Origin of the sequence: Mycobacterium sp. AMU20-3851, assembly GCF_043974665.1 — a bacterium.
Taxonomy (GTDB): domain Bacteria; phylum Actinomycetota; class Actinomycetes; order Mycobacteriales; family Mycobacteriaceae; genus Mycobacterium.
In genome coordinates this window covers 4,838,221-4,895,891 of sequence record NZ_CP146371.1, presented here as the reverse complement: position 1 = coordinate 4,895,891, position 57,671 = coordinate 4,838,221, and the positions used below count along the sequence as shown (strand labels likewise).

Genomic DNA, 57,671 nt, shown 5'->3' with positions numbered 1-57,671 from the left:
AACTCCAGAATGGTGGAGCGGGGCTTGTCGTTCGCACGGCCGAGCCACCACAGCTTGTTCTGGATGAGATTGTCGGGGAAGCCCGGGTCCGAGGCCGCCGCCTGTACCGCGGCGGCACTGGGCAGGCCGACGGGTGCGCACGAGGTCGTGGCCGTCGGCTCACACTGGGCCGATCCGATCTGGGAGCCAAGGGAGCTGATGGAGGGGGCTTCGGTGTCGGCGTTGGCCACCGACGTCGGCAGGAAGGTTGCTGCAGCGGCCATGGCGCCGGTGGCCAGGCCGACGTTGATTCTCCGAGCGACGGCGGACATCTGTCTCCCTCAATTGCCGAAATGTGGGGAAAGCATCACAGACTCCTGCGCGCCTGTCAACACATCTGTGCAGTTCAGGCGGTAGTTCTGGGCGCGCTGGCCGGCGCGCGGAGCGTTTGGCGGCTACGCCGATTTTTCCTTCCGCAAGGGCATCGTCTTCGCTGGAAATCGCCGACCGGTGCGTGAATGCGGCGTCCGCAGGTTGTTCGCTGGCCGCCCTCGCGTCGTCGGCCTGAAGTGCGCCATCCTTTGCTGTATTTACGTATGTGCCTATTAATGCAGGTACTGGGGCTACTCGGATGGGCGCAGGGCTCCGCTCGAATCACCGCGACGCTGGCGGCAATCGTCCACGTGGGCGATGGTGCGGGCCGCACCGGCGCCAGTTATTGACGTTGCTGTCAACGTGCGCCACCACTGCACCCATCTGCAGACAACGACGTAGCGCGAAACCGAAATGGCCCACTGGCGAAAAGCGTTGGCGCCACTCAGTGCAGCACCACGGTGGCCGCCAATGCCAGGTGATCAGACCCGGCGACGGACACCGTGCGCACCGACGTCGCCGTCGCATCCCGGGTCAGGATGTGGTCGACGGCCAGGAACGGTGGGAGCGGAGTATGGCACGGATAGGTCATGGTCAGCCCGGCGTTGGCCTGCGCCGCGCCGTCGCGGTACCCGTCGTGCAGCAGCTGCCGGAATTCGCGGACGTCGGGAGTGGCATTGAGGTCACTGCCCACGATCACCGGCCCGGTGGCCGCGACGGTGCGCAGCGCGCGTCCCAACCGGCGGATGTCCTCGCGCCACGACGTGAAAGCCGAACGCGGTGGCGGCATATGAGTGGACACCACAGTCACCTCGGCCTCGGGTGTCCGTACCCGTGCATGGATGAAGCCCCGGCTGAAACTCTCATCGCTGCCGGAGTCGATGATCGGGAACCGGCTCCACAGCCCCACGCCGGCGGCGTTGTCGCGCGGCCGCAAAAGCGAGAACGGGAAATCCTCTGCCAGCAAGGGGGATAGCGCCGCCGACAGCTCGTCGGTCAGCTCCTGCACGGCCACTATGTCGGCACTCTCGAGCGCCATCGTGGCCACCGCGGCGGGCTGGGCCCTACCGAGATATAGATTTGCCGTCACGAACCGCACGGTGGCCCCGGGCTCGGCTTGGCGGCCACCGATGTACCAGGGCAGGTGCGCAGCCACCGCCGTGACCGTCAGTGCCACCGCTGCCGCGGCCGGCACCCAGTGCCTGGACAGCGCGAACACCAACGCCGCCACCGGAGCTGCCGGCATCAGATACGGAGACAGTGCCGCGGTGGCCACCACCCAGCGATTGACCGCCGCCAACTGGCGCGCCGTCAACGCGCCCGCGGAGAGAAACGACAGCAGCCACCCCGCCACGAGCATCAGCGGACAACCCGGCAAAGGGTAAAGCCGCTGTCGTGCAACAGAAGAACTACTGCTTGATGTAGGTGACCAGGCTGACGTCGAGTGCCTCGTCGAGGTAGTAGTACTGGCACCCGGTCAGGTACCGCATGTAGTCGTTGTAGTGCTGCTCGCCGGCGGCGGCGATCGCCTGCTCTTTGTTGTGCTCCAGGCGTGCGGCCCAGATGCCGAGGGTCTTGATGTAGTGGTTACGCAGCGACAGCGGTTCAGGGACGGTGAAGCCGGCCTTGACGCCGTGATCCACCAACATCTGCGTGCTCGGGATGCGCCCGCCGGGGAAGATCACCTCGCCCATGAACTTCGCGAACCGGGCCAGTTCGAACGTCAGCTTCTTACCGCGCGCCCGCAGATCGTCGGGGTGATACCCGCAGCTGCTCTGGATGGTCATCCGGCCGTCCGCGGGCAGGATGTCGTAGCTGTTCTTGAAGAAGTCATCGAAGCGCTCGAACCCGAAGTGCTCGATGGCCTCGATGGAGACGATGCGGTCGACGGGGGAGTGGAACTGCTCCCAACCCTCCAGTCGGACGTCGAACGTGCGGTCACTGTCGACCCCGCTGAGCAGTTGATCGCAGTACGCCTTCTGGTTCTTACTGAGCGTGAGCCCGATGACGTTGACGTCATACTTTTCCCGTGCCCGCTGCAGCGTCAGACCCCAGCCGCAGCCGACCTCGAGTAGCGTCATCCCGGGCTTGAGGTCGAGTGCATCCAGGTGCTGGTCGACGTTGGCGATCTGAGCCTCCGACAACGTGACGCTGGGGCCGGTGAAGTAGGCGCAGCTGTATTTGCGGGTCGGATCCTGGAAGACGCCGAAGAAGTCGTCGGACAGGTCGTAGTGTGCCTGGATCTCTTCGAAATGCGGTCGCATCTCCGCAGTGCCGGTTGAGTTGTCAGACATGAAAGTGCTTGCCCTCTCGATCGTGCACTGCGGTGTCCACCATGTTTCTGGCGTCCACTTGACGCGGAACCCTACCCGCAGTAATGCCATTCCTACGGGATGCCCGCAGCGTGTCATCTATCCGGCGTGGGCCGTGTCTAGACCCGGCGCGGAGCGTTTCTTTTAGTTGTCGAACTACTTCGTCATCGTGAACTGGTTGACGTCGATATAGCCCACTCGGAAACCATTCGCGCACCCAGTCAGATAGCGCATGTAGCGCTCGTAGACCTCTTCTGACTGGACGGCGATGGCCTCGTCTCTATGAGACTCTAGCGCCTCGGCCCAGTGGTCCAGAGTACGTGCGTAGTGGAACCGCAGCGACTGGCGCCGCGTGATGGTGAAGCCGGCGGGGGTGGCGTGCTCCTCCACTTTCTCGATCGAGGGCAGCCGGCCGCCCGGGAAGATCTCGGTCAGGATGAACTTGACGAATCTGGCAACTTCGAACGTCAGCGGAATACCCTCGTCGATCAGCTGCTGAAACGTCTTGCCGCAAATTGTGTGTAGCAGCATGACGCCGTCATCCGGTAAGACGCTGTGCGCCATGGCGAAGAATGCGTCATAACGTTCGAAGCCGAAGTGTTCGAAGGCGCCGATCGACACAATCCGGTCGACGGGCTCGTCGAACTCCTCCCAACCCTTGAGCAGGATGCGTTTCTGGCGCGGGCTGTCCGAGCGGGCGAACTCGCCCTCCACGTATGCCTTCTGATTCTCGCTCAACGTCAGCCCGATGACGTTGACGTCGTAGAGTTGCACTGCGCGCATCATCGTCGCGCCCCAGCCGCACCCGATGTCGAGCAGCGTCATACCCGGTTGCAGGCCCAGCTTGCCCAGCGACAGGTCGATCTTGGCCAGTTGGGCCTGCTCCAGCGTCATGTCATCGCGCTCGAAGTAGGCACAGCTGTAGGTCCGGGTCGGATCCAGGAACAGTGCGAAGAACTCGTCGGACAGGTCGTAGTGCGCCTGTACGTCCTCGAAATGCGGTGTCAGCTTGGTTTTGCGGTCGGTCATTCGCGCCCCCACGGCGACCTTGATTCACATCCCGATCCACGCTGATCGGGCTTGCGCGGGATGCTACGCCTACTGCGCGGCCTACGCGGAGAAGTTGGACTTCAGTTCGCCGACGATGTCGTCCCACAACGCTTCAGGCAGTTCGTGGCCCATCCCGTCGAACAGCACCAGCCTTGCTCCGGGAATGGCCCGCGCAATCGCGCGGCCCCCGGACGGACGCATCAGCTTGTCCGCCTTGCCGTGGATGACCACCGTCGGGGCGGTGGTCGCCCGGTTGTAGGGGCGCAGGCTGCCGCTGCCCAGGATGGCGGCGAAGTGCCGGCCGACCCCGGCCGGGTAGTAGGACCGCTCGTAGCTTTCCAGCGCGTCGGCGCGCACTTTGTCCTCGGACGCCGGGTACCCGGGGCTGCCGATGATCCGGGAGACCCGGATGCTGTTGGCGATGATGGCGTCCGGGGTGGTGTCAGTGGGCTTCTGCAACAGCGCGAGCAACTGCCGGGGGCCGGGCGGCGGCAGCAGGGCCCGATTGTTGGAGGAGAAGATCACCCCCAGCGAGCGGGTCCGCGCGGCGTGCCGGGCCGCGAACACCTGGGCGATCATCCCGCCCATCGAACCGCCGACGATGTGTGTGCGGTCCAGCCCGAGATGGTCGAGCAGGGCGGCCGCATCATCGGCCATGTCCTCCAGGGTGTAGGCCGCGGGACTCTTGACGCCGATGAGCGAGCGCGCCATCCGGGGTGCCAGCGCGGCCCCGCTGTGTGCGCCGGGCAGTTTCGACGACAGCCCCACGTCGCGGTTGTCGAACCGGATGACGCGCAGCCCCTGGTCGACCAGCTTCTCGCAGAACCCCTTGCGCCACAGCAGGAGTTGGGCGCCGAGACCCATGATCAGCAGGACCGGCGGGTCACCCTCGTTGCCGAAATCCTCGTACACGATGTCCAGGTTCCCGGACTTCGCGACGCCGGTACGCACCTTCATTCGGTCGGTGCCGATTCGTCGCCGGACTTGTGGTCCCGGCTGACCTCGACCATGAAGTTGGCGAAGTAGCCGGTCAGTTGCGGATCGCTCATCATCTGCCAGCGCGGCGCCAGTAGCTTCATGTAGCGCTCGACGTAAAGGAACTGCTTGCCGATGAGCACCAGCTCGCGGGGCAGCTTCACGTCGTAGGCGTCGGCCAGCGCCGAAAGTTGCTTTCCGATCTCGGCGTAACTCATGTCGCCGAGGGCGGACATGGTCAGCGGGGTGGCGAAGCGCTCCAGGTCCTTGGCGGCCTGCGCTGCGGGTTTGACGGTGCCGACCGCGCCCATCATGACGACGATCTTGCCTGCGGCCGCGTGATCCTTCTTGACCAGCAGCGCGTACACCAGTTCGCGCAGCAGCCACCGGGTGCGCGGATCGATACGGCCCATGATGCCGAAGTCGAAGAACACGATCTTGCCGTCGTCGTCGACGTAGAGGTTGCCGGCGTGCAGGTCACCGTGGAACAGGCCGTGCCGCAACCCGCCTTCGAACACGCTGAACAGCAAGGCCTTCACCAGGTTCTCGCCGTCGAAGCCCTTCTTGCGGATGGTGGCGACATCGTCGATCCGGGTGCCCTGGATACGTTCCATGGTGAGCACCCGCTCACTGGTCAGGTCCCAATAGACCTGCGGCACACGGATGTTGGCGCCGAGCGGAGAGGCGTGCATATGCGCGACCCAGCCATCCATCGACTGCGCTTCGAGCCGGAAGTCCAGTTCCTCGGCGAGATTGTCGGCGAAGTCGGCGACCACATCCTGCGCGGAGAGGCGTTGTCCCAGTTTGGCGAACTCGACGAGCCGGGCACCGCGCTTGAGGATCTGCAGATCCGCGGCGACGCGCCGGCGGATGCCGGGCCGCTGGATCTTGACCACCACTTCCTCGCCGGAATGCAGTGTCGCGTAGTGCACCTGCGCGATGGAGGCCGACGCGAACGGCTTGTCGTCGAAGGACTTGAACAGTTTCTCCGGCCTGGCGCCGAGCTCTTCGACGAACAGCTTGTGCACCTCGGCCTTGTCTGCCGGCGGTACCCGGTCCAGCAGGCTGCGGAACTCCCGACTCAGCGGCTCGCCGAATGCGCCCGGGCTGGACGCGATGATCTGCCCGAACTTGACGTAGGTGGGGCCCAGGTCGGCGAAGGTCTTGGGGACCTGTCTGGCAATCTTCTGCTGCAGCGAACCCTTGCCCATGATGTTGCCGACTACGCGGGCTCCGGTGCGGGTGATCTGCCACCCGGTGGCACCGATGCGGGCCGCCTCGACCGGCAACGGCACCCGGTCCAGCCTGGCAGGCTCGCGGTGCTTGGTTTTCGGCGTGGAACTCATCTGTGCAGTGTCTCAAAGGCCGAGGTGCGGCCAAAAACAAGTGTGCGCTGCGTCACACTCATGCGAAGCTGTGTTCGACCTGGGAGCGGCTCAGTTCCGGGTCGCTACCCAGCACATATGTCGGCTCGGTGTGGTCGCAGGTGGTGCCGTTGGCCACCCGGGCCTGGGCTTGGCGGAACTCCGTCGTGGTGCCCGCCGCGGTGTGCAGACCGTTGATGATCGACCACACCATGGCACGCCGGGCCGCCCGCTCGATGGGGTTGGGGTCGGTGTGCCCGATCAGCTGCTTCGCCCACTTGGGCATGGTGTCGCGGATGGCCCAGTCCACCGCGCTCTGCGGCATCGGCAGATTCGACCCGGTGGCCATGGCCGCCCCGTGGGTCAGCGCCAGGCGCGGCAGGTAGGAGCGCAGGCAGTCCAGCGTCTCGGCCTTGGTGGTGGGCAGATCGGTCCCGCCGAGCGCGTGCCCGACCCGCACGAATTCGCCGTAATAGCGGTCCAGTTTCTTCCCGCGCAACGGGTTGGGGTGATAGATCTCGTGTGCGGTGGCCAGTCCCCACACCACGGTGGCGTAGTTCCAGCGCAGCCAATCCGGGTCGTCGGCGTCGTACACCGCGCCGTCGGGGCGGGTGCCTTTGATCGTGTGGTGCATGGAGCGGACCGTGCGCGACACCCGCTCGGCGGTCTCGGTGTTGCCGTAGGCGGTGCCGATGAAGAAGGCGATGGAATGCCCGAGTCGCACGGCGGCGCCCTTCGGGTCGATGACCGGCTCGGCGGTACCGGTCTTCGGGTCGCGCTTGACCAGCCGGGAGTGGTGCATGCCCATCCAGTAGATGGACGGGTCGAGGCGCTCGATGTAGGCGGCACACTGCAGGCCGAAGATCAGCGCCTCGGTATGCGAGTGCACGTGCCAGACCGCACTGCCGGGCCCGAACCAGCCCGGGTCGCCCTCTGGGCCGGCGAACTCCATGCCTTTGAAGTAATGCCGGCGCACGTCCTTGTCGAACTTGCGCTGCAGCATCTGCTCGAGCACCTGGTGCGGCATGTCCACGCCGGAACCCCTCAATCTGGTTTTCGTCCTTCTGGTCACGTCTGTAGCCAGAATACATTTTGGGTACGACCGTGACCAGTTCTATCCTGGGCGGATGTCGAGTCCGACCCGGTGGGCGGGTGTGCCCCTCGACGACCGGCGCGCCGAACGCCGCGGGTTACTCGTCGACGCTGCCTTCGCGTTGTTCGGCGACGGCGGTGAATCCGCGTTGACCGTGCGGTCGGTGTGCCGGGAATGCGGGATGAACACCCGCTATTTCTACGAAAGCTTCACCAACACAGGCGAACTGCTCGGTGCGGTGTTCGACAAGGTGGCCGGCGAACTCGGCTCCTCGGTGGATGCGGCGATGACCACCGCGGGGGATTCGCCGACCGCGCGGACCCGCGCCGGCATCGCCGCGGTGCTCGGCTTCAGTTCCGCGGACCCGCGCCGCGGCCGGGTGCTGTTCACCGACGCCCGCACCAACCCGGTGCTCACCGCGCGTCGCGCCGCCCTGCAGGACGCGCTGCTGGCCGCCGTGCTGGAGGAGGGCTCGCGGCTGCATCCGGGCTCGGACCCGGTGACCAGCCGTGTCGGCGCTGCGATGTTCACCGGGGCGATGGCCGAGCTGGCTCAGCAGTGGCTCTCCGGTGCGCTGGGGGATGACCTGGACGCCGTCGTCAGCGATGCGCTGCGCTTCTTCCGCTGAGCCTGCCCCGAGTCACCCCCGGGCTTTTTCTGGGGTCTCCCTTTCCGAAAGGTCATTCGCCGAGCGGCGCGAAATGACTGTGTCTGTGAATCGCGGACGCGGTCCGCTGGCTTCGGGGATACCGCGCTACGCACCCTAGGTCGACATCGATCGCAGGGTCGCCAGTTTCCGTCCCCGGTCGATCCCGGCGACCCTCAGGTCGAACTCGGCTCGAGTTCGACCTGAGGGCTGTGCAGCCGGACCATTTGCGAGAATCAACAGCCCTCACGTCGATCTCGCCCTAGCACTGTCAGGGCGACCCCCGCCGAGGTAGCTCAGCGCATGATCGCCGTATCGGGAGACACCGGCGCCGCGCTAAGCCACCGGCTGCTTGCCCCACGGGGTCAGCCACGGCGTCGGCTCCCAGTCCTCCAGGCCGGCCAGTAATTCATAGAGCGTGGCGCCGTCGATGCTCTCCCGGACGATGTCGCCCTGTCCGGCGTGGCGCGCGAGCTCCTCGATCATGTGGAAGATCACCCAGCGCACCGACCACGCCGCGATGTCCTTCGGGAACCACGGCACTCCGGGCGGAACCGGCACTGCCGCACCGAGATCCGCGGTTCCGATCAGCCGGATCGTCTCCGCGTTCTGCTCGTCGAAGGCCGCCAGGATGCCGGCCAGCGTCTCGTCCTCGCGCATCACGAACTCGTCGCCGTAATCGGCGGCCTGGTCCTCCATCGGGCGCTTGTCGCTCTCGGTGAGCTCCGGGGCCGCGGCCACCCTTTCCATCCAGCCACGCTGGCAGTTCGTGACGTGCTTGATCAGCCCTCCGATGGACAGTGTGCTCACCGAGGGGGCGGAGCGTGCCTGTTCGTCGGTGAGGCCGAACGCGATCGCGTGGAAGGCGTACTGCTGGGCGGCGATGTATTCCTTGAGTCCGGCGCGCTCGTCGGCGATCGGCGGGGGCATGGCGGGCATGTCAGTTCTCCTTCATGTGGGTGTACAGGTCTCGCAACAAACAGATTTCGGCACCGTGGTGGATGACCTCCCGGTTGATGTGCAGCACCAGTGCGAACATCGGATAGTCGGCATAGGGCCCTTCGGCCGGCCCGCAGGGGCGGGCCAGGTCGTCATCTGACAGGCCCCGCACCCCGGTCGTCCAGCGTTCGTACTCGATGTCGAGCTGGCGCAGCGCGGTCGCGGCGTCGGTGGCGTACGGCCAACTCTGGTAGTCCGCGGCCGGTCCGCCGAAATGCGAATGGCTGCGCATCGCCAGAACACCGATGATCACGTGCGCCAACCGCCAGGCGATGGTGGTGAACGGCGCCGGCTCCGGCGGCGGATACTCGAAGTCCACGCCACCGTCGGGGTGCACGGTCCAGCACTCGTCGACCGGCTGCCAGAAGTATTCGTCGTCGGTGAGGCCCTCGAGCCGCGGTCGCAGCTGGTGTTCCCAGTGGAAACTCAGCTGGTCGGCGAGCAGTTCGCTGTTCATGACACCAAGCCTGACAGCCATATAGGACAGATTTGGTCCTATGAGTGCGGCAGGATGTGGATATGAGTACGGCAAGGGTGTTGCAGCTGCTCGGCCTGCTGCAGTCGCGCCGGGTCTGGACCTCCGAGGAACTGGCCGACCGCCTCGAGGTCACCACCCGCAGCGTGCGCCGCGACGTGGACCGGCTGCGCGAACTGGGCTATCCGGTGCTGGCCAGCAAGGGGCACGGCGGCGGCTACCAACTCGGCGCCGGCGCCGCGCTGCCCCCGCTGCTGCTGGACCCCGACGAAGCGGTGGCCATGGCCGTCTGCCTGCGGCTGGCCGCCGGCGGCAGCGTCGCCGGGGTGGGGGAATCCGCGCTCCGCGCGCTGTCCAAACTCGACCAGGTGATGCCGGCGCGGCTGCGCTCCCAGGTCGCCGCCGTCCACGACAGCACGGTCATGCTGGCCCCGACCAGCCGCGACGTACCCGTCGACCCCGAGGTCCTGATGGCGCTGGCGCGGGCCTGCCGCGACCGCGAGCACGTCAACGCCCGGTACACCGACATCCGTGGCAACCGGACCGACCGGCGGTTGGAGCCCTACCAACTGGTGACCACCGGGCGACGCTGGTACCTGCTGGCCTTCGACCGCGACAAGCAGGATTGGCGCAGCCTGCGCCTGGACCGGATGGCCGACGTCCACGCGCTGGGTAGCACCTTCGTCCCGCGACCGGCACCCGACGCCGCCCAGTACGTGCAGCGGGCCATCTCCAGCTCGCCGTACCGGTATGTGGCCCGGGTGCGCTATCGGGCACCCCACGATGTTGTGGCGCAGACCTTCTCGGCGGCATCGGTGCAGATCGAACCGGACGGCCCCGACGCCTGCATCATGACCACCGGCGCCGACGACCCCGACAAGATGGCGCTGTACCTGGCCATGCCGGGCTGTGAATTCGAGGTGCTCGAACCACCCGAGGTCGCCGACGCGGTGCGCACCGCCGCCGAACGGCTCCGCAGGGCGGGGGCCCGAACGTAGGGTTCGGGGATGCGTGTCACCGCTGTGGAGTCGACGGACCTGTTCGTCGGGCCTCCGGACGCACCGGCGCAGCTGGTCCGCATCACCTACACCGGCTGCACCGCGCCGACCCCGGTCCGGGTCACCGGCACCGGTCTGCTGGGCGAAGCGGTCGCACAACCGGACGCCGACACCGTCGAGGTGCCGATGCAGGTCAGCGACCCGCAACCCGGCCGGCAGCGCGCGGCCGCGATCGGGGATACGGCCTTCACCTTCGTCGACGCTGAGCCCGGCTGGACCATGTTCATGATCAGCCACTTCCACTACGACCCGGTCTGGTGGAACACCCAGGCCGCCTACACCAGCCTCTGGACCGAGGAGCCGCAGGGCGCGTGCCGGCAGACCAACGGCTTCGATCTGGTCACCGCGCACCTGGAGATGGCGCGCCGCGACCCCGACTACAAGTTCGTGCTGGCCGAGGTGGACTACCTCAAGCCGTTCTGGGACACCCACCCCGAGGAACGTGCCGACCTGCGCCGACTGATCGCCGAGGGCCGCATCGAGATCATGGGCGGCACCTACAACGAGCCCAACACCAACCTGACCAGTCCGGAGACCGCGATCCGGAACTTCGTGGCCGGCATCGGTTTTCAGCGCGATGTGCTGGGGGGCGACCCGGCCACCGCCTGGCAGCTCGACGTGTTCGGGCACGACCCGCAGTTCCCCGGGATGGCCGCCGACGCGGGACTGACCTCCAGTTCCTGGGCCCGCGGCCCGCACCACCAGTGGGGACCGATGGCGGGCGGCGGTGATCCCGAACGCATGCAGTTCGCCAGCGAATTCGAGTGGACCGCACCGTCCGGGCGCGGGTTGCTCACCCACTACATGCCCGCGCACTACGCCGGCGGCTGGTGGATGGACGCCGCGGCGTCGCTGGCCGCAGCCGAAGCCGAGACCCACAAGCTGTTCACCGATCTGAAGAAGGTGGCGCTGACCCGCAACGTGCTGCTACCGGTCGGCACCGACTACACGCCACCGAACAAGTGGGTCACCGAGATTCACCGCGACTGGAACGCCCGCTACACCTGGCCGCGGTTCATCTGCGCGCTGCCCCGGGAGTTCTTCGCGGCCGTGCGCGCCGAATGCGCGGACCGCGCCATCCGGCCGTCGGCGCAGACCCGGGACATGAACCCGATCTATACCGGCAAGGACGTCTCCTACATCGACACCAAGCAGGCCAACCGGGCGGCCGAGAACGCGGTGTTGGAGGCCGAGCGGTTCGCGGTGTTCGCCGGCGTGCTGGGCGGGGCCACCTACCCGCAGGCCGCGCTGGCCAAGGCCTGGGTGCAACTGGCCTACGGCGCACACCACGACGCGATCACCGGATCGGAGTCCGACCAGGTGTATCTCGATCTGCTCACCGGCTGGCGCGACGCCTGGGAGATCGGCCACGGTGCCCGCGACAACGCGCTGCGGCTGTTGTCCGGAGCCGTCGAGGCGCCAGTCGTGGTGTGGAACCCGTTGGCCCACAGCCGTACCGACATCGTCACCGCACACACCGACGAACCCTTCAGCGGTGCGGTGTGCGATATGTCCGGCCGGGCGCTGCCCACCCTGGTCGACGGCCACACCGTCACCTGGCGGGTCGACGGCATCGGGTCACTCGGCTGGCAGGGCTACCAGTGGGACGCCGACGCCGAGGGCTCGCGCTGGCGGGAGATCGACGGGACCACCATCACCAATCGGACCCACACCCTGACGGTCGACCCGGCCCGCGGCGGGGGCGTGGGCTCACTGATCGTCGACGGCCGCGAACTCATCGCGGCCGGGACGGTCGGCAATGAACTGGTTGTCTACGACGAGTACCCGGCGCACCCGCAGGCCGGCGAGGGGCCCTGGCACCTGCTGCCCAAAGGGCCGCTGACCCGCTCCGCGGAGTTCTCCGCCACGGCGCAGGGGTGGCAATGTGAACTGGGGCAGCGGCTGGTGGTCACCGGGCAGATCCCCGGCGTGCTGCGTTATACCCAGACCCTGACCCTGTGGGACGGCGTCGACCGCGTCGAATGCCGCACCGTGATAGACGAATTCACCGGGGCGGACAAACTGCTGCGGGTGCGCTGGCCGTGCCCGGTGCCCGGTGCCATGCCGGTCAGCGAGGTCGGCGACGCGGTGATCGGCCGGGGCTTCGGGCTGTTGCATGCGGGCGCGACCGCGGTGGACGCCGCACAGCACCCGTGGACCCTGGACAACCCCGCCTACGGCTGGTTCGGACTGTCCTCCACGCTGCGGGTGCGTATCGGAGCCGGGACGCGCGCGATCTCGGTCGCCGAGGTGGTCACCCCCGGGGCAGGGTTCGACGAACGCGCGCTGATGGTGGCGTTGGTGCGCGCCGGGGTCACCGCCACAGCCAGCACCGCCGAGCGGCCCCGTTACGGCGACCTCGCGGTGGACTCCAACCTGCCCGACGCCCGCATCGCCATCGGCCACCCGGACGAGAATGCCTTCACCGCAGCGGTATTGGCGACCTCACCGGAGCACCGCGCGGAGTTGGACCGCCAGATCGGTGCCACCGGGGCGGCCCGGGTCTGGGTGCCGGCCGCGGCGCCGCTGGCCGTCGAATGGGTGCCCGGCGCGGACCTCAAAGGGGTCCGGGCGTTGCCGGTGCTCGTCGTCGTCGGCGGTGTCGACGCGCTGGTCGACGACATCGCCGACGCCGAGATCACGGTCGGACAGGACGCGCCGGCCGGGCTGGAACCCTTCGAGCCGGCGACGGTGGCGGTCTTCAACCGCGGGGTACCCGGTTTCGCGGTCGAATCCGACGGGACCCTGCACATCTCGCTGATGCGGTCGTGCACCGGGTGGCCGTCGGGCACCTGGATCGACCCGCCGCGACGCACCGCGCCCGACGGTTCGGGCTTCGGGCTGCAGCATTGGACGCACACCTTCGACTACGCGGTCATCGCCGGCGAGGGGGACTGGCGCGACTGTGACGTCCCGCATCGCAGTGCGGCGTTCTCACACCCCCTGCTGGCGGTACCGAACCGGCGCGCCGGCACCGACGGCCTGCCCGCGCACGGTGCCCTGCTCGACGTCGACTCCGACGGCGGCAGCGTGGCGCTCGCCGCGCTCAAGGCCGCGGGAAATCCGCTGGCGGCGGGCAGCGTGCGCGGGGTCGACCCGGCCACGGTCGCCCTGCGCATCGTCGAAACACACGGCCGGGACACTCAATTCGTGATCCGATCCGGGCTGAGCGCCGTGGCGCCGCCGATGCCCGCGGACCTACTGGAACACCGCCTCGACCAGGGCGCCGCGTTCACCCTGCACGGCCATCAGATCGCCACCCTGCTGACGCACCTGGACGCGGTCAAGATCCTCAACGCCGACAACGAAGCGCTGGGCCCGGAAGCGGAGGCTGCGCAGCCGTTGTACGCCCGGTACTGGCTGCACAACCGCGGCCCCGCTCCGCTGGGCGGTTTGCCGGCGGTGGCCCATCTGCATCCGTATCGACTCCGTGTCGATCCCGGTGCGCCGGTTCGGCTTCGGCTCACCGTCGCCAGCGACTGCACCGACGCCGCCGTACACGGCCGGGTCCGGATGATCTGCCCACCCGGCTGGACTGTGGACACTGATGAACTGCCGTTCGTGCTGCCACCCGGGGACTACCTGGACACCGAGGTGAGCGTCACGATGCCGGACGCGTTGCCGCCCGGGCTGTATCCGATCCGCGTCGAACTCGTTCTCAACGGCCGCGGCGCACTCCCGACCTCGTGGCGCCAGGTCGTCGAGGACGTCTGCATCGTGCAGGTCGGCGACACCGCGGGTGAGGTGCTGAGCCTGATCGCCGAGCCGAGTCCGGTCCAGGTCCGGGCCGGTGAGACCGCGCGGTTCGGCGTGACCGTCGGCACCGACGCCCGCGCCGACCTGGCCGTCGAAGCCCACCTGATCAGCCCGTGGGGAACCTGGGAATGGTTGGGTCCGAACGCGATCGGCGCCGACCTGCCGGCGAGCGGCAGCGTGCGCATCGAGTTCGAGGCCGCGCCGCCGCCGTGGCTGCCGCCGGGCCAGTGGTGGGCGCTGATCCGGGTGGCCTGCGCTGGCCGGCTGGTGTACTCGCCCGCGGTGCCGGTGGTGGTGAAGTGACCGCGGCGCTGGTCGGCGGACAGGTCGTGACCGTCGCCGAGATCGACGAACGGGAAAAGGCCCTGCGGGCAAGCAATATGGCGTCGGCGCTGCCACGGCCGGACAGCAGCGAGGGGCGGCAGCTGCGGCGCTGGCTGACCCAATTGGTGACGGCCGAGCGGGTGGTGGCCGCCGAACCCGATGCCGGGGCGGGGCCGCCCTTGGCGGAGGTGCTGCCGGACATGGCCGCGCGGCTGGAGATCGGCAGCATCGCCGCGGCGGTCCTGGCCACCCCGGCCGGCCGGGCGGTGTTCGGCCGCGTCACCGCCGAGGTGGACGTCACCGACCTGGAAATTGTCGGCTACCACCGGCGCAACCCGGGACGGTTCGCCGCGCGGCGCACCGCGGTGCTCGACTTCGCCGAAGCGCGGCCACTGATCGCCGAGCACCTGCGCGCGGCTGCCCGGCGCCGGGCCTTCCGGCTGTGGCTGGATGCGCGGTGCGCCGAACTGGTGCAGCTGGCCCCGGGTTATGAGCACCCCGGCGACCCCCGTCAGCCCGACAACACGCACAGGCACTGATGACCGCTACGTTGGCCCTCGACATCGGCGGCACCAAGATCGCCGCTGCCGTCGTCGACGATGACGGCACCCTGGTGCACCGCTTCCAGCAGCCGACCCCGCAGCAATCGGGGGAGGCGGCCTGGCAGGTGACCGCCGAACTCATCGGCCGGGCGCTGGCCGCCGCCCCGGTGGGCGCGGTCGGGATCGCCTCGGCCGGGCCGGTGCAGCTGGACAGCGGCACCATCAGCCCGGTCAATATCGCTGTCTGGCAGAACTTTCCGATTGTGGACCGGGTGGCCGAGCTGACCGGGCTGCCGGTGCGTCTGGGTGGGGACGGGGTGTGCATGGCAGTCGGGGAGCACCGCCACGGCGCGGGGCGGGGCGCGCAGTTCCTGCTCGGCATGGTGGTCTCCACCGGCATCGGCGGGGGATTGGTGCTCGACGGCGCCCCCTATGACGGACGCACCGGCAACGCCGGCCACGTCGGGCACATGGTCGCCGACCCCACGGGTGAACTCTGCGTCTGCGGCAGCACGGGCTGCGTGGAGACGATCGCCTCCGGCCCGCGGATGACCCGGTGGGCGCAACAACAGGGCTGGGTCGGGGCGGACGCCAAGGAGTTGGCGGCCGCGGCGGCGGCCGGCGACGAGATCGCGCTCGCGGCGTTTCGGCGGGGGACGATGGCGCTGGCCGCGGTGATCGCGTCGACCGCGGCGGTATGCGACCTGGACCTGGTGGTGATCGGCGGCGGGGTGGCCAAAGCGGGGGAGGTGCTGTTCGCCCCGCTGCGGGAGGCGCTGGTCCGCTACGCCGGGCTGAGCTTCATCCGCGGCCTGCGGATCGTCCCGGCCGAACTGGGCGGGGACGCGGGGTTGGTCGGCGCCGCGGCGCTGGCCCGGTCCTGACGGGCACGGCGGGCTTGGCGCGTCCCTCCCGGGGAAGCGCCCCGGCTTTGGTTTGTCGAACGTGAATACTCTGCGGCCTGCGCGCGGTTTTCCCGCAGACGTTTCACATTCGCGAGCACCACGGGTGCGGGCGATGAGCACGGATTTGGGCAGCGCGGCCGCGGCACGCTATCCTTGCCGGGTTCCACCGAAGACCGTCGGTCACCGAGCAATCGGTTGAAGGTCCGGAGATCATCCGGGCGGCCCACGCAGGAGGACGAGGTAGAAGCATTCTTGCGCGCCCCGACCTGTCTGCGTCGGGGCGTTCGTCTTTTCCCGGCCCTTCTCTCGAGGCCCTCCGCCCGATGGTCCAAACCATTACGAGGAGGCAAGCATGGCCAAGGCTGACAAGGCCACCGCGGTCGCCGACATCGCCGAGAAGTTCAAGGAGGCGACGGCCACCGTCGTCACCGAGTACCGCGGCCTGACGGTGACCAATCTTGCCGAGCTGCGCAGGTCCCTGGGTGCGGGCACGACGTACACCGTCGCCAAGAACACCCTGGTGAAGCGTGCCGCGACCGAGGCCGGCATCGAGGGTCTGGACGACCTCTTCACCGGCCCGACCGCCATCGCGTTCATCAACGGCGAGCCCGTCGATGCCGCCAAGGCGATCAAGAAGTTCGCCAAGGACAACAAGGCCCTGATCGTCAAGGGCGGCTACATGGACGGAAAGGCACTTTCCGTCGACGAGGTCAACCGCATTGCGGACCTCGAGTCGCGCGAGGTCCTGCTGTCCAAGCTGGCCGGCGCACTGAAGGCGAAGCAGTCCCAGGCCGCAGCGCTGTTCGTGGCGCCCGCGTCCCAGGTCGCCCGCCTGGCCGCAGCTCTGCAAGACAAGAAGGCCGCCGAAGACTCGGCTGCCTGAGATACCACCCCACCAAGTCACAGATAAGGAATCACCATGGCAAAGCTGTCCACCGAAGAATTGCTCGACGCGTTCAAGGAAATGACCCTGCTGGAGCTCTCTGAGTTCGTGAAGCAGTTCGAGGAGACCTTCGACGTCACCGCCGCCGCTCCCGTCGCCGTGGCCGCTGCCGGCCCCGCCGCCGGTGGTGCCGCTGAGGCCGCCGAAGAGCAGAGCGAATTCGACGTCATCCTCGAGGGTGCCGGCGACAAGAAGATCGGCGTCATCAAGGTCGTCCGCGAGATCGTCTCCGGCCTGGGCCTGAAGGAAGCCAAGGACCTCGTCGACAGCGCCCCCAAGCCGCTGCTGGAGAAGGTCAACAAGGAAGCCGCCGAGGACGCCAAGGCCAAGCTCGAGGCTGCCGGCGCTTCGGTCACCGTCAAGTAATTTGCTCCACGCACAGTGGGCCGGGTCGAAATTCGACCCGGCCCACTGTCGTTTGCCGAGACTTCGGTGTTGCTGAAAACGGGCGTGCGCTACAGTGACTCAAGCCACAGGCAGGGCAAGCACGTGGCGTGGTGGGGCCGTTAGCCGGAAGGAATTTGTATGGGCGTCCAAATCGACGTGTCCAATCTGAGTAAATCGTTCGGATCGTCGAAGATCTGGGAAGACGTCACGATGTCGATTCCCGCCGGTGAGGTCAGCGTGCTGCTGGGCCCGTCCGGTACCGGTAAGTCGGTGTTCCTGAAGTCGCTGATCGGTCTGCTGCGCCCGGAGCGGGGCTCCATCGTTATCGACGGCACCAACATCCTGGAGTGTTCGGCCAAGGAGCTCTACGAGATCCGCACCCTGTTCGGTGTGCTGTTCCAGGACGGCGCGTTGTTCGGGTCGATGAACATCTACGACAACACGGCCTTCCCGCTGCGCGAGCACACCAAGAAGTCCGAGTCCGAGATCCGCAACATCGTGATGGAGAAGCTCGAGCTCGTCGGTATGCCCAACGACGGGCACAAATTCCCCGGTGAGATATCCGGCGGTATGCGCAAGCGCGCCGGTCTGGCCCGCGCCCTGGTGCTGGACCCGCAGATCATCCTGTGCGACGAGCCGGACTCCGGTCTGGACCCGGTCCGTACCGCCTACCTGTCCCAGCTGCTGATCGACATCAACGCCCAGATCGACGCGACGGTGCTGATCGTGACGCACAACATCAACATCGCCCGCACCGTGCCCGACAACATCGGCATGCTGTTCCGCAAGAAGCTGGTCATGTTCGGTCCCCGCGAGGTGCTGCTCACCTCGGAGGAGCCGGTGGTCAAGCAGTTCCTCAACGGCCGCCGGATCGGTCCGATCGGTATGTCGGAGGAGAAGGACGAGGCCACCGCGGCCGCCGAGCAGGCCATGCTCGAGCAGGGCCAGCACGACGGTGGTGTCGAGGAGATCGAGGGCGTGCCCCCGCAGCTCTCGGCGACTCCGGGCATGCCCGAGCGCAAGGGCGTCGCGCGCCGGCAGGCTCGGGTGCGCGAAATCCTGCACACCCTGCCGCCGGCCGCGCAGGAGGCCATCCGCGACGACCTGGAAGGCACCCACCAGTACGCGGTGCACGAGCCCGGGCACGTCGCGCGCCAGCACCACGAGGACGACACCCCCACGACGTCCATCCCGGTCACCCAGGAGTAGACGCAGACTGCGGGAAGACCGTTCGGGCCTCGGCCCGGGCGGTCTTTTTGCTGTGCGGACACGAGTTCGCTGAAACGCCGGTAGGCCATACGTGTGACTTGTAACCTCCCTGCTGGGGGAGGGGATCAGACGATGAGCAGCAAAGTGTCGCGGTGGCTAGGGATCGGGGTGTTGGCTCTCGGGTTCGCGGTCGTGCCGATGACGGCATTGACGCCGGCCGGTACCGCGCACGCCGATACCGATTCGGGCGCCGCGGACACCAGGACGTCCGAGAGAACAGAGTCCGGCCCCGACGAGTCAGATAAGGACTCCGACACCCAACCGGACACCCAAGAACCGGATACCAACGAGCCCGCCGAACCCGAGGCCCCAGCCGAGGATGAGGGCGCCGAGACCCCCGCCGAAACCCCAGCCGACGAACCGGGCAGCGTCGAAGCGAAGCCACGCAAGGGTGACCGGCTCCGTGCCACCCGCGCCGCCGTCGCGGAGCCCGAAGAGACAGCCGTCGAACACGTCACCGAGCGACCGGCGCTGCAACGTCAGACGCGTGAGGTCGCCCGGGTGGCCGAAGCGCAGGTCGCCGCCGCATCCTCGGGCATCGACACCGTCGCGGCCCCCGAACCACTTCCGGCCGCTGCGGCCCAGCCCGCCGCCACCGCGGCCCGGCCGAATCTGATCAACATCGTCGGCACCCTCTTCTTCAAGGTGTTCGACAACATCGTGAGACTGTTCGAGGGCCCGCCCGCGGTACCGCCCGGTCGTGCCGTGCGGGTAGCGCGGACGCCGCTCGAACTGGACTGCGGCAACGGCCGCACCGTCGAGGCCGACTGGTACTTCCCGACCGAGACCACCCCGGACAAGGTGATCTACTTCCAGCACGGCGGATTCGCCCGCGCGGGGCTGTACAACGTCACCGCGGCCGATCTGGCCGTGCGCAACAACGCCATCGTCGTCGCACCGTCGATCACCTCGAACTTCTTCGAATGCGCCGGTTGCCAGCTCGGCGGCGATCAGATGCACGCCGCAGTGGCCAAGCTCTTCCTCGATGACCGCAGCGCGCTCACCGCCAGCGCCCTGGCCGCCGGATGGGCCGGCGAACTGCCGCGGCGGTTCGTCATCGCCGGGCACTCGGAGGGCGGTCAACTGGCCGCAGGCGCTGCGGGCTTCTACGCCAGGGACGCCGATCCGGACCGCGTCCATGACCTGGCCGGGGTCCTGCTGCTGGACACCTCGCCGGTGGGCGGGGCGGTCGAACGCGGTGTCCGAAGCATCCCGCTGGACATCCCGGTGCACCACATTTCGGCGGCGCCCGGCATATTGAACAGCTACGGCGATATGGACAAAGTGCTGGGGGAGATCCGGCCGGGCTTCGTCGGGCTCCGGCTGATCGGCGGCGTGCACGCTGATGCCTGGCAGTCGTCCAACGGTCTGGGCGAGTTCGTGGTGGGGTTGGCGTTCGGTTTCTCGCAGCGCCAGAACGTCGAGGCCGTCCAAGTGCTGGCCCAAGCCTGGATCTCGGACTGGTTCGGCGACATCGTCACCAGCGATTACTACGGCGAGCGCGGCGAGGTCATCGACTTCGACACGTCCAAGGGGACAGTCCGGGCCTACGTGATCCCCGGCCCGGCGCCGCGGCTGACCATCATCGACCGGATTCTGAAGGCGATGATCGAGTCGACGGTGTTCCTGCGTAACTTCAGCGGCAACTGTGCGGTGGATCCCGTTTCGGCCCTCAACGATGCTGGACCACTGCTCGCGGGCCGAAATTCCACAGCCGACACGGCCTTATCTCTTGACGGACGGAGGCAAACGGGCCAGTCTGTTGGGCAGCAATGTACGGAGGGGTGAGAAGAATCGAGTTGCCGGCCAGCGCTTGGTTTACTCCCACGTGCGGTGGTTGAGGAATGTTGCGTCGTGCGCTATCGTTGGACGTTGCGCTGGCTGCATCCTGCCCACCCTTCATCGCACTGACACCGTGGTCCTAGCCTGAGCCCTGCTCAGCGATCTAGAACCGTGCCGTGTGCCCGGAAGGCTTCCGGGCTTGAGAATGCCAGCCGAACCGATGCAGATATAGCTGGAAGGGTGCATCTTGGCAGTCTCGAGCCAGAGCAAGTCAGATTCCACTAATAGCTCCGTACCAGGGGCGCCAAACCGAATTTCCTTCGCCAAGCTCCGTGAGCCCCTCGAGGTTCCGGGGCTACTCGACGTTCAGACCGACTCTTTCGAGTGGTTGGTCGGCTCGGACCGGTGGCGCACGAAGGCGATCGACCGCGGCGATGTGAACCCCGTCGGCGGCTTGGAAGAAGTACTTGCCGAACTGTCGCCCATCGAGGATTTTTCCGGCTCGATGTCGCTGAGCTTCTCCGACCCGCGCTTCGACGAAGTCAAGGCGCCGGTGGACGAGTGCAAAGACAAGGACATGACGTACGCGGCGCCGCTGTTCGTCACCGCGGAGTTCATCAACAACAACACCGGTGAGATCAAGAGCCAGACGGTCTTCATGGGTGACTTCCCGATGATGACGGAGAAGGGCACCTTCATCATCAACGGCACCGAGCGTGTCGTGGTGAGCCAGCTGGTCCGTTCGCCGGGCGTGTACTTCGACTCGTCCATCGACAAGGCCACCGAGAAGGACCTGCACAGCGTCAAGGTCATCCCGGGCCGCGGCGCGTGGCTGGAGTTCGACGTCGACAAGCGCGACACCGTCGGTGTGCGTATCGACCGCAAGCGTCGCCAGCCGGTCACCGTGCTGCTGAAGGCCCTCGGCTGGACCAACGAGCAGATCACCGAGCGCTTCGGCTTCTCCGAGATCATGATGGGCACGCTGGAGAAGGACAACACCGCCGGCACTGATGAGGCGCTGCTGGACATCTACCGGAAGCTGCGCCCGGGCGAGCCGCCGACCAAGGAGTCCGCGCAGACCCTGCTGGAGAACCTGTTCTTCAAGGAGAAGCGCTACGACCTGGCTCGTGTCGGCCGTTACAAGGTCAACAAGAAGCTGGGGCTCAACGCCGGCCAGCCGATCACCAATTCGACGCTGACCGAAGAGGACGTCGTCGCGACGATCGAGTACCTGGTGCGCCTGCACGAGGGCCAGACGGTCATGACGGCGCCCGGTGGTGTTGAAGTACCCGTCGAGGTCGACGACATCGACCACTTCGGTAACCGTCGTCTGCGCACCGTCGGCGAGCTGATCCAGAACCAGATTCGGGTCGGCCTGTCCCGCATGGAGCGCGTCGTCCGCGAGCGGATGACCACTCAGGACGTCGAGGCGATCACCCCGCAGACCCTGATCAACATCCGTCCCGTCGTGGCGGCGATCAAGGAGTTCTTCGGCACCAGCCAGCTGTCGCAGTTCATGGACCAGAACAACCCGCTGTCGGGTCTGACCCACAAGCGCCGCCTGTCGGCGCTGGGCCCCGGCGGTCTGTCCCGTGAGCGCGCCGGCCTTGAGGTCCGCGACGTGCACTCCAGCCACTACGGCCGGATGTGCCCGATCGAGACCCCTGAGGGTCCGAACATCGGTCTGATCGGTTCGCTGTCGGTGTACGCCCGGGTCAACCCGTTCGGCTTCATCGAGACGCCGTACCGCAAGGTCGTCGACGGGGTCGTCACCGACCAGATCGACTACCTGACCGCCGACGAAGAGGACCGCCACATCGTGGCGCAGGCCAACTCGCCGATCGACGGCGACAACCGTTTCGTCGAGGACCGCATCCTGGTTCGTCGTAAGGGTGGCGAGGTCGAGTTCGTCGCCGCCACCGACGTGGACTACATGGACGTCTCGCCGCGCCAGATGGTGTCGGTCGCGACCGCGATGATCCCGTTCCTCGAGCACGACGACGCCAACCGTGCCCTGATGGGTGCCAACATGCAGCGCCAGGCGGTTCCGCTGGTCCGCAGCGAGGCCCCGCTGGTCGGTACCGGTATGGAACTGCGTGCCGCCATCGACGCCGGTGACGTCATCGTCGCCGACAAGACCGGTGTGATCGAAGAGGTTTCGGCCGACTACATCACCGTGATGGCCGACGACGGCAGCCGCCAGACCTACCGGATGCGCAAGTTCGCCCGGTCCAACCACGGCACGTGCGCCAACCAGCGCCCGATCGTGGACACCGGACAGCGCGTCGAGGCCGGTCAGGTCCTGGCCGACGGTCCGTGCACCGAGAACGGTGAGATGGCCCTGGGCAAGAACCTGCTCGTGGCCGTCATGCCGTGGGAGGGTCACAACTACGAGGACGCGATCATCCTCTCGAACCGTCTGGTCGAAGAGGACGTGCTCACCTCGATCCACATCGAAGAGCACGAGATCGATGCCCGCGACACCAAGCTGGGCGCCGAGGAGATCACCCGGGACATCCCGAACGTCTCCGACGAGGTGCTGGCCGATCTCGACGAGCGCGGCATCATCCGTATCGGCGCCGAGGTCCGCGACGGCGACATCCTGGTCGGCAAGGTCACCCCGAAGGGCGAGACCGAGCTGACCCCGGAGGAGCGCCTGCTGCGTGCCATCTTCGGTGAGAAGGCCCGCGAGGTCCGCGACACCTCGCTGAAGGTGCCCCACGGTGAGTCCGGCAAGGTCATCGGCATCCGGGTGTTTTCCCGCGAGGACGACGACGAGCTGCCCGCCGGCGTCAACGAGCTGGTCCGCGTGTACGTGGCCCAGAAGCGCAAGATCTCCGATGGCGACAAGCTCGCCGGACGCCACGGCAACAAGGGCGTCATCGGCAAGATCCTGCCCGTCGAGGACATGCCGTTCATGCCCGACGGCACCCCGGTGGACATCATCCTGAACACCCACGGTGTGCCCCGTCGTATGAACATCGGTCAGATCCTGGAGACCCACCTCGGGTGGGTTGCCAAGGCCGGCTGGAACATCGAGGGCAGCCCGGAGTGGGCGGCCAACCTGCCCGAGGGCATGCAGTCCGCGCCCGCAGACAGCATCGTGGCCACCCCGGTGTTCGACGGTGCCCAGGAGAAGGAGCTGGAGGGCCTGCTCGGCTCGACGCTGCCGAACCGCGACGGTGACGTCATGGTCAACGCGCAGGGCAAGGCCGAGCTGTTCGACGGTCGTTCCGGCGAGCCGTTCCCGTACCCGGTGACGGTCGGCTACATGTACATCCTGAAGCTGCACCACCTGGTCGACGACAAGATCCACGCGCGTTCGACCGGCCCGTACTCGATGATCACCCAGCAGCCGCTCGGTGGTAAGGCGCAGTTCGGTGGTCAGCGTTTCGGCGAGATGGAATGTTGGGCCATGCAGGCCTACGGCGCCGCCTACACCCTGCAGGAACTGCTCACCATCAAGTCCGACGACACGGTGGGTCGCGTCAAGGTGTACGAGGCGATCGTCAAGGGCGAGAACATCCCCGAACCCGGTATCCCCGAGTCCTTCAAGGTGTTGCTCAAGGAGCTGCAGTCGCTCTGCCTGAATGTTGAGGTGCTGTCCTCGGACGGCGCGGCGATCGAAATGCGTGACGGTGACGACGAGGACCTGGAGCGCGCTGCCGCGAACCTGGGAATCAACCTGTCGCGCAACGAATCCGCCTCTGTCGAAGATCTCGCCTGAAAATCACTAATCCCGAGAGGGGAAAGGGAGTTACGTGCTAGACGTCAACTTCTTCGATGAACTCCGCATCGGTCTCGCGACCGCGGACGACATCCGCAACTGGTCCTACGGCGAGGTCAAGAAGCCGGAGACCATCAACTACCGCACGCTCAAGCCCGAAAAGGACGGCCTGTTCTGCGAGAAGATCTTCGGACCTACTCGCGACTGGGAGTGCTACTGCGGCAAGTACAAGCGCGTGCGCTTCAAGGGCATCATCTGTGAGCGCTGCGGCGTCGAGGTGACCCGCGCCAAGGTGCGCCGTGAGCGGATGGGCCACATCGAGCTGGCCGCACCCGTCACGCACATCTGGTACTTCAAGGGCGTCCCGTCGCGCCTGGGCTACCTGCTCGACCTGGCCCCGAAGGATCTGGAAAAGATCATCTACTTCGCGGCCTACGTGATCACCGCGGTCGACAACGACATGCGCCACAACGAGCTGTCCACGCTGGAAGCCGAGATGGTCGTCGAGAAGAAGGCCGTCGAGGATCAGCGCGACGCCGACCTGGAGGCGCGCGCCCAGAAGCTCGAAGCCGACCTGGCCGAGCTGGAGAAGGAAGGCGCCAAGTCCGACGTGCGCCGCAAGGTGCGTGACGGCGGCGAGCGCGAGATGCGTCAGCTGCGTGACCGTGCCCAGCGCGAGCTGGACCGGCTCGACGAGATCTGGACCACCTTCACCAAGCTGGCTCCCAAGCAGCTCATCGTGGACGAGGTGCTCTACCGCGAGCTCGTCGACCGCTACGGCGAGTACTTCGAGGGCGCCATGGGCGCCGAGTCGATCAAGAAGCTCATCGAGACCTTCGACATCGACGCCGAGGCCGAGTCGCTGCGCGACACCATCAAGAACGGCAAGGGCCAGAAGAAGCTGCGTGCGCTCAAGCGCCTCAAGGTCGTTGCGGCGTTCCAGATGAACCGCAACTCGCCGATGGGCATGGTGCTCGACGCCGTTCCGGTGATCCCGCCGGAGCTGCGCCCGATGGTTCAGCTCGACGGTGGCCGCTTCGCGACCTCCGACCTGAATGACCTGTACCGCCGCGTCATCAACCGCAACAACCGGCTTAAGCGACTGATCGATCTGGGTGCGCCCGAGATCATCGTCAACAACGAGAAGCGCATGCTTCAGGAGTCGGTGGACGCGCTGTTCGACAACGGCCGGCGCGGCCGTCCGGTCACCGGACCGGGCAACCGTCCGCTCAAGTCGCTGTCCGATCTGCTCAAGGGCAAGCAGGGCCGCTTCCGGCAGAACCTGCTCGGTAAGCGTGTCGACTACTCGGGCCGTTCGGTCATCGTGGTCGGCCCGCAGCTGAAGCTGCACCAGTGTGGTCTGCCGAAGCTGATGGCACTCGAGCTGTTCAAGCCGTTCGTGATGAAGCGTCTGGTCGACCTGAACCACGCGCAGAACATCAAGAGCGCCAAGCGCATGGTGGAACGCCAGCGTCCCCAGGTGTGGGATGTCCTCGAAGAGGTCATCGGCGAGCACCCGGTGCTGCTGAACCGGGCACCTACGCTGCACCGCCTGGGTATCCAGGCCTTCGAGCCGCAGCTGGTGGAGGGCAAGGCCATCCAGCTGCACCCGCTGGTGTGTGAGGCGTTCAACGCCGACTTCGACGGTGACCAGATGGCCGTGCACCTGCCGCTGTCCGCGGAGGCGCAGGCCGAGGCCCGCATCCTGATGCTGTCTTCCAACAACATCCTGTCTCCCGCGTCGGGCCGCCCGCTGGCCATGCCGCGTCTGGACATGGTGACCGGTCTGTACTTCCTGACCACCGAGATCGACGGTGACACAGGCGAATACACCCCGGCCGCCAAGGATGTCCCGGAGACCGGCGTTTACAGCAGCCCGGCCGAGGCCATCATGGCCTTCGACCGCGGTGCGCTGAGCGTGCGCGCCAAGATCAAGGTGCGGCTGACCACCCAGCGTCCGCCGGCCGACATCGAGGCCGAGCGCTTCCCCGAGGGCTGGAACTTCGGCGACGCCTGGATCGCGGACACCACGCTGGGCCGCGTGCTCTTCAACGAGCTGCTGCCCAAGGGCTACCCGTTCGTCAACGCGCAGATGTTCAAGAAGGCGCAGGCCGCGATCATCAACGATCTCGCCGAGCGTTACCCGATGATCGTCGTCGCGCAGACCGTGGACAAGCTCAAGGACGCCGGCTTCCACTGGGCCACCCGTTCGGGTGTCACCGTCTCGATGGCCGACGTGCTCGTGCCGCCGCAGAAGCAGGAGATCCTCGAGCGCTACGAGGCCGAGGCCGACAGCATCGAGAAGCAGTACCAGCGCGGCAAGCTCAACCACGACGAGCGCAACGGCGAGCTGGTGAAGATCTGGCAGCAGGCCACCGAAGAGGTGGGTAAGGCGCTGGAGGAGTACTACCCGGCGGACAACCCGATCATCACGATCGTGAAGTCCGGCGCCACGGGCAACATCACCCAGACCCGCACGCTCGCGGGCATGAAGGGTCTGGTGACCAACCCGAAGGGTGAGTACATCCCGCGTCCGATCAAGTCCTCGTTCCGTGAGGGCCTGACCGTGCTGGAGTACTTCATCAACACCCACGGTGCCCGTAAGGGTCTGGCCGACACCGCTCTGCGTACCGCCGACTCGGGTTACCTGACCCGTCGTCTGGTGGACGTGTCGCAGGACGTCATCGTGCGCGAGACCGACTGTGAGACCGAGCGCGGTATCACCGTCACCCTCGCCGAGAAGCAGGACGACGGCTCGCTGGTGCGCGATCAGCACATCGAGACCTCGGCCTATGCCCGCACGCTGGCCACCGACGCGGTGGACGAGAGCGGCAATGTTGTTGTCGCACGCGGACATGACCTGGGTGACCCGGCCATCGACGCGCTGCTGGCCGCCGGCATCACCGAGGTGAAGGTTCGCTCCGTGCTGACCTGCACCACGGGCACCGGTGTCTGCGCCATGTGCTACGGCCGCTCGATGGCGACCGGCAAGCTCGTCGACATCGGCGAGGCCGTCGGTATCGTCGCCGCGCAGTCCATCGGTGAGCCCGGTACGCAGCTGACCATGCGTACCTTCCACCAGGGTGGTGTCACCGGTGGCGCCGACATCGTCGGTGGTCTGCCGCGTGTGCAGGAGCTGTTCGAGGCCCGCGTGCCGAAGAACCGTGCCCCGATCGCCGATGTCACCGGCCGGGTGCAGCTGGAGGAGACCGACAAGTTCTACAAGATCACCATCGTTCCCGACGATGGTGGCGAGGAAGTCGTCTACGACAAGCTGACCCGTCGCCAGCGCCTGAAGGTGTTCAAGCACGAGGACGGCACCGAGCGTCTGCTCTCCGACGGAGACCACGTCGAGGTCGGCCAGCAGCTCATGGAAGGTGCTGCCGATCCGCACGAGGTGCTGCGTGTGCAGGGCCCGCGCGAGGTGCAGATCCACCTCGTCAAGGAGGTCCAGGAGGTCTACCGGGCCCAGGGCGTGTCGATCCACGACAAGCACATCGAGGTCATCGTTCGGCAGATGCTGCGCCGCGTGACGATCATCGATTCGGGCGCAACGGAATTCCTGCCCGGGTCGCTGACCGAGCGCAGCGAGTTCGAGTCGGAGAACCGTCGGGTCGTCGCCGAGGGCAACGAGCCCGCGGCCGGCCGTCCGGTGCTGATGGGTATCACCAAGGCGTCGCTGGCCACCGATTCGTGGCTGTCGGCGGCGTCGTTCCAGGAGACCACTCGCGTGCTGACCGATGCGGCGATCAACTGCCGCAGCGACAAGCTGATGGGTCTGAAGGAGAACGTGATCATCGGCAAGCTGATCCCGGCCGGTACCGGTATCGCCCGCTACCGGGACATCCAGGTCAACCCGACCGAGGAAGCCCGCGCCGCGGCGTACACGATCCCGTCCTACGAGGATCAGTACTACAGCCCGGACTTCGGCCAGAGCACCGGCGCTGCCGTGCCGCTGGACGATTACGGGTACTCGGACTACCGGTAAGACCGACCGCTAGTTTCAGTACGAAAAAGACCCCAGGACCTTGTCCTGGGGTCTTTTTCGTTGGCACATCCTCCGCGAACGTGTATTCCGTCCGTGCTTTCCCCGGTTCCGCCGCACGGAATTCACGTTCGCGAATTCCAGGCCGGGGCAAGGCGGGCCAGGACGCTGTCCTCGTTGTCGGCGGCGGTGACCCGGATGATGATCCCGCCGAGTTGAATCAACCGCTCCAGTCGCGGGATATCGCGCTCGTAGGTGAACGGGTCGCTCTGGTGGTGCCTGCCCTCGTACTCCAACCCGATCTTGCGGTCCTGCCAGCCGAGGTCGATGTGCGCGAACTCGTAGCCGTACTGATCACGGACGCCGATCTGGGTCTGCGGGCGCGGATATCCTGCCCCGATGACGAGCAGGCGCAGCCAGGTCTCGCGCGGAGATTGCGCCCCGGCATCGACGAGATCGATTGCGGGGCCGACGTTTCGGTTGCCGCGCCGGCCCGGGTAGCGGGTCATCAGCTTCTCGACGGCCGCCATGTCCAGCCTCGTCCTGTTGGCGAGTGCGTCGATCGCGGCGACCGCGCGGGGGAGGGGATGGCGTGCGGCGATATCCGGCGCGGCCCGGGCCGGAATGCACGTTCGGCCGTTCGGTTAGGCTCGTCGCGATGATGATCGACGCGGCCTGGTTCCTGGCGGGCTTGGTGGCATTGATCTTCGGCGCCGAGATCATGGTCCGCGGTGGCGCGGAAGTCGCGGCGCGACTGGGCATCAGCCCCATCGTGATCGGCCTGACCGTCGTCTCGATCGGCACGAGTCTGCCGGAGCTCGCGGTCGGCGTGGTCGCCGTCGGCGAGGGCAGCGGAGCGCTTGCGGTGGGCAACATCGCCGGCACCAACGTCGTCAATCTGCTGTTGATCCTCGGGTTGAGCGCGCTACTCGTCCCGCTCGCGATGGCCGCCCGCACCCTGCGCTTCGAACTGCCGGTGATGGCCGGCGCGGCGGTACTGATGCTGGTGCTCTCGCTCGACGGCCGGCTGAGCCGTGTCGACGGGATCATCCTGGTGGCCGGCGCGGTGGCCTACACCGTCGCGGTGATCCGGCTGACCCGTCGCGAAACCCCCACTGTGATCCGCGAATACGACGAGGAATACCCGGCCGGCGAGGTCGCGGTGCGCACCCGGACCCCGCTGCACGTGGCCATGATGGTCGGCGGGATCGCGGTGGTGGTGATCGGCGCGGACTGGTTGGTCGACGGCGCGGTGGGCATGGCGCGCAGCTTCGGCGTCTCCGATGTGCTGATCGGGCTGACCGTGGTGGCGATCGGCACCTCCGCGCCGGAGTTGGTGACGACGGTGGTCTCCACGATTCGCGGTAACCGCGATATCGCGATCGGCAACCTGCTCGGCAGCAGCATCTACAACATCTTGCTGATCCTGGGTGCCACCTGCGTGGTGGCCTCCGAGGGGCTGGTGTTGCCGGCCAGCCTGGTCCGGATAGACATCCCGGTCATGGTGGCCGTCGCATTGGTCTGCATCCCGGTCTTCGTGTCCGGCCGGCGGGTCAGCCGCGGGGAAGGCGGGGCGATGGTCGCCGCGTATCTGGCCTACCTGACCTTCCTGCTGGTCACCCAGTCGTAGCGGTCTCGGCGCGGTCGCGAGGGCGCGCCGAGACCGCGGCGGATCAGGACTGTCGGCGCTGTTTGCGGGCCTCGCGCTGATACTTCACCAATGCCACCAGGGCCTTGGGGTTGCGTGCCAGCGCGACGGCGCCCTGTGCACCCATCTTGACCTTCTGGCCGAACGTCGGGTTCTGCTGCGGTTCCACCACACGCCTTTCGTTGATCTTGATCGTCGTCCTGCACCCTAGCCCGGCCGGGGCGTCGGACCCCGCGCCTAGACTGGCCACGTGCTCATCGGATCCCATGTCAATCCCGAAGACCCGATCGCCGCGGCCACCGCCGAGGGCGCGGATGTGGTGCAGTTCTTCCTCGGCAATCCGCAGAGCTGGAAGAAACCCAAGCCGCGGGAGGACGCGGAGCTGCTCAGGGCCTCCAGCGTGCCGCTGTACGTGCACGCGCCCTACCTGATCAACGTCGCCTCAGCGAACAACCGGGTCCGCATCCCGTCCCGCAAGATCCTGCAGGACACCTGCGATGCGGCCGCCGAGATCGGCGCCACCGCCGTCATCGTGCACGGTGGGCACGCCGACGACAACGACATGGAGGCCGGTTTCGAGCGGTGGGTGAAGGCACTGGACGCCCTGAACACCGACGTGCCGGTGTACCTGGAGAACACCGCCGGCGGCGAGCACGCCATGGCGCGGCACTTCGACACCATCGCCCGGCTGTGGGATCACATCGGCGACAAGGGCATCGGCTTCTGCCTGGACACCTGCCACGCCTGGGCAGCCGGCGAAGCGCTGATCGATGCCGTGGAGCGGGTCAAGGCCATCACCGGCCGCATCGACTTGGTGCACTGCAATGACTCCCGCGACGCCGCCGGTTCCGGAGCGGACCGGCACGCCAACTTCGGCACCGGGCAGATCGACCCGCAACTGCTGGTCGCCGTGGTCAAGGCGGCCGATGCCCCGGTGATCTGCGAGACCTCCGAAGAGGGCCGCAAGGATGACATCGCCTTCCTGCGCGACAATTTGTGACACGACACCGACGTTGCGGCAAACAGCTGGTGTCCGGAAGGTGAACTAGGCTCACGTTTCGTGGCCACGATTGACGAGGAACAGTCAATCGTCGTTGCTGTGCCGCCGGGCCCCGGTCGTCGTGCGCAGCGCCTGCGTTATCTGCGGTACACAGCGGTCACCGTCTGGGCAGTGATCGTCGTGTGGCGCACGGTCACCGACGGATTCGCCTTCAACCGCGAACTGGTGCTGGTCTACGTCAGCACCGGGCTGATGGCGGCCAGTATCGGTCAGGGCCGCCGGATGCTCCACGTGATCCGGGACTGGCTGCCCTTCGCGTTGCTGCTGATCGCCTACGACCTGACCAGGGGTGCGGCCGACCTGGTCGGAAGACCGACCCTGTGGCATTGGCAGGCCGACGTCGACCGCGCGATGTTCTTCGGCACGATGCCGACGGTGTGGCTGCAGGAGCGGCTCAAACTGCCCGAACCTCCGTTGTGGGAGGTCGCGATCAGTTCGGTCTACATGTCCTTTTTCATCCTGCCGTACGTCATCGCCGGGGTGCTGTGGCTGCGCAACCGCGATGAGTGGAAACGTTTCGTCCAGCTGTTCGTCGGTTTGAACATCGCCGGGCTGGTGATCTACACCTTGGTGCCGGCTGCCCCGCCGTGGGCGGCGGCGCGCTGCACCGCCACGGACGTGGCCGGCGGGCCGTCCGGTCCGGCCTGCATGTTCCGGTCGGCGCGCGAGGTGCCCGACGGTGGTGTGCTCGGCGCGATGGACAGCGTCCGGGACGGCGCCAACGACTGGATCGAACGCATCGTCGGCCGCGGCTGGCGGGCGTTGGATCTGCACACCGCGACCGCCCTGCTCGACCAGGGCCAGGCCAGCGTCAACCTGGTCGCCGCGATCCCGTCCCTGCACGCGGGCATGTCCGCCGCGCTGGCCGCCTTCCTGTGGAACCGGCTGAGCCGCCGGTGGCGTCCGGTGCTGGTGGCCTACCCGCTGGTGATGGCGTTCACGTTGGTCTACACCGCCGAGCACTACGTCATCGACATCCTGCTGGGTTGGGCGCTGGCCGCCGCGGTGGTCTATGCCCTGCATTCCTATGAGCGGCGCAAGGCCGCGCTGACCTCACGGGCCGCTCTCTCCCCGGATCCGATCGCACCGTCCAGATAACCGGGATGGTCGGCCGCGGTTCGGCATGTTCTATGTCAGGTAGATCTTGCGCAACGTCTCGGTGACCGTCCACGTGGTCGCGGTCCCGGCCGCGAGGCGGCCGATATCTCCGGCCCGAAGCTGCAGTGCAGGGGAGCCATCGGCGAATTCCACGAGGGCCGAACCGGACAGCACCACGAAGACCTCGTCGGCTTCGACGTCGGTCATGGTGCCGACCGACATCTCCCAGACGCCGATCTGATGCCCACCGAAGTCGGTGAGTTGCGTTGCCGCGGTGCTCGGATCACCGGACACCGACTGCCCGGCGGGTACCGGCTCATGGGTGAGGGCGAGGTCGGCGGCGTGGATGGCGGTGTTGGGCTGCACCGCACGAGTATGCACCGTGTTACGCATCTTGTGCGGTTGTCGAAAAAGTGTAACAGTGGGTCATGGCCGAAACCCATGTCGTCACCAATCAGGTTCCGCCGCTGCTGGACCACAACCCCGCCACCTCGCCGGTGCTGATGGAGGCGCTGGTCCGGGAGGGCGGTGGCTGGGGCGTCGAGGAGGTCACCGAACTCGGCGCGCTCAGCGGGTCGGTGCGCGCCCAGCGCTGGGGTGAGCTCGCCGACCGCAACCGGCCGGTGCTGCACACCCACGACCGGTACGGGCATCGCGTCGACGAGGTCGAATTCGACCCGGCTTACCACGAACTGATGAACGTGGCCGTCACGCACGGTCTGCACGGCGCCCCGTGGGCCGACGACCGGACCGGTTCGCACGTCGTCCGCGCCGCCAAGACCTCGGTGTGGACACCAGAGCCTGGGCACATCTGCCCGATCTCGATGACCTACGCCGTCGTCCCGGCGCTGCGCAACAACGCCGAACTCGCCGCGACCTACGAACCGCTGCTGTCCAGCCGGGTGTACGACCCCGAACTCAAGATGCCCGCCACCAAGCCCGGGATCACCGCGGGCATGTCGATGACCGAGAAGCAGGGCGGCTCTGACGTCCGCGCCGGGACCACCGAGGCCGTCCGCAACGCGGACGGCACCTACACCCTGACCGGGCACAAGTGGTTCACCTCGGCACCGATGTGCGATGTGTTCCTGGTGCTGGCCCAGGCCCCCAACGGATTGAGCTGCTTCTTCCTGCCGCGCGTGTTGCCCGACGGCACCCGCAACCGGATGTTCCTGCAGCGACTCAAGGACAAGCTCGGCAACCACGCCAACGCCTCCAGCGAGGTCGAGTACGACGAGGCGACGGCCTGGCTGGTCGGCGAGGAGGGGCGTGGGGTGAAGACCATCATCGAGATGGTCAACCTGACCCGGCTGGACTGCACGCTGGGCAGCGCGACCAGCATGCGCAGCGGACTGACCCGTGCCATCCACCACGCGCAGCATCGAAAGGCGTTCGGCGCCTACCTGATCGATCAGCCGCTGATGCGCAATGTGCTGGCCGACCTGGCGGTGGAAGCCGAGGCGGCGACCATGCTGGCCATGCGGATGGCCGGCGCCACCGATCACGCGGTGCGCGGCGACGAGCGCGAGTCGCTGCTGCGCCGGATCGGGCTGGCCGCCGCCAAGTACTGGGTGTGCAAGCGGGCCACCCCGCACGCCGCCGAGGCGATGGAATGCCTGGGAGGCAACGGCTACGTCGAGGACTCCGGGATGCCGCGGCTGTACCGGGAGGCGCCGCTGATGGGCATCTGGGAAGGTTCGGGCAACGTCAGCGCGCTGGATACCTTGCGCGCCATGGCCACCCGGCCGGAATGCATCGAGGTGCTCTTCGACGAATTGGCCCGTGCACAGGATCCGCGACTGGACGCCCATGTCCGGGCGCTGAAGGCACAACTCGGCGATCTCGACGGTGTCGAGTACCGGGCCCGCAAGATCGCCGAGGACATCTCGCTGGCGCTGCAGGGCGCGCTGCTGGTGCGCCATGGCCACCCCGCGGTCGCCGAGGCGTTCCTGACCAGCCGACTGAGTGGACAGTGGGGCGGGGCGTTCGGCACGCTGCCGGCCGGACTCGACCTGGCGCCGATCATCGAGCGCGCGATGGTCAAGGGATGACCGACACGCTGAAGACGCCGCCGTTGAAGACGCCGCCGTTGAAGACCATGACCTACGAGGTCACCGACCGCGTCGCGCGGATCACCTTCAATCGGCCGGACAAGGGCAACGCCATCATCGCAGACACCCCGGTCGAGTTGGCAGCCTGCGTGGAGCGCGCCGACCTGGATCCGAATGTGCACGTGATCCTGGTATCCGGTGCGGGGGAGGGCTTCTGCGCGGGCTTCGACCTGGGCGCCTACGCCGACGGCAGCTCCTCGGCCGGATCCGACCGGCGGGGCACCGTGCTCGACGGGCGCACCCAGGCGGTCAATCACCTGCCTGATCAGCCGTGGGATCCCATGATCGACTACCAGATGATGAGCCGGTTCGTGCGCGGGTTCTCCAGCCTGATGCACTGCGACAAGCCCACCGTGGTCAAGATCCACGGGTACTGCATTGCCGGGGGCACCGATATCGCGCTGCACGCCGACCAGGTGATCACCGCCGCCGACGCCAAGATCGGATACCCGCCGATGCGGGTCTGGGGTGTTCCGGCGGCGGGTCTGTGGGCGCACCGGCTCGGCGACCAGCGCGCGAAAAGGCTGCTGTTCACCGGCGATTGCATCACCGGGGCGCAGGCCGCCGAATGGGGGCTGGCGGTGGAGGCGCCCGAACCGCAGGACCTCGACGAGCGGACCGAACGCCTGGTGGCGCGGATCGCCGCGATGCCGGTCAATCAGCTCATCATGGCCAAGCTGGCCTGCAATACCGCGCTGCTGCAGCAGGGCGTGGCCACCAGCCGGATGGTCAGCACCGTGTTCGACGGCATCGCCCGGCACACTCCGGAGGGACACGCCTTCGTCGCCGACGCCCGCGAACACGGATTCCGGGAAGCCGTCCGGCACCGGGATGAACCGCTCGGCGATTACGGCCGCCGGGCTTCGGGGGTGTGATCCGGTGCGCCTGACCGCCCGATCGGTGGTGCTCAGCGTCCTGCTCGGCGCGCACCCGGCATGGGCCTCGTCGTCCGAACTCGCCACGTTGACAGCGGATTTCGGCATCCGCGATGCGACGCTGCGGGTTGCCCTGACCCGGATGGTAGGAGCCGGTGACCTGGTGCGCTCGGCCGACGGTTACCGACTTTCGGACCGGCTGCTGGCCCGGCAGCGCCGCCAGGACGACGCGATCGACCCGCACGAGCATCCGTGGGACGGCAGCTGGACGACCCTGCTGATCACCAGTGTGGGTGCCGACGCGCGCACCCGCGCCGACCTGCGGAACACCCTGCTGCAGAACCGATTCGGTGAACTACGAGAAGGCGCGTGGCTGCGGCCGGACAATCTCGATGCGGCGCTGCCCGAGGACGTCCGGGCCAGGGTGCGGACGCTGCGCAGCCGCGACGAGGACCCGGCGGGTCTGGTCACCCAGCTGTGGGACCTGCCGTCCTGGGCGCGAGAGGGGGACCGGTTGCTCGCCGAAATGGCCGAGGCACCGGATGTTCCCGGGCGCTTCGTGGTGGCCGCCGCGATCGTGCGGCACCTGCTGACCGACCCGGTACTGCCGGCGGAACTGCTGCCGCGGCGCTGGCCTGGGGAACAGCTCCGGTCGGCCTACCGGGATTTCGCCGCCGAACTGGTCGCGCGGCGTGACAGTCAGGTGGAGGCGGTATGAGCGGTTCGGAGGGCTGGAGCGAAGCGACCCGGGAATGTGGCGGCGGCGGGGTGCGCGTCGAACGCAACGGCCCGGTGACGACCGTCATCATGGACCGGCCGGAGGCGCGCAACGCGGTCAACGGGCCGGCAGCGGCCGAACTGTTCGCGGCCTTCGACGAGTTCGATCGCGATGACACCGCCGCCGTTGCAGTGCTGTACGGAGACAATGGAACCTTCTGTGCGGGAGCCGATCTCAAGGCTCTGGGCACACCGGAGTCCAATCAGACCCACCCCGACGGCCCCGGCCCGATGGGGCCGACCAGGATGGTGCTGTCCAAACCGGTCATCGCCGCGGTCAGTGGCTATGCGGTGGCCGGCGGGCTCGAGCTCGCACTGTGGTGCGACCTGCGGATCGTCGAGGAGGACGCGGAGTTCGGCGTGTTCTGCCGGCGCTGGGGGGTACCGCTGATCGACGGCGGCACCGTCCGGCTGCCGCGACTGATCGGGCAGAGCCGAGCCCTGGACCTGATCCTCACCGGCCGGGCCGTGGGCGCGCAGGAGGCACTGCAGATGGGGCTGGCCAATCGAGTGGTCGAGAAGGGGCAGGCCCGGATAGCCGCCGAAGAACTGGCCGCCCAGCTCGCAGCTGCGCCGCAGCTGTGCCTGCGGGCCGACCGACTCTCGGCGCTGCGCCAGTGGGGTGAAACCGAGCAGGCGGCAATGGATTTCGAGTTCGCCAGTTTGGCTGCGGTGGCGCCGGAGTTGTTCGCCGGAGTGCAGCGGTTCGTCGACGGTGCGGGACGGCACGGGGCCTGAACGTCCCGCCGAACACCGAGCCCTTACTGACTAGCCCTTAACTGACTAGCCCTTAACTGACTAGCCCTTGCTGACCTTGTTCCCGCTGCCGAGGTCTTCCACCTTCGGGTCGCCGGCCTTGTAGACCACCGTGTTGTCGATGCCGACGACGCTGATCTCGGACTCGACGCGTTCCAGGGTGACCTTGTTGTCGGCGCCGCCGATGTTGACGCTGGAGCAGCTGCCCTTGATGGTCAGCGTGTTGTTCGAGCCGCCGACATTGAGCGATTTGCCCTGTGCGCAATCGATTTCGGCGGTGGTGCCGAAGGACCCGTAGTTGACGGTGTTGCCGATCTGGACCTGTGCCCCCGAGGACCCGGCCGTCATGCTGGGCGCCGCAGAGTCTCCGTCGGAACCGCACCCGGTGAGACCGAGCGCGAGAACTGCCGCTGCGACCGGTCCTGCGATGTGCGTGCGCATAGCTCCCTCGATTCGTAGCTGGTCGTATCCAGACTATGTGACGGGGACGTTGATTATGGGCCGCCGCTCACCGGCGCCCGGCCCGTCGAAATGCCACCATTCCCCGGAATACACCGTCAGCCCGCCGGCGGCCATGGCCTCGCGCAGCACGGCCCGGTTGTACTGGGCGGCGGCACTGACGCCGGTGGTGGCGTACGCGTTCGCCACCGAGCGGAAGTCGTCGAAACCGGTACCCATGTCGGTCAAACCGGCCGCGCTCGCGGTGGTCACATCGACCGACCGCCCGGACTCGTGACTCTTGGAATACGGCGCCGGTTGGGCCACCCATGCCGGGTTGGACACCACCTCGAACATCCGGACCTGCACATCGTGGGGTCGGTAGCAGTCCCAGAACACCAGTCGCAGTCCGCGCGCCCGCAATTGTGCTGCGGCCGTGGCCAACCCGGTTGCCAGGGACTCGTGGATCAGGCAGCGGGCGCCGGTCGGATAGAGCTGGGTGCCGGTGAAATTGTCGGGCCGGGCGTAGCGCAGGTCGATGACGGCGTCGGGGACAGCGTCACGGACATCGATGAATCCCACCGCACGCGCCGCAGCCGAGACCGGAGCGGCCGAACTCATCGGTGCCGTCGCGAGCCCGGCCGCGCCGAGCAGCCCACAGACGAGAAGGAGGGCAAGGCGGCGCACAGATCAGGCCGGGGCCCAGTTGATGCGGTTGGTCATGCCGAGTTCGCGGCCGCGGTCGATGAGCGCGGGCGCGCCGCCGTGATAGATCACCGTCTGGTCATAGCCGTACACCGTGATGTCGTTGACCACGTTGTCGGCGACGACGATGTTCGACGAGCCCTGCATCGTCACCGCCCAGCAGGAGCCCTTGGCGTTGACGGTGTTGCCGGTGCCGATGACGTGCAATGTCGCGTTGTTGCAGTCGATGGTCTGCACGATGCCCTGACCGGTGATGTGGGTATCGCCGTTCTTGGCGTGCGCGGCCGGGGCGGCCACACCCGCCAGCACCAGGGGAACGACCAGCGCACCGGCCGCCGCGGACCGACGCCGGCTCTGCAGACTCAGGCTCACCATGGGCAACAGAGTACGGTGCCCGACCACGGCCCGGGCACCCCTTGCGTGTTTGCGATCCGGTCGCCGGCGCCGTCGACGCTGGGTAGCGTGAGCAGCGATGCGTGGGCGTGGCAATGGGTTCGTCCCCCGAGTGACCGACACCGTCGCCACGGCAACCGCCGTGCTGGCGGTGGCGGGCTGTGCGCAGCAGGTGCACGGCCTGGCGCAGCCGGCCCGCTCCGCGGCCGCTGAGCAGGGTTACGGCTACACCGAGGACCGCTGCGGGTTGCTCACCGACGGTTCGGTCCGGGCGGCCCTGGCCGCGGACGAGGTAACCAGGCCCTACAGCGGCGCGGTGTGTCAGTACGTGCTGTCCCGGGCGGGCGTCATGGTCGACGTGACGTTCACCTGGTTCGACACCGGCAACCTGGACCGCGAGCGCGCGGTGGCCCTCGACCGCGGCGCCCGCATCAGCGACACCCTCGTCGAACGCCGGCCCGCATTCCTGGCCCGCCGCGATACCACCGGCGCGGCGTGCGCTGCGACCGCGGCAGCCGGCGGGGGAGTGCTCAGCTGGTGGGTGCAGGTACGCAACAGCCCGGGCGATGTCTGCGCCGACGCGGAGACGCTGCTGTCGGCAACGCTGAAGTCGGACATGTGACATGCGCCTCGCACTGATCGCCGCCGCCCTGGTGTTGACCGGCTGCAGCGCCGCGCAGCCGCCGACATCCGAGCCGGCCCCGACCGCCGGGCCCGCCGAAACCTCGGCCACCTGGGGGATCGGCACCGACTGCAACGGCATCACCGATGCCGACGTCGCCCGCGCCACGGGAACCGCCCTGTTCACCAGGGTGCTGGTCAACGACGTCGGGTGCTTCTGGCAGGAGAACACGGTGGCCGGCAGGGTCGGCGCCGGGATGGGGATCTCCACCTGGCGCTACCGCGGCAGCGACATCGCCGCCGAGCGCGAGATCGAAGAACGGTCCGGGCGCACCCTGACCGAACTGTCGATCCAGGGCAACCCGGGATTCAAGGCGTACGACGCGAACGCCTGCAGCATCTACGTGGCCAAGGGCCGGGACCTCATCACCTGGTCGATCCAGACGATGAACCCGTCCACCTTGCCCCCGCTGTGCACGATCACCGACCAACTGGCCGAACTCAGCCAGGACCGGGTGAACTAGAGTCATTAGTTGGCCCGGCTTCGGGTATCACGATGACCGGAGGGCGGGCGAATGGCAGCGCGGGCGACAAAGCTGAGCCGCGACTCGATCGTGAGCGCCGCGCTGGCCTTCCTGGACCGCGAGGGCTGGGACGCGCTGACGATCAATGCGCTCGCCACCCAGCTGGGCACCAAGGGGCCCTCGCTCTACAACCACGTGCAGAGCCTGGAAGACCTGCGCCGAACAGTGCGGATGCATGTCATCAAGGACATCATCGGGATGCTGAACGCGGTGGGGGAAGGTCGTACCCGCGATGATGCGGTGGTCACCATGGCCAGCGCGTACCGCAGTTACGCCCACCACCATCCCGGCCGGTATTCGGCGTTCACCCGGATGCCGCTGGGCGGCGACGACCCCGAGTACACCGCCGCCGCCAGGGAGGCCGCCGGCCCGGTTCTGGCCGCCATGGCGTCCTACGGACTGGTCGGCGATAACGCGTTCTATGCGGCCCTGGAGTTCTGGTCGGCGCTGCACGGGTTCGTGCTGCTGGAGATGACCGGTGTGATGGACGATGTCGACACCGATGCGGTGTTCACCGACATGGTGCTGAGGCTGGCGGCGGGCATGGAACGCAGGTAGCGTTCGTCTGACCTGCTGCGGCGCCCCAGCGCGGCCGTAGTGTCTGACCTGCGGTAAGGCGCTCACGCGCGGGTTTGGTTCGGCACGCCCACCCCTGGTATTGTGGAGCTTCGTGCCTGGCTGTCAGGGGGCGCATGCGGCTGCGAAAACGGCCCGTATGTCCGCAGGTCGGGCGAATTCGTGTGTCTTCGTGTGTCCAGGATGCATCGGAAGTTCGATGTGGGCGCACGCGACACGCCCGGTCGCGGGGTACGCGACGGGGCGGAACTAGCAGTACAGAGCTTTGCCCGAACGACTTGCTCGAACCACCGAGCCACCAGAAGTAGAAGTAGCAACACAGAAAGCCGGTACATGCCAACCATCAACCAGCTGGTCCGCAAGGGTCGCCGCGACAAGGTCGCGAAGGTGAAGACCGCGGCCCTCAAGGGCAGCCCGCAGCGTCGCGGTGTGTGCACTCGCGTGTACACCACCACCCCGAAGAAGCCGAACTCGGCGCTTCGGAAGGTCGCCCGCGTGAAGCTGACGACCGGGGTTGAGGTCACCGCCTACATCCCCGGCGAAGGCCACAACCTGCAGGAGCACTCGATGGTGCTGGTCCGCGGCGGTCGTGTGAAGGACCTCCCGGGTGTGCGCTACAAGATCATCCGCGGCTCGCTGGACACCCAGGGTGTCAAGAACCGCAAGCAGGCACGTAGCCGTTACGGCGCGAAGAAGGAGAAGAGCTAATGCCGCGCAAGGGTCCCGCGCCGAAGCGCCCGCTGGTCAACGACCCCGTCTACGGGTCGCAGCTGGTCACCCAGCTGGTCAACAAGGTGCTGCTGGACGGCAAGAAGTCGCTCGCCGAGCGCATCGTCTACGGCGCCCTGGAGCAGGCCCGTGACAAGACCGGCACCGATCCGGTCGTCACCCTGAAGCGCGCTCTGGACAACGTGAAGCCCGCCCTCGAGGTGCGCAGCCGCCGTGTCGGTGGCGCCACCTACCAGGTGCCGGTCGAGGTTCGTCCGGACCGCTCGACCACGCTGGCGCTGCGCTGGCTGGTCAGCTTCTCCAAGGCACGTCGCGAGAAGACCATGGTCGAGCGTCTCGCCAACGAGATCCTCGACGCCAGCAATGGCCTCGGTGCCGCTGTGAAGCGACGCGAAGACACGCACAAGATGGCCGAAGCAAACCGGGCCTTCGCGCATTACCGCTGGTGACTCTGTCCCCGCGCGGCGTGCCTGCGCGGGGCCGACAACACCGACTAGCAATCAAGCAAGCGAAAGAGTGGGAATCTAGCCGTGGCACAGGACGTGCTGACCGACCTCACGAAGGTCCGCAACATCGGCATCATGGCGCACATCGACGCCGGCAAGACGACGACGACCGAGCGCATCCTCTTCTACACGGGTGTCAACTACAAGATCGGTGAGACGCACGACGGTGCGTCGACCACCGACTGGATGGAACAGGAGCAGGAGCGGGGGATCACCATCACCTCCGCAGCCGTCACGTGCTTCTGGAACAACAACCAGATCAACATCATCGACACCCCGGGCCACGTCGACTTCACCGTCGAGGTGGAGCGTTCGCTGCGCGTGCTCGATGGCGCCGTTGCCGTGTTCGACGGCAAGGAAGGCGTCGAGCCGCAGTCCGAGCAGGTGTGGCGGCAGGCCGACAAGTACGACGTTCCGCGTATCTGCTTCGTCAACAAGATGGACAAGCTGGGCGCTGACTTCTACTTCACCGTGCAGACCATCAAGGACCGCCTCGGTGCCAAGCCGCTGGTCATCCAGCTGCCGATCGGTGCCGAGAACGACTTCGAGGGCATCATCGACCTGGTCGAGATGAACGCCAAGGTGTGGCGCGGCGAGACCAAGATGGGCGAGCAGTACGAGGTCGTCGAGATCCCCGCCGATCTGGCCGAGAAGGCCGAGCAGTACCGCAACGAGCTGCTCGAGACCGTCGCCGAGACCGACGATGCGCTGATGGAGAAGTTCTTCGGTGGCGAAGAACTCACCATGGACGAGATCAAGGGTGCGATCCGCAAGCTGACCGTCAACAGCGAGATCTACCCGGTGCTGTGTGGCAGTGCGTTCAAGAACAAGGGCGTGCAGCCCATGCTCGACGCCGTCATCGACTACCTGCCCTCGCCGCTGGACGTCGAATCCGTGCAGGGCCACGTGCCCAACAAGGAAGACGAGATCATCAGCCGGAAGCCGTCGGTCGACGAGCCGTTCTCCGCGCTGGCCTTCAAGATCGCCGTGCACCCGTTCTTCGGCAAGCTCACCTACGTCCGGGTGTACTCGGGCAAGGTCGAGTCCGGTGCGCAGGTCGTGAACTCCACCAAGGGCAAGAAGGAGCGGCTGGGCAAGCTGTTCCAGATGCACGCCAACAAGGAGAACCCGGTCGAGCGCGCGTCCGCCGGTCACATCTACGCCGTGATCGGTCTGAAGGACACCACCACCGGTGACACCCTGTGCGATCCGAACGAGCAGGTCGTGCTGGAGTCGATGACCTTCCCCGATCCGGTGATCGAGGTGGCCATCGAGCCCAAGACCAAGAGCGACCAGGAGAAGCTGGGCACGGCCATCCAGAAGCTGGCCGAAGAGGATCCCACCTTCAAGGTGCACCTGGACCAGGACACCGGCCAGACCGTCATCGGCGGTATGGGCGAGCTGCACCTGGACATCCTGGTGGACCGCATGCGTCGCGAGTTCAAGGTCGAGGCCAACGTCGGCAAGCCGCAGGTGGCCTACCGCGAGACGATCAAGCGCGCTGTGCAGAACGTCGAGTTCACCCACAAGAAGCAGACGGGTGGCTCCGGCCAGTTCGCGAAGGTCATCATCAACCTCGACCCGTTCGAGGGCGAAGACGGTGCGACCTACGAATTCGAGAACAAGGTCACCGGTGGCCGCATCCCGCGTGAGTACATCCCGTCCGTGGATGCCGGTGCGCAGGACGCCATGCAGTACGGCGTGCTCGCCGGCTACCCGCTGGTGAACGTGAAGGTCACCCTGCTCGATGGCGCTTACCACGACGTCGACTCGTCGGAAATGGCCTTCAAGGTGGCCGGTTCCCAGGCGCTGAAGAAGGCCGCGCAGTCGGCCCAGCCAGTCATCCTGGAACCGATCATGGCTGTCGAGGTCACCACGCCCGAGGATTACATGGGCGACGTGATCGGCGACCTGAACTCCCGCCGTGGTCAGATCCAGGCCATGGAGGAGCGCAGCGGTGCGCGTGTCGTCAAGGCGCAGGTTCCGCTGTCGGAGATGTTCGGCTACGTCGGCGACCTTCGGTCGAAGACCCAGGGCCGGGCTAACTACTCCATGGTGTTCGACTCGTACGCCGAAGTGCCGGCGAACGTGTCGAAGGAGATCATCGCCAAGGCGACGGGCCAGTAGTTTCTGGTTCATCCGCCTTGGCGGACCGCACAACTGAACACATCAACACACCTGCTTAAGTAAAAGCACCAACAAGTCCAGGAGGACACCACAGTGGCGAAGGCGAAGTTCGAGCGGACGAAGCCGCACGTCAACATCGGGACCATCGGTCACGTTGACCACGGCAAGACCACGCTGACCGCAGCAATCACCAAGGTGCTGCATGACCAGTACCCCGATTTGAACGAGTCGCGCGCATTCGACCAGATCGACAATGCGCCCGAGGAGCGTCAGCGCGGTATCACCATCAACATCTCCCACGTGGAGTACCAGACCGAGAAGCGTCACTACGCACACGTCGACGCCCCCGGTCACGCTGACTACATCAAGAACATGATCACCGGTGCGGCCCAGATGGACGGCGCCATCCTCGTGGTCGCCGCCACCGACGGCCCGATGCCGCAGACCCGCGAGCACGTGCTGCTCGCCCGCCAGGTCGGCGTGCCCTACATCCTGGTCGCGCTGAACAAGTCGGACATGGTCGACGACGAAGAGCTGCTCGAGCTCGTCGAGATGGAGGTCCGCGAACTGCTGGCCGCCCAGGACTTCGACGAGGACGCCCCGGTCGTCAAGGTTTCGGCCCTGAAGGCCCTCGAGGGTGACGAGAAGTGGGTCAAGTCGGTTCAGGACCTGATGGCCGCTGTGGACGAGTCCATCCCGGACCCGGTTCGCGAGACCGACAAGCCGTTCCTGATGCCCGTCGAGGACGTGTTCACCATCACCGGTCGTGGCACCGTGGTGACCGGCCGCGTCGAGCGTGGCGTGATCAACGTCAACGAAGAGGTCGAGATCGTCGGCATCCGTCCGGAGACCACCAAGACCACGGTCACCGGTGTCGAGATGTTCCGCAAGCTGCTGGATCAGGGCCAGGCCGGTGACAACGTCGGTCTGCTGGTTCGTGGCATCAAGCGCGAGGACGTCGAGCGCGGCCAGGTTGTCGTCAAGCCCGGCACCACCACCCCGCACACCGAGTTCGAGGGCAGCGTCTACATCCTGTCCAAGGACGAGGGTGGCCGCCACACGCCGTTCTTCAACAACTACCGTCCGCAGTTCTACTTCCGTACCACGGACGTGACCGGCGTGGTGACCCTGCCCGAGGGCACCGAGATGGTGATGCCCGGTGACAACACCGACATCTCCGTCAAGCTGATCCAGCCGGTCGCCATGGACGAGGGTCTGCGGTTCGCCATCCGTGAGGGTGGACGTACCGTCGGCGCCGGCCGGGTTACCAAGATCATCAAGTAGGCATTTGCCTACAGGATCATCTGAGTGATCTAGTTCTCTGCACGAGAGCGGCGCTCACCCGAAAGGGTGGGCGCCGCTTTCGTTTTCGGCCCGACTGCACCGGACGGTCAGCCACGTGACGCCCCCGGAGGCGTAGGCCGCCGCGATCGTCACGGTCATCGGCAGCGAGAAGCGGGGCCGCAGCGACAGGGTGAAGGCGACGACCGCCGTACCGGCGATGGCGATGGGCGCACAGTTGGACCGGTGAAAGTCGGGTCCCGAAATCAACAGTGGTACGGCGAGGCAAACAGCCACCGTGGCAACGAAATCCAACGCCGTCATCGTCTGGGATGTCGGCGGGATCGGCCACCATGGTCAGTGCCACAATCACATTCGCGCCGTGGCGCATCAACAGTGTGGATGTGGTGGCACGGCCGATGATGTGTCGTCGTGCCGAGTCGAGCCGGCGGCCGGCGGCCAATTCAGTTGGAATCACGCGGGTGTGGGTGAACCGTCAGAATTCGTCGACGCTGACGTCGTGATCGTCGATGACGGCGATGGACAGCGAGTCTGCATCCACAGACAAGCCCGACCCCTTTCGGTGGGTGTCTCAGAGGTCTTCGATGCTGAGGATGCCGTCCTGCACCGCGCGGGCGATCAGGGCCGCCTTGGTGGGCGCCGGCCGGCCGACCGCCGCGTATTTCGCGCGTGCCCGCTGCAGATGCGTGCGCACCGTCGACGGCTCGATGAACAGGCGCTTGGCGACGAACTCCTTGTTCTCGGTCTGGAACCAGGCGATGAGCACCTCACGTTCGCGGGTACTCAACCCCGGCCTGCCCACCGTTCGGTCGTTGAACAGCGCCTTCGCCATCCGTGGTCCCACGTACGGGGTGTTGGCGTGCGCTGCGTAGACAGCGTCGAACAGGTGCTGTTTGTCTTCGCCCTTGGCCAGGAACGTGATGGCGCCGGCGTCCAGACTGGACAGAATCACCTCATCGGTGGCCATGTGGGAGTACACGATGACCCGGTGTCCCGCTTCGCAGACGCGCCGCAGCGTCTCGAATTCGGGCTGGAACCGTTCGTACTGCAGATCGAACATCACCACATCGATGTCCTCCCCGCCCTCCGGGTGATCGGCGAGGAACGGGGCAGGGTGCGGATAATCGGCGACCACTTCGATGGGCGGATTACACCCGGCAAACCAGGCGCGCACTCCGGCGTGGATTACGTCGTGATCATCGATCAGAGCTACGGCGACGCCGTCGGCGGTCCGATCCGCCTCCCGGTTCACCGCTCTAATCATGTGTTTCACCCGATGTAGGAACGATCATCAAATGCCCCCCGCGCGTAGCAATACACGTGACATTACCCCCCGTATGCCTGGAAATGACAGGCGAACGCAAATTCTGGCTAACTGAATTATCGTGAGGGTAGATTTTATGCTATCTCGGCGTGTTCCTCGACCCGTGCCTCGACGGGCAGCGGGTGGTGCGCGCTGATCCACACCGCACCGGGGATCTCGGTGACCTCGATACGTGGTTCGTCGGCGGTGCCCGGCTGCGGCTGCACCGGGGAGCCGGCGTCATCGCAGATGATGCTCGCGATCAACTCCCCGGGCACCACGGTCAGACCGATTCGGGCGTACTCGACCGCGCGTTCCAGCGTCGACTCGATCGGTTCGAGCAGGCGCCGCCGCTGTTCGCGGTCCAGTCTGGGCAGGTTGTCGTCGGCGTTCAACGACACGACCACGCCGCGCTCGTCCGCATCTGCGATCGCCGGCTGCAACTCGGAGATCAGCGGGTTGGCGAAGGTGCGGGCCTGGAAGATGTACAGCCGCAGCCGCCGGGATTCGATGCGGGCCCGCCGGCGGAGGTCCGCGTCCATCGCACCCGTGCTCAGAGCCTGCAGCAGTGGGAACACCCCGCGGATCAACTTCGAGGTACGTCGCACATAGTCGTCGTGCAGTGCCTCGGTGATCCTTCGCTGGGAGTCCTTGGCCCAACGGTCCCGGATCTCTTCGGCCGCAGTGGCATTGGCGTCGCGCAGCAACACCGGGAAGGCCAGCACGAAGATCTGGACCACCACGATGCCCGCGGTGTAGAGAGCCAGGTTGTAGGCGGTCGCCATGACCGGGTGGTGCACGAAGTTCATGATCGCGGTGCCCAGCCAGAACGCGATCAGGACACCGACGGCAAAGATCGGCCGGATCCGCAGCAGGTAGGGCAGGATGCACAGCGCGGTGGCCAGCAACGGCCATTGCGCCATGCTGCCGAGCAATGCGTCGGGCAGCAGTCTGGCCTGGAGGAAGATCACCACCGCCATCAGGGCCACGGCCGGGACGAGGAGATTCGGTCTCCGGCCGAGCACCTGGGGGATACCGCCGAGCGCCACCAGCGCCGCCAGGCCGCCGAGGCCAAACTGCGCGGCCGGATGGTCGCTACTGGCCGCCGCGTAGGGCACGGCGACGGCCAGCTGCACGAACGCGAAGGCCACGATGCCCAGGCCGAACCGGACCAGGATGCGTTCGGTGAGCTGGTCCACGTCGGCGACCGTCGGCGCGCCCGGAACGGTGCGTTGCAGCTGCTGCCAATTGACGGTGACCACCGTGCCCGCGCCGGGTGAGGACCGCACCGACGCGGTGCCGTGGGCCCGCCGCATCCGCCCGACGATCGATTCGGCCACGCCGTGTCCGAGCGTCGTGCCGACCGGATCGAACCCGATCCCGTCGTCGCTGACGGTCACCGCGGTGGGCGAGACGTCGATGACGATGCGGGACGCCTGCGCGTGCTTGTCGGCGTTGTTGAGCGCCTCCCGAACGACGGCGACGATCGCATTGGCGGTGTGGCCGTCCAGGATCAGGCGCTCCAACCCGGTCAGTTCGACCGGTGTCCTGCAGTGTTGGGCCTCGGCACGGATGGACGCGGCGACGTCGATGGGCGACCTTGCGTCCAGTCCGATCGGTTCGTGAGCCAGCAGCGCCAGATCGCGACGCGCCTGCGCGGCGATGCGTTCGGGGGAAACCTCGGCGCCTTCCCCGACCATGCGCAGGGTCGAGGCGGCCGTGTCGTGGACCAGCGCCATGTGCTCGAGTTCGTGATCCCGCACGGCGGCCGCGATCGCGTCGCGCAGGGCGGCGTCGCGGTTGTCGGCACGCGTCTGGTCCACCCGGCGCGCCACCGTCCGCGCGGTCAATACCAGCACCGTGGTGACCAACCACTCGATGGCCAGCATGGGGAAGAGCATCGGGATGCGGGCGACCTGGGACCATCCCACGACCTGCGCGCTGCCCGCCGCGTAGGCGGCCGTGATCGCCACCGCCGCCAGAAAACTGATCTTGGGCGGATGAGCCAGGGCGCAGGTGACCACCGCGACTCCGGCGATGACCTGCGGCACCGAGTTGGTGTAGAGCAGCTGCGGGTCGGTACCGAACATGGGAATCGCCGCCGAGACGGCCAGCACGTATCCGAAATCGATCAGCCGAGCGGTCGTCGACCGGGACCGGGTCGCCAGCCGGTAGCCGGACCAGCCGACCAGGGCGGCCAGCGCCAGCACCCCGATGTCCGATTCAGGGGTGTCCGGCAGCAGCAGCGCGCTGATCGAGGCGACGAACGTGACGGTGTTCAGCAGGATGACCGAGATGTCCTGGGCGCGGGCGATCACCTGCTGCTCAGACACATGAACCGTCGGGTTGTGACCGCGCTCGAGCACAGGTAATTATGTACTCGATGTCCGTGGCAAAGTCAGCCAATTGGCGGACATTGCCAGATAGATCACCTGCGCCGCGGCCGGTGGTCGTGGTACGAGTTATCCGGTTGACCCGAGGGGAGTGGACCGGTGATGTGGCGTTATGTCAAAGCCCAGGGCATGGTGCTGCTCTGTGGCGGTCTGGTCGGGCCGATCTTCCTGGCGGTCTACTTCGCCACCGGTCAGGACCCACTGATGAGGTGGATGTTCTGGACCGGACTGCTGGTCACGGCCATCGACGTGCTTGCCGCGCTGGCGCTCACCGGTTACGGAGCCAACGCGCAGGCGAAATCCGCCCACCTGGAAGCGCACGGCGTGCTGGGGCTGGCGCAGATCCTCGGCATGACCGAGACCAACACCCGGATCAACGACCGGCCGGTGGTAAAACTCAGCCTGCGTATTTCTGGGCCGGGACTGGCCACCTTCGACGCCGAGGACCGGGTGATCGCCGATGTGACCCGGCTGGGCATGTTGACCGCGCGCCGCCTCGCGGTGCTGGTCGATCCCGCGACCGGTCGATTCCAGATCGATTGGGAACGCAGCAGTTTGATCACGGGACAGGTACCGGCGACATTCTCGATCGCCGAGGACAACGCGACCTACGACCTGTCCGGGCAGGTCGAGCCCTTGATGGAAATCCTGCAGATCCTCAAGGCCAACGGTATCGGCATGAACAGCATGATCGATCTGCGGAACAACCCCGTCGCCCGCGGGCAGGTGCAGTCGGTGGTCCGCCGGGCGGCCGCCCAGCAGGCCCAGACCGCACCCCCGCCGGTGCCGGCCGGGGCCTACCCACCGCCGATGCCGGAGGTCAGCACGGCACGGCGGCTGCAGGAACTGGAGACGTTACGCGCCACCGGGGCGATCTCCGAGGACGAATACACGGCCAAAAGGCAACAGATCATCGCCGACCTGTAAACGAGACCGCAACGTCGGTTTCGCAATCTGGATACCTCCGCCCTGATAACGTCCGACGTATCTGTCTGGGGCCTGGGAGGATTCGGTGGCGGATGCGCAGAACGGCGCCGCGGTCAGACCGCCTTCGCTGCTCGACGCTCTGCTTCCGCTCGGAGTGCTCGCAGGTCTGATCGCGGGTTCGCTGGCGCTGTTCGGCCTTTCGGCTCTCGATGGTCCAATCCAGGTGGCGCTGGTGCTGTGCTGTGCGGTGGCGGCCCTGATCGCGATGAAGAACGGTCACCGCTGGACCGCGGTCCAGGAGGCCGGCCAGGGTGCCCTGTCCTCGATCACCAGCGCACTGTTCATCCTGCTCGCGGTGGGTGCACTGATCGGGACCTGGAACCTCGCGGGAACCATTCCGACGCTGGTGTACTACGGGATTCAGGTCCTTTCCCCGGATTTCTTCTACATCGCCTCGGCGGTCATCTGTGGGGTGGTGGCACTGTCCATCGGCAGTTCCTGGACGACCGCGGGCACCATCGGGGTCGGGCTGGTGGGCATCGCGGTGATGGTCGGGGTGTCCGCGCCGATCACCGCCGGTGCGGTGATATCCGGGGCGTACCTGGGTGACAAGCTGTCCCCGCTCTCGGAGACCACCATCCTCACCGCGCAGATGGTGAAGGTGGACCTCTACACCCATATCCGGAGTCAGGCCTGGACATCCATACCCGCATTCGTCTTGTCCGCCATCGTGTTTGCGATACTCGGCGTTGCCGGTCCGGCGGTGCACGACGAGGTGGCCGAAGCCGTCGAACTCGCCAAACTCGGTGACATCTACTGGATCACCCCGTGGAACCTCCTTCCGTTGATATTGCTCGCAGTGCTGTCGATGCGGAAAAGTCCAGCCTCGCTTGCTCTTCTGGCGTCATCCTTGTTTGCCGGCATGCAGGCAGTCGTTCTGCAGCGGGACGTCATCACCGGGTTCGTGGCAGGTTTTGGGGGCAGTGACAACCCGATAGTCGCTGGGGTGCAAGCCACTTGGAAGGCGATGGCCAACGGGTTCGCCATGAATTCCGGGATCGGGGAAATCGACGGGCTGTTGTCCCGCGGCGGGATGGACAGCATGTTGCTCACCATCTGGTTGATCATCGCGGCCGTCACCTTCGGCGCCCTGCTCGAGCAGTTCGGTCTGCTCGACCGAATCATCAATCCGCTCATCGCATCCGCAACGACCACCGGCAGGCTCTACCTCGCGGTCTTCGCGACCGGGATGGGCCTCAACATCGTCGCCGGTGACCAGTACATCGCCCTGGTCCTGCCCAGCCGGATGTACCGGATCGAGTTCGAGCGAAGGCAGTTGGCACCGCAGAACCTGTCCCGGCTGGCCGCGGACAGCGGCACCGTCACCTCGGCGTTGGTCCCGTGGAACTCGTGCGGAGCATTCATGAGTGCGGTGCTCGGGGTTTCCACACTGGCTTACCTGCCGTTCGCGTTGTTCAATATCTTCAGTCCGGTTCTCAGCGTGATATACGGGTTCACCGGATTCCGGATCCTGAAGACCCAATCCGACGAGGAAGCTGGGGTTGACCAGTGACTACTACCGAGACGACGACCGAAAGCAGCGACCAGAAGGTCAGCCTCCCGACGCTGACCGCCATGGTCATCGGCTCGATGATCGGATCGGGTGTCTTCCTGCTGCCGCAGCGGTTCGGTGCCGAGGCCGGCGTCGCCGGTGCGTTGATCGCCTGGACCATCGCCGGTGCCGGCATGCTCATGCTGGCCTTCGTCTTCCAGCGCCTGGCGACCCGCAAGCCCGACCTGGATGCCGGCATCTACGCCTACGCGCGGGCCGGATTCGGCGACTACGTGGGCTTCAACTCCGCGTTCGGGTTCTGGGCCTCCGCCTGTGCGGGCAACACCTCGTACTGGGTGCTGATCATGACGACCACCAGTGCGCTGTTCCCCGCCCTCGGGGCCGGAGACACCGTGCTGGCAGTGATCTGCTCGTCGATCGGTGTGTGGTTGTTCTTCTACCTGATCCTGCGCGGGGTCAAGGAGGCGGCGATCATCAACCGGATCGCCACCTTCGCCAAGATCGTCCCGATTCTGGTGTTCATCGTGATCGCCCTGATCGCGTTCAAGGCCGACGTGTTCACCCAGAACTTCTGGGGCGGGGACGGAAACTACTCCTGGGCCTCGCTGTTCGAACAGGCCAAGGGCACCATGCTGATCACCGTGTTCGTGTTCCTCGGTATCGAGGGTGCCAGCGTGTACTCCCGGTTCGCGCGCAAACGCGAAGACGTGGGTCGGGCCACCGTCATCGGATTCCTGTCGGTACTGGCGGTCTTCATGCTCGTCACACTGTCCTCCTACGGTGTGATGTCCCAGTCCGAACTGGCCGGTGTATCCCAGCCGTCGATGGCCTCGGTGCTGGAATCGGTTGTGGGTGAATGGGGTTCGGTCTTCATCCGGGTCGGCGTGATCCTGTCGGTGCTGGGCGCCTATCTGGCGTGGACACTGATGGCCGCCGAGATCCTCTACATCCCGGCGAAGGCCAAGGACATGCCCAGGTTCCTGACCAAGGAGAACCCCAACGGCGCCCCGGTGGCGGCGCTGGTGCTGGCCGGCGGTCTGGTGCAGGTGCTGCTCGTCCTGCTGCTGTTCACCTCCGAGGCGCTGGATTTCATGCTCGACCTGACCGCGGCGCTGGCGCTGATCCCGTATCTGCTCGCCGCGGCCTATGCGCTCAAGCTGACCATCACCCGGGAGACCTACGGGGACCGGCGGTCACTGGTGCCGGACATGGTGATATCGGCGTTGGCCACGGTCTACACCCTGTTCCTGGTGTATGCGGCCGGCTGGGACCATCTGCTGCTGTCCTGCATCCTGTACGCGCCCGGGGCGCTGTTGTACTGGAAAGCACGTCGGGAGAACAACCTTCGGGTGTTCACCCCGGCCGAGGCCGTGCTGTGTGCGGTCATCGTGGCGGGGGCAGTGGCCGGGGTCATCTCCCTGATCACCGGCGCGATCGCAATCTGAGAGGACTGAAAATGACCACCCAACCGTCTGCCTCCTACGGGGTGCACTCCGAGGTCGGCACGCTGCGCAAGGTGCTGGTCTGCTCTCCGGGGCTGGCCCATGAACGGCTCACCCCGACCAACTGTGACGACCTCCTCTTCGATGATGTGCTGTGGGTACAGAACGCGCGGCGCGATCACTTCGACTTCATGGACAAGATGCGTGACCGCGGTGCCGAGGTGGTCGAATTGCACGAGCTGCTCACCCAGACGATGCAGATACCGGAGGCCAAGGCCTGGCTACTGGACCGCAAGATCGTCGCCAACGAGGTCGGGCTCGGGCTCGTGGACGACACCCGCGGATTTCTGGATTCGCTGGTGCCGCGGCGGCTCGCCGAACTGCTGATCGGCGGCATGTCAACGCTGGATCTGCCGCCGGATATCCGGTCCGGATACCGCGCGCTCACCCGCGAGGACGACCGGGTGGCCGAGTATCTGATGCCCCCGCTGCCCAATACCCTCTACACCCGTGACACCACGTGCTGGATCTACGGCGGCCTGACGCTGAATCCGCTGTACTGGCCGGCGCGCAAGGACGAGACACTGTTGATGAAGGCCATCTATGAGTTCCACCCCGACTATGTGGGATCGACGGTGTGGTGGGGCGATCCGGAGAAGTCCTGGGGGCTGGCCACATTGGAAGGCGGGGACGTCCTCATCCCCGGTAACGGTGTGGTGCTCATCGGGATGAGTGAACGCACCTCGCGCCAGGCGATCACCCAGGTGGCCGCGGAGCTGTTCGCGCAGGGCGCCGCGGAGAAGGTGATCGTCGCGGGGATGCCGAAACTGCGTTCGGCCATGCACCTGGACACGGTGTTCACCTTCGCCGACCGGGACGTGGTGACGATCTACCCCGAGATCGTGGACAACATCGCCCCATTCACCCTGTTGCCCAGCGACCGGGACCCCGGAGTCGAGGTGATCGAGGAGGACAAGCCGTTCACCGAGGTGGTGGCCGGCGCGTTGGGGCTGGCGGAGCTGCGGATCGTCGAGACGGGCGGCACCAGGTACGACTCGGAGCGCCAGCAGTGGGACAGCGGGAACAACCTGGTCGCGGTCGAACCCGGGGTCGTCTTCGCCTACGACCGCAATACCCACACCAATTCCCTGCTGCGCAAGGCGGGCGTCGAGGTGATCACCATCGTCGGCGCCGAACTGGGCCGGGGGCGCGGAGGCGGGCACTGCATGACCTGCCCGATCGTCCGGGACCCGATCGACTTCTAGTTGCCCGGGATTTACTAGAACACGTTTCAGTTGGCTGCTAGCCTGACCCGGGGCTGACGAGAGGACTGGTCATGGCGGCGGCAAGCAGCAAGGCGGAGAGCGGCAATCTGGAGGGGAAGGTCGCCTTCATCACCGGGGCCGCCCGGGGTCAGGGACGGGCGCACGCCGTCCGGTTGGCGACCGAGGGTGCCGACATCATCGCGTCCGATATCTGTGCGCCGGTGTCGAGTTCGATCACCTATCCGCCGGCCACCGCCGAGGATCTCGCCGAGACGGTGCGCGCGGTCGAGGCCACCGGTCGCAAGGTGCTGGCGCGGGCAGTCGACATCCGCGACCTGGAGGCCCAGGAGCAGCTGGTGGCCGATGCAACAGAGCAGTTCGGCCGGCTGGATATCGTGGTCGCCAATGCCGGGGTGCTCAGCTGGGGCCGGCTCTGGGAGCTGACCCCGGACCAGTGGGACACCGTCGTCGACGTCAACCTCAACGGCACCTGGCGGACCATCCGGGCCACGGTCCCGGCGATGATCGCGGCCGGCAACGGCGGCTCGATCATCATCGTGAGTTCCTCGGCCGGGTTGAAGGCGACGCCCGGAAACGGGCACTACGCGGCGTCCAAGCACGGACTCACCGCATTGACCAACACGCTGGCACTTGAGGTGGGGGAGTTCGGCATTCGGGTGAACTCCATCCACCCCTACTCGATCGACACCCCGATGATCGAGCCGGAGGCGATGGGAGCGCTGTTCGCCGAGCACCCGAGTTTCCTGCACAGCTTCGCCCCGATGCCCTACCACCGGGTCGCGGACGGCAAGAGCGAGGGCCTGGCGGCGTTCATGGCGCCAGAGGAGGTCGCCGACGTGGTGGCCTGGCTGGCCGGGGACGGGTCAGCCACGTTGTCGGGCAGTCAGATCGCCGTCGACCGCGGGGTCATGAAGTACTAGACGCCCGCCAGGGCCTCCGCGAATCGATCTATCGCCCAGTCGATCTCCTCGGCGGTGATGACCAGCGGGGGAGCGAAGCGCAGGGTCTGGCCGTCGGTGTCCTTGACCAGGACGCCGAGTTCGGCCAGCCGCAGGCTGATCTGTTTGCCGGTGCCCAGGCCGGGGTCGACGTCGACGCCGGCCCACAGCCCCTTGCCCCGCACCGCCACGACGCCCGGGACAGTGCACAGCCGGTGATGCAGATGTGCGCCGAGTTCGGCTGAGCGCGTCTGGTATTCACCGGTTTCCAGCATCTCGACGACGGTGGATCCGATGGCGGCGGCCAACGGGTTTCCGCCGAACGTGGAGCCGTGCTCGCCGGGGTGCAGCACCCCGAGCACCCCGCGGTCGGCGATTACCGCGGACAGCGGAAGGACCCCGCCGCCCAGCGCCTTGCCCAGCAGATAGACATCGGGTACGACGCCCCAGTGATCGCAGGCGAAGGTCCGCCCGGTGCGGGCCAGTCCGGACTGGATCTCGTCGGCGATCATCAGCACATCCCGATCAGTGCACAGTCGGCGCACCCGCGGCAGGAAATCATCGGGCGGCACGACGATGCCCGCCTCGCCCTGGATGGGCTCCAGCAGGACGGCGACCGTGTTCTCGTCGATGGCCCTCGCCAAAGCGTCCGCGTCGCCGAACGGAACGGACCGGAAACCCGGGGTGTAGGGTCCGAAACCGGTACGGGCCGCCGGGTCGTCGGAAAAGCTGATGATGGTCGTGGTGCGGCCGTGGAAATTGTTCTGTGCCACCACGATATTGGCCGCGCCCGCCGACACCCCCTTGACGTCGGTGCCCCATTTGCGGGCGACCTTGATGGCGCTCTCCACCGCCTCGGCACCGCTGTTCATCGGCAGCACCATGTCCTTACCGCACAACCGGGCCAGTGCCGCGCAGAACGGGCCGAGCCGGTCGGAGTGAAACGCCCGGCTGACCAGGGTGACCGTGTCGAGCTGGGCGTGCGCGGCGGCGGTGATCACCGGATTGCGATGTCCGAAGTTCACCGCCGAGTAGGCGGCGAGGCAGTCCAGGTACCGGCGGCCGCCCACGTCGGTGATCCAGGCTCCCTCGGCGGAGGCCGCAACCACGGGCAGCGGGGCGTAATTGTGCGCGGTGTGCCTGGCTTCCAAGGCGATCGCGGTGCTGCCGAGGTCATGCGTCATCGTCACGAATACACCTCCAGCGTGCAACATTTGACGGAGCCGCCGCCCTTGAGCAGTTCGGACAGGTCCACGCCGACGGGCTCGAATCCGGCGGTGCGCAACTGATCGGCGAAGGTGGTGGCCCCGACCGGCAGAACCACGTGGCGCCCGTCGGAGACTGCGTTGAGGCCGAGCACGAACGCGTCGGCGGAGCTGACCTCGATGGCGGTGGGGAACAGCTCGCGCAGCAGCGCCTGCGTGCTCTCGGAGAAGGCCGGCGGGTAATAGGCCACCGCGACTTCCGGACCGTCGCTGAGCACGGTGAGAGCGGTGTCGAGGTGATAGAAGCGCGGGTCGACGAGTTCCAGGCTGATCACCGGCAGTCCGGTGATCGCGGCCACCTCGTCGTGTGCACGCCGATCTGTCCGAAACCCGTAGCCGGCCAACACCGTCGATCCGGCGACCAGCAGATCACCCTGACCCTCATTGTGGTGGCGGGTGCGCTCGGGGTGCAGGCCCGCGCCGGTCATCCACGCCGCGTAGGCATCCGCCTCGGCGGCGCGCTGCGGGAAGGTGAAATGCGCGACCACTGCGCGGCCGGCGACGATCAAACCCCCATTGGCCGCGTAGACCATGTCCGGCAGGCCGGGGACGGCGTCCACCAGGTCGACGGTGTGCCCCAGATCGAGGTAGGTCTCGCGCAGTGTGTCCCACTGGCGCAGTGCGAGATCCACGTCGACGGGCACGCTGGTGTCCATCCACGGGTTGATGGCGTATTCGACGGCGAAGTGGCTCGGTGCGGTCATGGCGAAGTGACGGGTGCGTGCCCGACGGACGGGCGTCTGAGGGCGAGCAGCAGCAGCGGCGGTGAGATCGGAAACCGTCATGATCATGACGGTATTGACCCACTGTCCTGCAATCAATCGCTGACTCTTGCGTATATGGTGTGTATCTATTGCGTGAAGTCGCGAGAACTGGCGATCTGTTGTTCGGGAGGGGGTGCTGATGGATGAAACCGATGAACGCATCCTCGTCGAACTGACCGACGACGCCCGGGCCACCTTCGCCGAGATCGGTCAGCGGGTGAACCTGTCCGCCCCGGCCGTCAAGCGCCGGGTGGACCGGATGGTGGAACGCGGTGTGATCCGCGGCTTCACCGCCGTCGTCGACCGCAACGCACTGGGCTGGACCACCGAGGCCTATGTGCAGGTCTACTGCCACGGCACCATCGCCCCCAGCGCGTTGCGCCAGGCCTGGGTGGACATCCCGGAAGTGGTCAGCGCCGCCACCGTCACCGGCACCGCCGACGCCATCCTGCACGTGCTGGCCCGCGATATGCGCCACCTCGAGGACGCGCTGGAGCGCATCCGGGCCAGTGCCGACATCGAACGCAGCGAGAGCATCGTGGTGCTGTCCAACATCATCGAACGCTCGCGGTCCTGACCAGTACCAATGGGGTAGGCGGGCGCAACACCGCGGGCATCGTGTAAGAAGACCCACGTGACAAGTAATGGTGGAATCGTCATTGTCGGTGGTGGGTTGGCTGCAGCCCGGACCGCCGAGCAGTTGCGTCGCGCCGAGTACGCCGGATCAATCACCATCGTCAGCGACGAGCAGCACCTGCCGTATGACCGGCCGCCGCTGTCCAAGGAAGTCCTGCGCAACCCGGACCACGACGTGGTGCTCAAGCCGCAGGAGTTCTACGACGAGAACAACATCACGCTGCGCCTGGGTTCGGCCGCGCAGTCGGTGGATCCCGCGGCGAAGGTGCTGACCCTGGCCGATGGCTCGACGCTCGGATACGACGAGCTCGTCATCGCGACCGGGCTTGCGCCCAAGCGCATTCCATCCTTCCCGGATCTGCAGGGCATCCGGGTGCTGCGCTCCATCGGGGAGAGTTCCGAGCTGCGTGAACACGCCGCGACCGCCCGGCGGGCCGTCATCGTCGGCGCCGGTTTCATCGGCTGCGAGGTGGCCGCCAGCCTGCGCCAACTCGGGGTCGACGTGGTGATCGTCGAACCGCAGCCGACCCCGCTGGCCTCGGTCCTGGGGGAGCAGATCGGGTCGCTGGTCACCCGCCTGCACCAGGCCGAGGGGGTGGACGTGCGCTGCGGCGTGGGGGTCGACTCGGTGGCCGGTACCGACAAGGTCGAGAAGGTCGTGCTCTCCGACGGCACAGAGCTGGACGCCGACATCGTCGTCGTCGGGATCGGTTCACACCCGGTGACCGGCTGGCTCGACGGCAGCGGCATCGCGGTGGACAACGGCGTCGTGTGCGATGACGCCGGACGGACCAACATCGAGCACGTCTGGGCCATCGGTGACGTGGCCTCCTGGCGCTCCGAGGTCGGACACCAAGTGCGTGTCGAGCATTGGAGCAACGTCGCCGAGCAGGCA

Annotated in this window: 52 protein-coding genes (2 of these 52 only partly in view); 32 read left to right on the top strand and 20 right to left on the bottom strand. The window is 66.9% G+C overall.

Annotation, left to right across the window (positions count from 1 at the left end):
* The 7 genes from V4U86_RS23360 to V4U86_RS23330 all read right to left on the bottom strand — a co-directional run.
* Nucleotides 1-311: the 5' portion of a hypothetical protein gene (locus V4U86_RS23360; protein ID WP_395308248.1), read on the bottom strand. It extends 151 nt beyond the left edge of the window; only the first 311 of its 462 coding nucleotides appear in the window; its start codon is at nt 309-311; its stop codon lies off the left edge, out of view.
* A gap of 485 nt (nt 312-796) precedes the next feature.
* Nucleotides 797-1,705: an endonuclease/exonuclease/phosphatase family protein gene (locus V4U86_RS23355; protein WP_395308247.1), complete on the bottom strand. Its 909-nt coding sequence runs from the start codon at nt 1,703-1,705 to the stop codon at nt 797-799.
* A 55-nt stretch (nt 1,706-1,760) separates the two neighbouring features.
* Nucleotides 1,761-2,645, bottom strand: a complete 885-nt coding sequence (locus V4U86_RS23350) for a cyclopropane mycolic acid synthase family methyltransferase (RefSeq protein ID WP_395308246.1) — start codon at nt 2,643-2,645, stop codon at nt 1,761-1,763.
* A gap of 174 nt (nt 2,646-2,819) precedes the next feature.
* Nucleotides 2,820-3,692 (bottom strand): cyclopropane mycolic acid synthase family methyltransferase, encoded by an 873-nt coding sequence (locus V4U86_RS23345; RefSeq protein ID WP_395308245.1) that lies wholly within the window; start codon nt 3,690-3,692, stop codon nt 2,820-2,822.
* Between the two features lie 81 nt (nt 3,693-3,773).
* On the bottom strand, nt 3,774-4,670 hold the full coding sequence (locus tag V4U86_RS23340; protein ID WP_395308244.1) for an alpha/beta fold hydrolase: 897 nt from the start codon (nt 4,668-4,670) through the stop codon (nt 3,774-3,776).
* On the bottom strand, nt 4,667-6,034 hold the full coding sequence (locus V4U86_RS23335; protein ID WP_395308243.1) for an ABC1 kinase family protein: 1,368 nt from the start codon (nt 6,032-6,034) through the stop codon (nt 4,667-4,669). The genes V4U86_RS23340 and V4U86_RS23335 overlap by 4 nt, the downstream gene beginning before the upstream one ends.
* Nucleotides 6,035-6,092: 58 nt before the next feature.
* Nucleotides 6,093-7,085 (bottom strand): oxygenase MpaB family protein, encoded by a 993-nt coding sequence (locus V4U86_RS23330; RefSeq protein ID WP_395308242.1) that lies wholly within the window; start codon nt 7,083-7,085, stop codon nt 6,093-6,095.
* A gap of 94 nt (nt 7,086-7,179) precedes the next feature.
* Between V4U86_RS23330 and V4U86_RS23325 the strand changes: the two genes are divergently transcribed.
* Nucleotides 7,180-7,773 carry a TetR/AcrR family transcriptional regulator gene (locus V4U86_RS23325; protein WP_395308241.1) on the top strand — a complete coding sequence of 198 codons (594 nt, stop codon included), beginning with the start codon at nt 7,180-7,182 and terminating at the stop codon, nt 7,771-7,773.
* A gap of 354 nt (nt 7,774-8,127) precedes the next feature.
* Here V4U86_RS23325 and V4U86_RS23320 read toward each other — a convergent pair whose 3' ends face one another.
* A complete protein-coding gene (locus tag V4U86_RS23320; protein WP_395308240.1) occupies nt 8,128-8,730 on the bottom strand; it encodes a DinB family protein in 603 nt (200 codons plus the stop codon).
* Between the two features lies 1 nt (nt 8,731).
* Entirely contained in the window at nt 8,732-9,247 is a 516-nt protein-coding gene (locus V4U86_RS23315; RefSeq protein WP_395308239.1) for a DinB family protein, read from the bottom strand.
* A gap of 62 nt (nt 9,248-9,309) precedes the next feature.
* Between V4U86_RS23315 and V4U86_RS23310 the strand changes: the two genes are divergently transcribed.
* The 10 genes from V4U86_RS23310 to V4U86_RS23265 all read left to right on the top strand — a co-directional run bounded on the left by V4U86_RS23310 (nt 9,310) and on the right by V4U86_RS23265 (nt 27,946).
* Nucleotides 9,310-10,263, top strand: a complete 954-nt coding sequence (locus V4U86_RS23310; protein ID WP_395308238.1) for a helix-turn-helix transcriptional regulator — start codon at nt 9,310-9,312, stop codon at nt 10,261-10,263.
* Nucleotides 10,264-10,272: 9 nt separating this feature from the next.
* Nucleotides 10,273-14,382, top strand: coding sequence for an NEW3 domain-containing protein (locus V4U86_RS23305; RefSeq protein WP_395308237.1), 4,110 nt, complete (start codon nt 10,273-10,275; stop codon nt 14,380-14,382).
* Complete coding sequence (locus V4U86_RS23300) at nt 14,379-14,942, top strand: DUF7158 domain-containing protein (RefSeq protein ID WP_395308236.1); 564 nt, start codon at nt 14,379-14,381, stop codon at nt 14,940-14,942. Before V4U86_RS23305 ends, V4U86_RS23300 begins: the two co-directional genes overlap by 4 nt.
* Nucleotides 14,942-15,829, top strand: coding sequence for an ROK family protein (locus tag V4U86_RS23295; protein WP_395308235.1), 888 nt, complete (start codon nt 14,942-14,944; stop codon nt 15,827-15,829). The genes V4U86_RS23300 and V4U86_RS23295 overlap by 1 nt, the downstream gene beginning before the upstream one ends.
* Before the next feature lie 373 nt (nt 15,830-16,202).
* Nucleotides 16,203-16,733, top strand: a complete 531-nt coding sequence (gene rplJ / locus V4U86_RS23290) for a 50S ribosomal protein L10 (protein WP_395308234.1) — start codon at nt 16,203-16,205, stop codon at nt 16,731-16,733.
* A 36-nt stretch (nt 16,734-16,769) separates the two neighbouring features.
* Complete coding sequence (rplL, locus tag V4U86_RS23285; protein WP_395308233.1) at nt 16,770-17,159, top strand: 50S ribosomal protein L7/L12; 390 nt, start codon at nt 16,770-16,772, stop codon at nt 17,157-17,159.
* Between the two features lie 159 nt (nt 17,160-17,318).
* On the top strand, nt 17,319-18,389 hold the full coding sequence (locus V4U86_RS23280; RefSeq protein ID WP_395308232.1) for an ABC transporter ATP-binding protein: 1,071 nt from the start codon (nt 17,319-17,321) through the stop codon (nt 18,387-18,389).
* A 132-nt stretch (nt 18,390-18,521) separates the two neighbouring features.
* Nucleotides 18,522-20,237: a hypothetical protein gene (locus V4U86_RS23275; protein ID WP_395308231.1), complete on the top strand. Its 1,716-nt coding sequence runs from the start codon at nt 18,522-18,524 to the stop codon at nt 20,235-20,237.
* Nucleotides 20,238-20,463: 226 nt separating this feature from the next.
* Nucleotides 20,464-23,958 (top strand): DNA-directed RNA polymerase subunit beta, encoded by a 3,495-nt coding sequence (locus V4U86_RS23270; protein WP_395312180.1) that lies wholly within the window; start codon nt 20,464-20,466, stop codon nt 23,956-23,958.
* 34 nt (nt 23,959-23,992) lie between these two features.
* Nucleotides 23,993-27,946 (top strand): DNA-directed RNA polymerase subunit beta', encoded by a 3,954-nt coding sequence (locus tag V4U86_RS23265; protein WP_395308230.1) that lies wholly within the window; start codon nt 23,993-23,995, stop codon nt 27,944-27,946.
* A 122-nt stretch (nt 27,947-28,068) separates the two neighbouring features.
* Here V4U86_RS23265 and V4U86_RS23260 read toward each other — a convergent pair whose 3' ends face one another.
* Entirely contained in the window at nt 28,069-28,473 is a 405-nt protein-coding gene (locus tag V4U86_RS23260; protein ID WP_395308229.1) for a hypothetical protein, read from the bottom strand.
* A 128-nt stretch (nt 28,474-28,601) separates the two neighbouring features.
* Here V4U86_RS23260 and V4U86_RS23255 point away from each other — a divergent pair, with 128 nt between their 5' ends.
* Nucleotides 28,602-29,573 (top strand): calcium/sodium antiporter, encoded by a 972-nt coding sequence (locus tag V4U86_RS23255; RefSeq protein WP_395308228.1) that lies wholly within the window; start codon nt 28,602-28,604, stop codon nt 29,571-29,573.
* 43 nt (nt 29,574-29,616) lie between these two features.
* Here V4U86_RS23255 and V4U86_RS23250 read toward each other — a convergent pair whose 3' ends face one another.
* The gene (locus V4U86_RS23250; protein ID WP_168141755.1) at nt 29,617-29,763 is read right to left on the bottom strand and encodes a hypothetical protein; all 147 of its coding nucleotides are present in this window, start codon (nt 29,761-29,763) and stop codon (nt 29,617-29,619) included.
* Nucleotides 29,764-29,841: 78 nt separating this feature from the next.
* On the opposite strand from V4U86_RS23250, the gene V4U86_RS23245 reads away from it, so the two are divergent.
* Nucleotides 29,842-30,591, top strand: coding sequence for a deoxyribonuclease IV (locus V4U86_RS23245; protein WP_395308227.1), 750 nt, complete (start codon nt 29,842-29,844; stop codon nt 30,589-30,591).
* Nucleotides 30,592-30,651: 60 nt separating this feature from the next.
* The gene (locus V4U86_RS23240) at nt 30,652-31,749 is read left to right on the top strand and encodes a phosphatase PAP2 family protein (protein ID WP_395308226.1); all 1,098 of its coding nucleotides are present in this window, start codon (nt 30,652-30,654) and stop codon (nt 31,747-31,749) included.
* A 30-nt stretch (nt 31,750-31,779) separates the two neighbouring features.
* Here V4U86_RS23240 and V4U86_RS23235 read toward each other — a convergent pair whose 3' ends face one another.
* The gene (locus V4U86_RS23235) at nt 31,780-32,115 is read right to left on the bottom strand and encodes a cupin domain-containing protein (protein ID WP_395308225.1); all 336 of its coding nucleotides are present in this window, start codon (nt 32,113-32,115) and stop codon (nt 31,780-31,782) included.
* 62 nt (nt 32,116-32,177) lie between these two features.
* Here V4U86_RS23235 and V4U86_RS23230 point away from each other — a divergent pair, with 62 nt between their 5' ends.
* Genes V4U86_RS23230 through V4U86_RS23215 form a run of 4 tightly spaced genes read left to right on the top strand, consistent with a single transcriptional unit; the run spans nt 32,178 to nt 36,250 of the window.
* Nucleotides 32,178-33,800: an acyl-CoA dehydrogenase family protein gene (locus V4U86_RS23230; RefSeq protein WP_395308224.1), complete on the top strand. Its 1,623-nt coding sequence runs from the start codon at nt 32,178-32,180 to the stop codon at nt 33,798-33,800.
* The gene (locus V4U86_RS23225) at nt 33,797-34,735 is read left to right on the top strand and encodes a crotonase/enoyl-CoA hydratase family protein (RefSeq protein WP_395308223.1); all 939 of its coding nucleotides are present in this window, start codon (nt 33,797-33,799) and stop codon (nt 34,733-34,735) included. Before V4U86_RS23230 ends, V4U86_RS23225 begins: the two co-directional genes overlap by 4 nt.
* Complete coding sequence (locus V4U86_RS23220; protein WP_395308222.1) at nt 34,692-35,453, top strand: PaaX family transcriptional regulator C-terminal domain-containing protein; 762 nt, start codon at nt 34,692-34,694, stop codon at nt 35,451-35,453. Before V4U86_RS23225 ends, V4U86_RS23220 begins: the two co-directional genes overlap by 44 nt.
* Entirely contained in the window at nt 35,450-36,250 is an 801-nt protein-coding gene (locus V4U86_RS23215) for a crotonase/enoyl-CoA hydratase family protein (RefSeq protein WP_395308221.1), read from the top strand. Before V4U86_RS23220 ends, V4U86_RS23215 begins: the two co-directional genes overlap by 4 nt.
* 60 nt (nt 36,251-36,310) lie before the next feature.
* On the opposite strand, the gene V4U86_RS23210 is transcribed toward V4U86_RS23215, so the two are convergent.
* Genes V4U86_RS23210 through V4U86_RS23200 form a run of 3 tightly spaced genes read right to left on the bottom strand, consistent with a single transcriptional unit; the run spans nt 36,311 to nt 37,786 of the window.
* Nucleotides 36,311-36,709: a DUF3060 domain-containing protein gene (locus tag V4U86_RS23210; RefSeq protein ID WP_395308220.1), complete on the bottom strand. Its 399-nt coding sequence runs from the start codon at nt 36,707-36,709 to the stop codon at nt 36,311-36,313.
* 33 nt (nt 36,710-36,742) lie between these two features.
* On the bottom strand, nt 36,743-37,360 hold the full coding sequence (locus V4U86_RS23205) for a M15 family metallopeptidase (protein WP_395312179.1): 618 nt from the start codon (nt 37,358-37,360) through the stop codon (nt 36,743-36,745).
* Nucleotides 37,361-37,396: 36 nt separating this feature from the next.
* A complete protein-coding gene (locus V4U86_RS23200) occupies nt 37,397-37,786 on the bottom strand; it encodes a DUF3060 domain-containing protein (protein ID WP_395308219.1) in 390 nt (129 codons plus the stop codon).
* Nucleotides 37,787-37,883: 97 nt separating this feature from the next.
* Between V4U86_RS23200 and V4U86_RS23195 the strand changes: the two genes are divergently transcribed.
* The 7 genes from V4U86_RS23195 (at nt 37,884) to tuf (ending at nt 44,231) form a co-directional block, all read left to right on the top strand.
* Nucleotides 37,884-38,426 (top strand): DUF3558 family protein, encoded by a 543-nt coding sequence (locus V4U86_RS23195; protein WP_395308218.1) that lies wholly within the window; start codon nt 37,884-37,886, stop codon nt 38,424-38,426.
* Between the two features lies 1 nt (nt 38,427).
* A complete protein-coding gene (locus V4U86_RS23190; RefSeq protein ID WP_395308217.1) occupies nt 38,428-38,949 on the top strand; it encodes a DUF3558 domain-containing protein in 522 nt (173 codons plus the stop codon).
* 51 nt (nt 38,950-39,000) lie between these two features.
* Nucleotides 39,001-39,567: a TetR/AcrR family transcriptional regulator gene (locus V4U86_RS23185; RefSeq protein WP_395308216.1), complete on the top strand. Its 567-nt coding sequence runs from the start codon at nt 39,001-39,003 to the stop codon at nt 39,565-39,567.
* A gap of 351 nt (nt 39,568-39,918) precedes the next feature.
* The gene (gene rpsL / locus V4U86_RS23180) at nt 39,919-40,293 is read left to right on the top strand and encodes a 30S ribosomal protein S12 (RefSeq protein WP_057166991.1); all 375 of its coding nucleotides are present in this window, start codon (nt 39,919-39,921) and stop codon (nt 40,291-40,293) included.
* The gene (gene rpsG, locus V4U86_RS23175; RefSeq protein WP_018601866.1) at nt 40,293-40,763 is read left to right on the top strand and encodes a 30S ribosomal protein S7; all 471 of its coding nucleotides are present in this window, start codon (nt 40,293-40,295) and stop codon (nt 40,761-40,763) included. The genes rpsL and rpsG overlap by 1 nt, the downstream gene beginning before the upstream one ends.
* Before the next feature lie 132 nt (nt 40,764-40,895).
* Entirely contained in the window at nt 40,896-42,947 is a 2,052-nt protein-coding gene (fusA, locus tag V4U86_RS23170) for an elongation factor G (RefSeq protein ID WP_395312178.1), read from the top strand.
* 93 nt (nt 42,948-43,040) lie between these two features.
* Nucleotides 43,041-44,231, top strand: a complete 1,191-nt coding sequence (gene tuf / locus V4U86_RS23165; protein ID WP_073856275.1) for an elongation factor Tu — start codon at nt 43,041-43,043, stop codon at nt 44,229-44,231.
* A 54-nt stretch (nt 44,232-44,285) separates the two neighbouring features.
* Here the strand turns inward: tuf and V4U86_RS23160 are convergent, their stop codons facing one another.
* From V4U86_RS23160 to V4U86_RS23150, 3 genes are all read right to left on the bottom strand, one after another.
* Complete coding sequence (locus V4U86_RS23160) at nt 44,286-44,552, bottom strand: hypothetical protein (RefSeq protein WP_395308215.1); 267 nt, start codon at nt 44,550-44,552, stop codon at nt 44,286-44,288.
* Nucleotides 44,553-44,820: 268 nt separating this feature from the next.
* Nucleotides 44,821-45,501 carry a LuxR C-terminal-related transcriptional regulator gene (locus tag V4U86_RS23155; RefSeq protein ID WP_395308214.1) on the bottom strand — a complete coding sequence of 227 codons (681 nt, stop codon included), beginning with the start codon at nt 45,499-45,501 and terminating at the stop codon, nt 44,821-44,823.
* Between the two features lie 146 nt (nt 45,502-45,647).
* Nucleotides 45,648-47,885, bottom strand: a complete 2,238-nt coding sequence (locus V4U86_RS23150) for a sensor histidine kinase (protein WP_395308213.1) — start codon at nt 47,883-47,885, stop codon at nt 45,648-45,650.
* A 162-nt stretch (nt 47,886-48,047) separates the two neighbouring features.
* Here V4U86_RS23150 and V4U86_RS23145 point away from each other — a divergent pair, with 162 nt between their 5' ends.
* The 5 genes from V4U86_RS23145 to V4U86_RS23125 all read left to right on the top strand — a co-directional run bounded on the left by V4U86_RS23145 (nt 48,048) and on the right by V4U86_RS23125 (nt 54,093).
* On the top strand, nt 48,048-48,872 hold the full coding sequence (locus V4U86_RS23145) for an SHOCT domain-containing protein (RefSeq protein WP_395312177.1): 825 nt from the start codon (nt 48,048-48,050) through the stop codon (nt 48,870-48,872).
* Between the two features lie 85 nt (nt 48,873-48,957).
* The gene (nhaC, locus tag V4U86_RS23140) at nt 48,958-50,445 is read left to right on the top strand and encodes a Na+/H+ antiporter NhaC (RefSeq protein ID WP_395308212.1); all 1,488 of its coding nucleotides are present in this window, start codon (nt 48,958-48,960) and stop codon (nt 50,443-50,445) included.
* Entirely contained in the window at nt 50,442-51,890 is a 1,449-nt protein-coding gene (locus V4U86_RS23135; protein WP_395308211.1) for a basic amino acid/polyamine antiporter, read from the top strand. Before nhaC ends, V4U86_RS23135 begins: the two co-directional genes overlap by 4 nt.
* 11 nt (nt 51,891-51,901) lie before the next feature.
* Nucleotides 51,902-53,152, top strand: coding sequence for an arginine deiminase (locus V4U86_RS23130; RefSeq protein WP_395308210.1), 1,251 nt, complete (start codon nt 51,902-51,904; stop codon nt 53,150-53,152).
* A 71-nt stretch (nt 53,153-53,223) separates the two neighbouring features.
* Entirely contained in the window at nt 53,224-54,093 is an 870-nt protein-coding gene (locus tag V4U86_RS23125; RefSeq protein WP_395308209.1) for a mycofactocin-coupled SDR family oxidoreductase, read from the top strand.
* Here the strand turns inward: V4U86_RS23125 and rocD are convergent.
* Nucleotides 54,090-55,295, bottom strand: a complete 1,206-nt coding sequence (rocD, locus tag V4U86_RS23120; protein WP_395312176.1) for an ornithine--oxo-acid transaminase — start codon at nt 55,293-55,295, stop codon at nt 54,090-54,092. The two genes, V4U86_RS23125 and rocD, sit on opposite strands and share 4 nt — an antisense overlap.
* Before the next feature lie 2 nt (nt 55,296-55,297).
* The gene (gene ddaH / locus V4U86_RS23115; RefSeq protein WP_395308208.1) at nt 55,298-56,161 is read right to left on the bottom strand and encodes a dimethylargininase; all 864 of its coding nucleotides are present in this window, start codon (nt 56,159-56,161) and stop codon (nt 55,298-55,300) included.
* 118 nt (nt 56,162-56,279) lie between these two features.
* Between ddaH and V4U86_RS23110 the strand changes: the two genes are divergently transcribed.
* Nucleotides 56,280-56,717, top strand: a complete 438-nt coding sequence (locus tag V4U86_RS23110; RefSeq protein WP_395308207.1) for an Lrp/AsnC family transcriptional regulator — start codon at nt 56,280-56,282, stop codon at nt 56,715-56,717.
* Between the two features lie 57 nt (nt 56,718-56,774).
* Nucleotides 56,775-57,671, top strand: partial view of an NAD(P)/FAD-dependent oxidoreductase gene (locus V4U86_RS23105; RefSeq protein WP_395308206.1) — the 5' portion only. Its footprint extends 291 nt past the window's final position; only the first 897 of its 1,188 coding nucleotides appear in the window; it begins with the start codon at nt 56,775-56,777; its stop codon lies beyond the right edge, outside the window.

What these genes read in the sequence shown, in the direction of transcription:
- V4U86_RS23350 (WP_395308246.1), bottom strand. Translation starts at nt 2,645, where the DNA reads ATGTCTGACAACTCAACCGGCACTGCGGAGATGCGACCGCATTTCGAA.
- V4U86_RS23345 (WP_395308245.1), bottom strand. Translation starts at nt 3,692, where the DNA reads ATGACCGACCGCAAAACCAAGCTGACACCGCATTTCGAGGACGTACAG.
- V4U86_RS23340 (WP_395308244.1), bottom strand. Translation starts at nt 4,670, where the DNA reads ATGAAGGTGCGTACCGGCGTCGCGAAGTCCGGGAACCTGGACATCGTG.
- V4U86_RS23335 (WP_395308243.1), bottom strand. Translation starts at nt 6,034, where the DNA reads ATGAGTTCCACGCCGAAAACCAAGCACCGCGAGCCTGCCAGGCTGGAC.
- V4U86_RS23325 (WP_395308241.1), top strand. Translation starts at nt 7,180, where the DNA reads ATGTCGAGTCCGACCCGGTGGGCGGGTGTGCCCCTCGACGACCGGCGC.
- V4U86_RS23320 (WP_395308240.1), bottom strand. Translation starts at nt 8,730, where the DNA reads ATGCCCGCCATGCCCCCGCCGATCGCCGACGAGCGCGCCGGACTCAAG.
- V4U86_RS23315 (WP_395308239.1), bottom strand. Translation starts at nt 9,247, where the DNA reads ATGAACAGCGAACTGCTCGCCGACCAGCTGAGTTTCCACTGGGAACAC.
- V4U86_RS23310 (WP_395308238.1), top strand. Translation starts at nt 9,310, where the DNA reads ATGAGTACGGCAAGGGTGTTGCAGCTGCTCGGCCTGCTGCAGTCGCGC.
- V4U86_RS23305 (WP_395308237.1), top strand. Translation starts at nt 10,273, where the DNA reads ATGCGTGTCACCGCTGTGGAGTCGACGGACCTGTTCGTCGGGCCTCCG.
- V4U86_RS23295 (WP_395308235.1), top strand. Translation starts at nt 14,942, where the DNA reads ATGACCGCTACGTTGGCCCTCGACATCGGCGGCACCAAGATCGCCGCT.
- rplJ (WP_395308234.1), top strand. Translation starts at nt 16,203, where the DNA reads ATGGCCAAGGCTGACAAGGCCACCGCGGTCGCCGACATCGCCGAGAAG.
- rplL (WP_395308233.1), top strand. Translation starts at nt 16,770, where the DNA reads ATGGCAAAGCTGTCCACCGAAGAATTGCTCGACGCGTTCAAGGAAATG.
- V4U86_RS23280 (WP_395308232.1), top strand. Translation starts at nt 17,319, where the DNA reads ATGGGCGTCCAAATCGACGTGTCCAATCTGAGTAAATCGTTCGGATCG.
- V4U86_RS23275 (WP_395308231.1), top strand. Translation starts at nt 18,522, where the DNA reads ATGAGCAGCAAAGTGTCGCGGTGGCTAGGGATCGGGGTGTTGGCTCTC.
- V4U86_RS23260 (WP_395308229.1), bottom strand. Translation starts at nt 28,473, where the DNA reads ATGGCGGCCGTCGAGAAGCTGATGACCCGCTACCCGGGCCGGCGCGGC.
- V4U86_RS23255 (WP_395308228.1), top strand. Translation starts at nt 28,602, where the DNA reads ATGATGATCGACGCGGCCTGGTTCCTGGCGGGCTTGGTGGCATTGATC.
- V4U86_RS23230 (WP_395308224.1), top strand. Translation starts at nt 32,178, where the DNA reads ATGGCCGAAACCCATGTCGTCACCAATCAGGTTCCGCCGCTGCTGGAC.
- V4U86_RS23225 (WP_395308223.1), top strand. Translation starts at nt 33,797, where the DNA reads ATGACCGACACGCTGAAGACGCCGCCGTTGAAGACGCCGCCGTTGAAG.
- V4U86_RS23220 (WP_395308222.1), top strand. Translation starts at nt 34,692, where the DNA reads ATGAACCGCTCGGCGATTACGGCCGCCGGGCTTCGGGGGTGTGATCCG.
- V4U86_RS23215 (WP_395308221.1), top strand. Translation starts at nt 35,450, where the DNA reads ATGAGCGGTTCGGAGGGCTGGAGCGAAGCGACCCGGGAATGTGGCGGC.
- V4U86_RS23210 (WP_395308220.1), bottom strand. Translation starts at nt 36,709, where the DNA reads ATGCGCACGCACATCGCAGGACCGGTCGCAGCGGCAGTTCTCGCGCTC.
- V4U86_RS23200 (WP_395308219.1), bottom strand. Translation starts at nt 37,786, where the DNA reads ATGGTGAGCCTGAGTCTGCAGAGCCGGCGTCGGTCCGCGGCGGCCGGT.
- V4U86_RS23195 (WP_395308218.1), top strand. Translation starts at nt 37,884, where the DNA reads ATGCGTGGGCGTGGCAATGGGTTCGTCCCCCGAGTGACCGACACCGTC.
- V4U86_RS23190 (WP_395308217.1), top strand. Translation starts at nt 38,428, where the DNA reads ATGCGCCTCGCACTGATCGCCGCCGCCCTGGTGTTGACCGGCTGCAGC.
- V4U86_RS23185 (WP_395308216.1), top strand. Translation starts at nt 39,001, where the DNA reads ATGGCAGCGCGGGCGACAAAGCTGAGCCGCGACTCGATCGTGAGCGCC.
- rpsL (WP_057166991.1), top strand. Translation starts at nt 39,919, where the DNA reads ATGCCAACCATCAACCAGCTGGTCCGCAAGGGTCGCCGCGACAAGGTC.
- rpsG (WP_018601866.1), top strand. Translation starts at nt 40,293, where the DNA reads ATGCCGCGCAAGGGTCCCGCGCCGAAGCGCCCGCTGGTCAACGACCCC.
- fusA (WP_395312178.1), top strand. Translation starts at nt 40,896, where the DNA reads ATGGCGCACATCGACGCCGGCAAGACGACGACGACCGAGCGCATCCTC.
- V4U86_RS23160 (WP_395308215.1), bottom strand. Translation starts at nt 44,552, where the DNA reads ATGACGGCGTTGGATTTCGTTGCCACGGTGGCTGTTTGCCTCGCCGTA.
- V4U86_RS23145 (WP_395312177.1), top strand. Translation starts at nt 48,048, where the DNA reads ATGTGGCGTTATGTCAAAGCCCAGGGCATGGTGCTGCTCTGTGGCGGT.
- V4U86_RS23130 (WP_395308210.1), top strand. Translation starts at nt 51,902, where the DNA reads ATGACCACCCAACCGTCTGCCTCCTACGGGGTGCACTCCGAGGTCGGC.
- V4U86_RS23125 (WP_395308209.1), top strand. Translation starts at nt 53,224, where the DNA reads ATGGCGGCGGCAAGCAGCAAGGCGGAGAGCGGCAATCTGGAGGGGAAG.
- rocD (WP_395312176.1), bottom strand. Translation starts at nt 55,295, where the DNA reads ATGACGCATGACCTCGGCAGCACCGCGATCGCCTTGGAAGCCAGGCAC.
- ddaH (WP_395308208.1), bottom strand. Translation starts at nt 56,161, where the DNA reads ATGACGGTTTCCGATCTCACCGCCGCTGCTGCTGCTCGCCCTCAGACG.
- V4U86_RS23110 (WP_395308207.1), top strand. Translation starts at nt 56,280, where the DNA reads ATGGATGAAACCGATGAACGCATCCTCGTCGAACTGACCGACGACGCC.